Source organism: Formivibrio sp. oc-25 (assembly GCF_055810895.1).
Genome location: NZ_JBVVOL010000023.1, coordinates 1 through 43,008 on the forward strand (window position 1 = coordinate 1; position 43,008 = coordinate 43,008).

Genomic DNA, 43,008 nt, shown 5'->3' on the forward strand with positions numbered 1-43,008 from the left:
CCATTTTCGATGCCGAGTTTGGAGACCGCAGCCGTTGAACACTGCGTTAACGCATCTTTCAAGCCACCCACGGCGTCCTTATTGCTGAGGCTGCTCAAATCAAGCGCAAGGACATGGGCGCTCATGACCATGCCAACAAGACATCCGGTAAGAAGGCGCATGAATTACTCCTTTGGGAAATCATGACTTCAACGGGGGGAGCTGATGGCCGTAAACTGAAAATTCCTTCTGCCACAACCCCGTGACCCTATCGGCCAAAGTCAGTATAGACGCCAGAACTGGACATGGTTACGGATGCCGAATGCGTGTACTGCCTGCGACCATGATGTCTGATCAAGCATGTTTGTGGTCTTCAAAAGTAATGCACAAGGATGGAATTCGCTAATAACTAGAACATTTTTTGTGAGAGCATTATGCGTTCATGCACCACAAAGATGCGTTCCGTTACGGATTCGTGTCAGTCAAGACGATAAAAATTGCTATTGCCGGAGTTGTCCATGAAGCTGAAAGCCCGAATCTGGTTGATCATCGTTGCCGCACTGATCGGCTTGATCACTGTGTCCGCCATTGCGTTGTATACCCTGAAGCAGCAACTGGTTGAGGAGAAACAGGCCCAGATCAAGACCTTGCTGGAGATGTCGGTCAGCGTGGCCAAGTATTACCACGAGCAGGAAAAAGCCGGCACCCTCAGCCGTGAAGAGGCACAAGCTCAGGTCAAGAAGGCCGTCGGCAATTTGCGCACGCAAAATGATTATTTCTTTATTCGTACTCGCGATCACATCATTGTCACGCACCCGAGCAAGCCCGAGGGCGAGAAAGGATCTTGGTGCCAAGCAGCAGGATGGCCGTACGCTGTCTGAGGTCTATACCGAGGCGTTGGCCAAATCCAGCATGGCCTATGTCAATATTTTGACTCCTCGCCCGGGAGAGAAAACGGATTCACCGAAACTGAATGGCCTGATCGCGTTCGAGCCTTGGAACTGGGTGATTGGTACCGGTTTTTTCCTGAACGATATTGAAGAAGCGTTCTGGAATCAGGCGTTGGTATTACTGGGTTGCGCGCTGGTTTTGATTGCTGTGGTGGCAGTACTGGCCTTGAGCATGTCCAAAAAGATTCTGGGACAACTGGGGGGTGAGCCGCAGTACGCGGCAGAAATCGCTACCGAAATTGCCCGAGGTAATTTGGCCAGCAATATCCAGGTTGAGGGCAGTCAGGAAAGTTTGCTGGGTTCGATCAAGGCCATGCAGGATGGCTTGCGCACCATGGTGGAACACTTCAACGTGGCATCGCTACAACTGGCCAATTCCGCCGAAGAACTGACCGACCAAATGGATAATGTCAGCAAGGGTGCACGCGAAACCGCCGAAGCCACTTCATCGACAGCCGCAGCGGTCGAGGAGATGACGGTCAGCATTAACCATATCTCTACCAACGCACACGAAACCGAAGCCAATGCGCAAGCCTCGGTTGAGTTGTCTTCCGTGGGTGAGGTGCAGGCCAACAATGCCGCAGAAGAGATCCGTCGCATTGCGGATAACGTCAGCACCGCGACCGAACTGGTACGCGGCCTGGTGGAACGCTCACGCGAGATCGACAGCATGAGCGCGGTGATCAAGGAAATTGCCGACCAGACCAACCTGCTGGCATTGAATGCAGCCATTGAAGCCGCGCGTGCGGGTGAGCAAGGGCGAGGCTTTGCCGTGGTGGCCGACGAAGTACGCAAGCTGGCTGAGCGCACCTCGGGTGCCACGCAGGACATTACCCGCACCATCCATGCTGTGCAGGAAGATACTGATCAGGCTGCGGTTCGCATGGATGATGTCAAGCAGCAGGTTACGCATGGGGTCGCGTTGGCAGTGCAGGCTGCTGATGCCTTGCGCCAGATCCATGTCAGTTCGCAACAGAGCCTGGTCAAAACGCGTGAAGTGGCCAATTCTGCGCATGAACAGAGCCAGGCCAGTAATAGTATCGCTGTGAATATCGAGAAGATCGCCCAGATGGTTGAATCGTCTGATGCGGCCGTGCATTCCGCGCATGACCAGCTGCAGAATCTGGATGCCTTGGCCAAGGAGTTGCATGAAGCCGCTTCAAAGTTCCGGCTGCGCTAAAGCGGGCAAGAAAAGTTTGATTGACTGACGCATTAAGCGTTTGAAAAATCCTATGGACAACATTTTCTGAAAGCTGTCTTGATGGTGCCGTTGACGTTTCGATCATCGTTCTACTCCATCCTCCGGTGGGTATTGCTGAGCAGTGTCATTGTTTTGGGTGCTGGTGTCTGGCTGTGGCACGACTACCATGACACGCTTGAAGCTGCGGCGATCCAGCAGGCCAATGTGGCGCGCTTGCTTGAAACGCAAACCTCCTATGTGATTGCCAATGCCGACGCCGTTCTTGACCGGGTGTTGGACGAAGTGCAGGATCACGACATCATGAACTCGGGGGCAGATCAGCGTTGGCCGGTTTTCTCAAAAATGGCCAATCAGCTCCCGATCAGTGGCCGGTTGTGGCTTTACCGGGCAGATGGTTTGGCGGTCATGGCTTCCCATCTGCGTCATTCCACGAACAACGCCACCGATCGTGAGTATTTCAACGTCCAGAAGGCGCAGGATGTTGGCCTGTTTATTGGTGAAACTGTTACAGGTAAAACCACGGGCAATAAGGTGTTCAACCTCAGCCGTCGCATTACGGCAGCAGATGGCACCTTCGCCGGGGTGGCAATGGCTGCCATCGATATCAACGTTTTCATTCAGGCGGTTAGCGAGCTAAATCTGGGAGAAACCGCTGCCTACTCGCTGGTGCGCAGTGATGGTGCCGTGATCATGCGCCATCCCGATGCTGGAGCGACTGGCAAGCGATTCAATCTCAAGGTTCTCGGCGACATGACGAGAAAACCATCAGGCCTGTTCACTGCGGTTTCGGCAGTCGATGGTATTGAGCGGCAGGTTGCCTATCGCAAACACAAGACGTTGCCCATCGCCTTTGTTGTCAGTCTCTCACGCGAAGAAATTCTGAAGCCCTGGCGAAATCGAGCTATCGCAACCGGTGGTGGACTGGTTGTGCTGCTGATGGTGGTCAGTTGGCTGACATTCATTTCGAGCAAGTCGGCACGTCGAGAGCACATTGCCACCGCACGCATGAAAACGGTTCTGGATACTGTTGCAGAAGGCATTTGCGGGATCGATCAACAAGGACGGATCGCGTTCATTAATCCCGCAGGTGCACGCTTGTTGGGTTACCGTCCTGAAGAACTGGTCGGGAAGGACTTGCATGCGACCGTGCATCGAACAGCCACTGATGGCGACCGCTATCCTGCTGAAGACTGCCCCATTTGCAAAGTGCTGTGTGGTGGTCTAATTTCCACGGACACCTCGATAGGTGGATGATTCACCTATTGGAGGGAGTTACATGACACGGGGACGCAGGGCATTCGATACCAGCTTCAAGCTGCAAGTGGCCCGGATGGTAAAGGAGCAGGGCTTGAGCGTAGCTCAGGTCTGTAGGGATCTGAATCTGGGTGAAACAGCGGTGCGTCGCTGGATCAAACAGTTTGAAGACGAACAGGCTGGATTGCCGGGGGCTGGCAAACCGCTGACGGCTGAGCAGCAGCGCATTCGTCAGTTGGAAGCGGAACTTCGTCAACTACGCCAGGATAACGAACTGTTAAAAAAAGCATCGGCCTTCTTTGCCCGAGAACTGAAGTGATTTACCGCTGTATCGATCAGTTGCAACAGAAGGTCAGCTCGGTGGCTCGTTTGTGTATGCTTTTGGGTGTGAGCCGATCGGGATTCTATGCGGCGCGCCAGCGTGCAAGGCCGCCGATTCGGACTTGTCCAACGACGGTTCACTTGCAAGCTGCGTTTGCTGCATCCGGTCGCAGTTACGGGAGCCGACGCTTGCACCAGGCGCTGTGCCAACAAGGCATTGCGGTGGGCCGCCACCGGATCAGAAGGCTCATGAGAATCAGTGGATTACGTCCGGTGTGGAAGCGAAAATTCATTCACACGACGGACAGTCACCATGATCTGCCGATTGCCGAGAACTTGCTGAAGCGTGATTTTGAGCCTGCCAGTATGAATCAGGCGTGGGTAGCAGATATAACGTACATCCGTACCCGCAGCGGTTGGTTATACCTGGCTGCGGTGATGGATTTGTTCTCGCGCAAGATCGTGGGCTGGGCAATGGCCCCGACAATGCCGGCAGAGTTGGTCTGCGCAGCGTTGCGAATGGCCATTGCGCAACGCAACCCGCCTGCAGGCCTGATTGTGCATACGGACCGAGGGAGTCAGTATGCCAGTGAAGCCCATCGAGCCTTGCTGCAAGGACATGACTTACGTGCCAGTATGAGCCGCAAGGGTAACTGCTGGGACAATGCGGTGATGGAGCGTTTCTTCCTGAATTTGAAGATGGAACGGGTCTGGCAACGCGACTACGCCAACCATACCGAGGCCATGTGCGATGTGGCGGATTACATCGTTGGCTTTTACAACAACGTGCGATTGCATTCGAAACGGGGCTATTTGCCACCCGCCGTCTACGAACGAGAAATGGCAGCAAAACAACCTATCGGCGTGTCCGAAAAAACTTGACCACTACACTGAACCAGGGCGGGGAAGCGGTCGGTACAGACTACTTCTGGAACAAGGCTGGCCAAGCATTTGCCACGGAGTACGCTGCAACAAATGTTGCTGATCTTGATGGACAGCGTGGCGTGGTATTGGCGTTCCGTGATGTTGGTGCCGTTATGGCAGCACAGAATGCGCTACGCGATCAGAAGGAATTCGTTACCAGCATTCTCGACTCCCTGACCGAATACGTTGCCGTAATGGATGTCCAGGGTGTGATTACTGCGGTCAATGCCGCTTGGCGACAGCAAACCGATATCGATGGTGTGACCGGGATGGCGCAGGTTTCGGTAGGCGCTAATTACCTGGAGGTCTGCAATCAGGCGCATGGGTTACTCAATAATGGCAACGCATCGGCTGTCTTGTCGGGCATTCAGAAGGTACTGAGCGGCGAATTGAATGAATTTACCCTCGAATATCCATGCCACGCGCCCAGTGGATGTCGCTGGTTCGTGTTGCGCGTGCTGCCATTACGGGGTGTACAGCAGGGCGTGGTCACCCTACTGCAAAATGTTACGGACCGCCGTCAGGCAGAAAATCGATTGCGCGAAAGTGAGGCGCGCTATCGCCTGCTTGCTGAGAACAGCCACGACGTGATCTGGACGCTTGATGTTGCCAGTATGCAATTTACCTACATCAGTCCTTCGGTCGAACGGCTGCGCGGTTTTACGCCTGAAGAAATTATGGCGCAACCGTTTGAGGCTGCGCTGACGCCCGAGTCAGCCAGGGTGGTACAGGCCGAAACTGCGGCAATGCTGGAGCGTATTGCGAAAGGCGATTGCTCCAATCTGACTGCGGTCACCGAGGTTGAACAGCCGCATCGTGATGGGCAGATCATTTCCACTGAAGTTGTGACGACCTGGATCCTTGATGATGCGGGCCTCCCTGTCAGTGTTCTGGGTGTTACGCGGGATATCTCGGAACGCAAGAAAGTAGAAAAGGAACTGGAACGCCTCGCGCAGACTGACTCGCTGACAGGGCTGGCTAACCGTCGACACTTCATGCATTTGGCCGAACAGGAATTGTCTCGCACCAAGCGCTATGGCGGACAAATATCCGTGTTAATGATGGATATTGATCACTTCAAAGCGATTAATGATACCTATGGCCACCAGACTGGTGACTTGGTACTCAAAACATTGAGTTCAGTGTGTCATGCAACGCTGCGTGAGATTGATTTCGTGGGTCGGTTTGGTGGTGAGGAATTTGCGGTCGTGCTGCCGCAGACGGCTGGACTGCAGGCCATGCGAGTTGCTGAACGGTTACGCCAGTCCATTGCTGACACCATGATTTCTTTGGCGCATGGCATGCCCTTGCGCTTTACCGTGTCGATTGGCGTAGTCACGCAACTCGACATGCAAATCAACCTCGACACCTTGCTCGGATTCGCCGACAACGCCTTGTATGACGCCAAACATCGCGGTCGCAACCAAGTCTGTGCCCATTCGGGGTGTTGTTAACACTGGGTTTTCAAATAGGGGAAAAACTCGCGATCGGCCCCGAGCATGTGTCGGACCACAACATCATGGGCGAGGAACTGGAACAACTCCCCGATGGCCAAGGTTCCCGCCTGAAATCGATCCACCAGTGTGATGGCTGTCTCGACCAGTTTGTGGTGGATGGCCATGACTTTGCCATCCAACCCGATCACCGGAAGCTTCAAGCACAAACACCGTCTGGGTACGTCGTTGATCGAGAGGACCAACTCGGAAGGAGATACATACGTGACAGTGTCAGCAATGTGGCTTTTATGCCAATGGATGGCATCCAGCCATCTGCCGCTGCGGAATGCTGTTGGCGCTTGCGGTGCAGGATTCTTGATCTAGGGTCAAACCAGGTGATTCATCCACCTGCCTATTGCAACCCGAAAGGAAGACAGAACCATGGCAAACGCAAAGATTGAAGATGTTGAGGGTATTGGCCCGGCTACCGCGGATAAGCTTCGAGCCGCAGGCATCAAGGATACGGATGGCTTGCTGGCCAATTGCCGCACGCCCAAACAGCGCAAGGAGCTGGCAGAAAAGACCGGGTTGCCCGAAGGTTCGATCCTGAAATTCGCTAATATGGTGGATTTATACCGGATCAAGGGGGTGGGGTCGGAATATTCGGAATTGCTGGAAGCGGCCGGAGTGGATACGGTGCCAGAACTGGCAAGACGCAATGCGGCGAATCTTACCCAGGCCATGCAAGCCGTCAACGAAGCCAAAAAGCTGACCCGCAAATTGCCCTCGGAAACTGAAGTTACCAAGTGGGTCGAACAAGCCAAGGACCTGCCGCGTATGCTGGAATACTGATGGGGCATCCTTGTTTTTCTGTTATGGCCGCATCCCTGGCGAAATTACAGTGCTGGCGCTAAACCTGGCATCCCGGCGCAAGCCGGGGCCAGGTTGTAATTCCGCATTCATCAGAATGCCGATTTTTTTTCTCCAGGGCGCACTGCAGAGATAGGCAAAGGTGCCTGACGATCAGCGGTTAACCACGCCGTCCTTTTGCTGGGTGATGGCGGGGCCGGATTTGATCTTGAGCTGCAGTTTCTTGCCCTTGATCTCGGCATTGCGAACCAGCATGCCCTTGTCAGCTTCGATCTTGACGTTTTCCAGGGTGAATCCCGTCAGCGGCGCTTCGGGTACGCCCACCACATAGGCGGCGGCCACCGACTTGCCGGTCGAAACCAGATTCTTTACCAGGACATTGCTGAAGTGTGGCGTCTTCACCTTGTCAAATGGCAAGGCTGGATCGGTATCAGCCGGGTAGATCTGGTCGCCTAGCAGGAAACCGCCCGCGTTCAGGATCTTGTCTTGGTCTTCCTGTTTGGCTGGTGCTCCCTGGTAGTAAGCGGAGAACACCAATGGCACCCAGACGTCAGTCATCTTGGTATCACGGTAGACGATGTTGTTGACGTTACCACCTTTGCCGCGCGGACTCTTGATACGTAGACCGTACATTGAACCCTTGAAGGTGTTGTGCTCGACCAGCACCTTGGTCACGCCACCCGATGATTCGCTGCCGATGGAGATACCGCGTCCCTGCATTAGCGTGTTGTGTGCGATGTAGATGTTGCTGACCACGCCATCAGGATGTTTGGGATCGAACTTCTCGGCCTTGATCGCGACATGGTCATCGTTGCAGTCGATGTAATTATGGGTGATGCGCACGTTGCGACTGTCGATCGGGTCGATTGCATCGGTGTTCGGGGCATGCCACGGTGTGACGATGCGGGTGCGGGTTACGTCAACATTTTCCGAGTAACGCATCACCACATGAAAGCTCGGCGAGTTGTACAGGTTCAATCCTTGTACCCGCACGTTCTGGCTCGATTTGATGTAGATCAGGCGTGGCCGATCGGTTGAACGGCGCTTGCTGGCGTCAGCGCGGACATTCGCGCGCCAGCGTTCCCACCAGACCGCACCTTGGCCGTCAATGGTGCCTTCACCGCTGATTTCCACATTATTGGCGTTTGCCACGCTAATGAACGGCAGCCAGCCGTTTTCAGCCTCGGCGTACTTGGTCTCTGGTGTGGCGCGGTAGCTGGCTTCTTCGGTTGAGGCCACCAGCGTGGCATTCTTTTCCAGATGCAGGCGGATATTGCTCTTCAGAAAAATCGGTGCGACCAGCCAGTTGCCGGCGGGTACGCGAACGGTACCGCCACCAGCACTGGCACAATCGTCGATTGCCTTCTGAAAGGATTCGGTATTGGGTTCAATCTGCTGATGAACTCCATTGGCTCCATAAGCTGTCACATCGCAGACTTTGGCAGGGATGCTGATGTGGGCATCTGCTTGAGCCAGTGTGGGAAAGGCCATGGCCAGGCTGGCCGCGATGGATAGATAGATAAATGGGTGCATTGAACTCTCCTTTTTGATTGACATTGGGCCGAATGTGCATGTCGATGTATTTGTTATTGCCATGAAAAAATCGGGACGGTCAGTTCGTTCCAGGGGGGGGCTTGCAACGGCTTCCTGTTCGAAGTCACTGAACGATCCTATAAGGCATGCCTGCTGCTCGTTTTCTGGCTGCAGTGCCTTGGGTTGATTGTATGTTGTCATACATCTGCTGATTGTAATTTTGCGACATTGCTACAGTCAGCTCTTGTGTTTTGTGGTGTTTATTTATTTAATATATTGATTATTAATAATTATATTTTTAAATTTTGTTTGTGTTTAATTATGCATCATTGGTTTGTTTTTGTGTTTTTATATGTTGTCATACGTATTCTGGTGGTTTTCGAGAGTGGGTTGCTGGTGATCTGGTGCGGCTTCGCTAGTATCATGCGCAGAACTTTGGCATCTGGATCTGGTCGCATTTGATTGTGTGCCCGTGTCGAATCACGCTACATACCCAATAAATGCTTACTTCCCATGGTTTATAAATGGAACACAACATACCTCTGATTACCACGCTTGCTGCCGGTTTTGGCATGGCCCTGATTCTTGGCTTTATCGCTGAGCGAATTAGGATGCCAGCATTGGTTGGCTATCTCGTGGCTGGCATCATCATTGGCCCGGGCACGCCGGGTTTCGTGGCGGATGTGCATCTAGCTTCCCAACTCTCCGAAATCGGTGTCATGTTGCTGATGTTTGGCGTTGGCCTGCATTTCTCGCTTAATGATCTATTGGCCGTCAAACGCATTGCTATCCCAGGCGCCGTGGTGCAAATGGGGTTGGCTACCCTGTTGGGGATGCTGGTGGCGTGGTGGTGGGGGTGGAGTTGGAGTAGTGGTTTGATTTTTGGTCTGTCGTTGTCATGTGCCAGTACCGTGGTGTTGCTCAAGGCATTGGAAACCCGCGGGGTACTTGAAAGCATGAACGGCCGTATCGCCGTCGGCTGGTTGGTAGTAGAGGATTTGGCGACTGTGCTGGTGCTGGTCTTGTTGCCGCCGTTAGCCGGTGTGCTCGGTGGCACCATGGCGACACCAGTTGTTGAGGCAAAACCGCTCTGGATGACTCTCGGATACACCTTGCTGCAGGTGTCGTTTTTTATTGCCCTGATGCTTATTGCGGGGCGCCGTGTATTGCCCTGGTTGTTGTGGCAAGTCTCTCGCACGGGATCGCGCGAGCTGTTTACCTTGGCAGTAATTGCCGCCGCTATTGGCATAGCCTACGGCGCAGCGCAGCTCTTCAGTGTTTCGTTTGCGTTGGGGGCGTTTTTTGCTGGCATGGTGATGCGTGAATCTGAATTCAGTCATCGTGCGGCCGAAGAGTCTTTGCCATTGCGCGATGCCTTCTCAGTGCTTTTCTTCGTGTCGGTGGGCATGTTGTTTGAGCCAACCATCCTGCTTGAGCAGCCTATACATGTGCTGGGCGTATTGGCCATTATCATTTTCGGCAAATCCATTGCTGCACTCGCCTTGGTGTTGGCCTTCCGCTATCCGCTTAACACTGCGTTAACCGTCTCGGCCAGTTTGGCGCAGATCGGTGAATTCTCTTTTATTCTGGCCGGACTTGGGCTTTCCCTTGGGCTGTTGCCGGCTGAAGGCATGAGTTTGGTGCTGGCTGGTGCGCTTATTTCCATTGCACTGAATCCGGTGTTGTTTGCGGCGATTGAGCCATTGCGACGCTGGGTGCTCAGTCGCTCAGAAATAGCTAGAAAGCTGGAATGCCGAGAGGATCCGTATGCCGAACTGCCCATGAGCACAGAGCGCAAATATCTTGAAGGACAAGTCGTTTTGGTGGGCTACGGCCGGGTGGGAAGCCGGATCGCCAGCGTGCTGGAGAGTAATGGCATTCCCTACGTGGTGGCGGAACAGAATCGCGAATTGGTTGAGGATCTGCGTAAAAGGGGCGTCGTTGCAGTGTCAGGCAATGCCGCGGATGCTTCGGTATTGATTCAAGCGCACATCGCAGATGCTGCCATGCTTGTCGTGGCAACACCTGATTCGATCAATGTTCGCCAGGTGGCCGACATAGCAAGGGCGCTTAATCCGAATATTGAGATTGTTTTACGCACACACAGTGAAGATGAATCGTCGTTGCTGCGTCAGGAGAAACTGGGTATCGTTTTCTTCGGTGAGGAGGAGTTGGCCATGGGGATGGCAAACCATGTCAAGAAGCGCTTCGCCCCGCAACAGAACACCGCGAGCGCGGTTCATGCCTGACTCATATGAGGTATAGACGATTACGAAAACCTGAGTTATAGCAGCGTAGGTGGGATTGTACTGACTTGGTGAGCGGGACAGAGAAACTCGATTTTTCCGTCATCGATGCCAATGTCGACAGTGCTGGTGACCAGAATTTTCCCTTGGCTGGCGAATCCATGGCCCTGCAAGGCTATAGCGTTAACTGGTTCCATGAAGGTGGTAATACCATAGTGCAGTTTGATAATGATGGAATTACTTCAATAGCAGAGTTTGAGATTACGCCAAATTGTGCGCCAACCGGCGTATCTACTGTGCCGGTTGGTGCACAGTTAGATATCTTTTGGCACCACGATACCTTGTATGACTGCGTCATCGACGCACAAGAAATGATGCCGAATCTGGCGAATCCCACATCGTTGGATACTTCCTGCTAATCTATCGGAGGCATGCAACACCGTTATGGTCGTGAGTGGCCAGCATTGCCGGCACTGGAGTGCTGCCGGGCCACTAAGCTCAGCTATGCAGCTAGTTTCGGCGTTGGCAAACTGGCGAGCATCACCAAGGTAGGCGAGTAATGCCGTGGCGGTGATAGGGCCAATTCCAGGAACAGCTGCTACCCATCTGTCCTTTGTTTGGTCGTCAAGAGATCGGAGTGGTTGAAGCCGGTTCCGGTTGTGTGCTACGACATTGGCGCATGCTTTACTAATCGATGACGCTGACGTTTACTGGGATGGCTTCCTGCTTAACTGGTGGATTGCCCTGATTACGACCTCCATCCTTTGACGGGCCGGTGGATTGGCCGAGCGGACATGCAGTCGTGAGGGCCTGAAGCCACGCGTCCAGCCTAGATTGTGCGCAAACCGGCATATCCACTCTGCCGATTGGCGCACATCAGATCAGAATGCTGTCTAAATGCACTTTGTCTTGGCTAGAGTAAGAGCAGTATCTTCAATCATATCTTCTTGCCCACCAACCATACCCCGCCTACCAAGCTCCATCACGATCTCCCTTGCAGGCACGCCATATTTTTTCTCGGCCCGCTTAGCGAAGAGCAGAAATGAGGAGTACACACCTGCGTAACCCAGCGTCAACGAATCCCGATCCACACGGATTGGCTGATCCATCAGGGGCACCACGATATCCTCGGCTACATCCTGAATCTTGAACAGATCCACACCTGTTTCAATCCCCATTCGGTTACACACCGCAATGAAAACTTCTAGAGGCGTATTGCCAGCACCTGCACCCAACCCAGCGGCGGCTGCGTCTATACGCGTTGCACCTGCTTCAATAGCAGCAATCGAGTTTGCCACGCTCATTGAAAGATTATGGTGGCCGTGAAAGCCTATTTCGGTTTCCGGCTTGAGAGCCTCGCGTACGGCGCCGATCCGCTGTTTCACATAATTCGGCAGCATGAACCCGGCCGAGTCAGTGATGTAAATGCAGTTGGCACCATATGCTTCCATAAGCAGTGCTTGCTGAACCAGTTTTTCCGGCTCAGCCATGTGTGACATCATCAGGAAGCCAACGGTATCCATTTCCAGCTTGCGTGCAAGTGTGATGTGCTGTTCCGATACGTCGGCCTCGGTACAGTGCGTGGCCACACGAATGGTGTGTACACCAAGATCGCGCGCCATGCGCAGATGATCCACTGTGCCGATTCCGGGAATCAGCAGGGCTGAGACCTTGGCGTGAGTGAGTAGCGGGATTACGGTAGACAGATACTCCTCATCGCTGTGTGCAGGAAAACCGTAATTAACGGATGCCCCTCCCAGCCCATCCCCGTGTGTAACTTCGATCAGTGGTACGCCAGCCGCATTTAGTCCGGTCGCCACCGCTTTCATTTGCTCCAGACTTATCTGGTGCCGCTTCGGATGCATGCCGTCACGCAAGGTCATATCGTGAACAGTGATTTGTTTTCCATGGACAGTCATTGTTATTTCTCCTTATATGGCCGGGACGGTTGTACGTTCGGTTTTGCTTGCCAATACTTCTTCAGCAAACATTTCGGCAGTGCGTACGGCGGCTGCGGTCATGATGTCCAGGTTGCCGGAAAATTTCGGCAGGAAGTCTCCCAAACCTTCTACTTCCAAATAGACCGATACGCGCTTGCCATCGAAGACTGGACCGTTTACCACTTTGTAGCCTGGCACGTATTTCTGCACTTCCTGGACCATGGCATGGATTGATTCGGTAAGCCTGGCCTGGTCTGGTTCATCGTCGGTCAGGCAATGCACCGTGTCGCGCATGATCAGAGGCGGTTCGGCCGGGTTGATGATGATGATGGCCTTGCCTTTCCTTGCCCCGCCAACTTTCTCGATGGCACCAGATGTTGTTCGGGTGAATTCGTCGATGTTCTTTCGTGTGCCCGGGCCGGCGGATTTGGAAGAAATGGTAGCGACAATCTCGCCGTATTCCACGGCCTGAACGCGTGAAATGGCGGCGATCATCGGAATGGTTGCCTGCCCGCCGCAGGTCACCATATTGACGTTCATTTCCTGCTTGCCAATGTGTTCTCTTAAATTCACCGGCGGTACGCAGAACGGACCAATCGCGGCAGGGGTCAGGTCAATGACCATGACGCCCTGCGCAGTCAGCTTGTCGGAGTTTTCTTTGTGCACATAGGCTGATGTGGCATCGAATGCGACCTGAATATTGTCGGTAGCGATGTGTGGCAATAAGCCATCCACTCCCTGATCAGTAGTTTTCAGTCCGAGTTCGCGGGCACGTTTTAGCCCTTCTGAAGTGGGATCAACGCCAACCATCCAGACGGGTTCCAGTACTGGACTTCTTAGCAATTTGTACAACAGATCGGTGCCGATATTGCCTGGACCGATCAGGGCACAGCGGATTCTTTGGCTCATGTTTTAGCTCTCAAGTAGTCGATGGAGATCGTGATAAATAGTGGGTTGGTAGATTAGTAGTGGCCTAGAACGAGGTTGGTGGGGTGTCCGGCCACGAAATTTTCAATGTTGTCGATCAATTGATCGGCCAACGTTTGCATGGCTTCATCACTTGCCCAGGCTACATGTGGCGTGACAATGACATTGGGCAGGTGGGCAATGCGCATGATGGCGGCATCCGCAGGTGGTGGCTCGCAGGCCGCCACATCGAGACCAACACCACTGATCAGGCCTTCGGTGAGTGCAATTTCCAGATCGCTTTCATCGATTAACCCACCTCGGCCGGTATTGATCAGCAACGGTTTGCGTTGCATCTGGCGGAATTCCGTCATTGCAATCATGTTGCGAGTTTCTGGTGTAAGAGGACTGTGCAGGCTGATGATGTCGCTGGTGGCCAGCACTTCATCCCAGGGGGTATAGAGCGGACCCATGCCGTTTTTCCCTTTGTGGGCGGCGAACATGACTTTCATGCCGAACACTCGGGCAATTTCCGCGACGCGCTGACCTAGCAAGCCTTCCCCAATGATGCCTAGACGCGCACCGCCAAGATCGTGAATGGGATGATTGAAGAAACAGAACTGACTGGATTTCTGCCATTCTCCAGCGAGGATGTCACCGTGGTAAGCCAATAGATTACGGCGCAATGCCAACATGAGAGCAAAGGTATGTTCCGGCACCGTGTTGATCGAATAACCCCGAATATTCGTGATGGCAATGCCGTGGGCGTGGCAATAGGCTTTGTCGACTGTGTCCGTACCGGTCGATGCCGCAGCGATCATCCGTAGTTTGGGTAGCTGTGAAAGTACTTCAGCAGTTAGACGTACTTTGTTGTTGATGGCAATCGACGCTTCTGCCAATCGTTCAACAACCTGTTCTGGCGCGGTTTGCTGATATTCCACGAGCGTGTGTGCAAAGCCCGGTGCGCGCAGTTTGATTTGTGATGCGATGGTGGCGCGATCAAGAAAGACGATGTGTTCCATGAGATTCATCCAAAATACTGAATGGAGAAGGTCTTGCCGTGCTAAGAAAAAAATCAGGGAAGCGGGTCTGTAATTTGTAATGTTGATTGATCATCATACAAATAAAGACCCGCCACGACTTTGGAAATGGCGATCTGTTACACCAACGAAGCCTCAGCACGCTTAGCAACGATATGCACCAGAATGCTGCCCAGAATGACGCAGCCGCCAAGGAAGATCAGACCGCTGATGAACGAACCGGTGGTGTCCCGAATCATGCCGACAATGATCGGGCCACCAAAGCCACCCAAGTTGCCAATCGAGTTGATGAAGCCAATACCCGCTGCTCGTGCGCTACCAGTCAGGAACGTTGGCGGAATGGTCCAGAAGAGAGGCATGCAGCCATACATGCCAATGCTGCTGATGGAAAGAAGCAGGATCGTCAGTGTCGGATTGTCCTGGGTGAATGCGCTGGCCAGCAGCGCTGTGCCGGCCACCCCGGTCGATAGCGTTACGTGCCATTTGCGTTCCTTGAACTTATCGGAACTCATTCCGATCAGCAGCATACCTGCTGACGCCGCAATGAAAGGAATTGCTGCAAGTATGCCAATTTGACCGCTGCTAATGGTGCCGCTGAAGTTCTTGATGATCTGCGGTAGCCACATGTTGACGCCGTAAACACCTACCACCATGCAGACATAGATCGCACACAGCAACCAGACTCGGCCATTCTTCATCACTTCGAAGGTGCCAATCTTTTGCGTGGATTCGACTTGACGGCTTTCCTTGTCCAGTTCTTCCTGTAGCCATTTGCGTTCTGCTGGCTCCAGCCATTTGGCACTGTGTGGTTTGTCGGTTAGATAGTAGAGCGCGATGATGCCGACAATGGTGGATGGCAAGCCTTCCAGAATGAACATCCACTTCCAACCCGCCAAACCCATGATGCCATCCATCTGCAGCAACCAGCCGGAAAGCAGTGAACCCAGCGTCAGTGCGATCGGTTGTGCAAACATGAAGCGGGATGTGATCCGTGCCCGGTAGGCTTTCGGAATCCACATCGTCAGGTACAAGATGACACCCGGGAAAAATCCAGCTTCCGCAGCGCCAAGCAAAAAACGAATGATATAGAAGCTGACTTGCCCGCTGACCAATGCCATGCACGCAGAGACTAGTCCCCACACGATCATGATCAGTGCAATCCAACGTCGAGCACCATAGCGGTTGAGCGCCAGGTTACTGGGAACGCCAAAAAAGAAATATCCGACAAATAGAATACCCGCACCCCATCCGAAGATCGTCGGGGTGAAGGAAAGTTCTTTGTTCATCGTCAGTGCGGCAAAACCGAGGTTGACTCGGTCAACAAAGTTAAGCATGTACGACAAGACCAAGAACGGGATCAGTCGCCACGATACTTTTCGTATGATGCGCTGGCCGAAGTCTTCACTATCGACCAAAGGGGTTTCTGCTACCAGTGTTGTACTCACTTTGAACTCCTCCAAGTTAACAAAATGCTGCGATTACAAAGAGCGTCCGTGACTGTTTCTGTCTTATAACTAGACGCGAACGCCCCCAATCCGTGCTGGGCTTATTTGATTGTCAGCACAGCGCCTTTGGCTGCAGAAGAAGCCAAACGGGCATACAGTCCCAGGTAGCCCCGGGTGAATTTGGGTGCAGGTCTTTGCCAGTTTTTCAGTCGTTCGGCGATGACCTCGTCGCTGAGATCCAGATGAATTGCATTGTTCGGAATATCGACAGTGATCATGTCTCCATCCTCTACGATGGCAATCGGACCACCATCTGCAGCTTCAGGTGAGATATGGCCAACAAAGCAGCCATTGTTCGTACCAGAGAAACGACCATCAGTAACCACCGCAGTTTTTTTGGCGAGGCCAATGCCGTAAAGATATTTCATGGCTTTGTACATTTCGCGCATACCGGGGCCGCCTTTGGGTCCTTCGTAGCGAATGACAATTACATGACCTTCCTGAATGTCGCCGCCCAGAATGGCTTTAAGTGCTTCTTCTTCGCAGTTGAATACCTTGGCTGTACCGGTAAACAGATGCATCTGCGGGTCAATAGCTGCCGGTTTGGTCACGGCAGTTTCCGGAGCCAAGTTGCCGCGCAGAATCGCTAGGCCCTTTTGCTTGCTGAACGGCTGATCCATGGTGCTGATCACTTCGTTCGAGTTTGGCCACAGGCTCGGATGCGTTGCGATATTGGCTTCCACTGTCTTGCCGGAGACGGTCAGACATTCCTGATTAAGCAGGCTTTGAATTTCCTTCATCACGCGCGGAATGCCGCCGGCGTTGTGAAAATCCTCCATGTCGTATTTGGAGGCCGGGTTGACCTTGGCGACTTGCGGTGTGCATTCACTGAAGCGGCCGTAGATGTCCATCATGGTTTCTGGTGTGATGTCGATTTCTGCGGCGATGGCTGAGAGGTGCAGTACTGCATTGGTGGATCCACCGGTGGCCATGGCCACGCGTACAGCGTTTTCAAGCGATTGTTGGGTAATCACCTGATCTGCCGTGATGCCATTTTTGACCAGATTCATGATGGCTTTGCCGGTTTCTTCGGCCATGCGGAAGCGATCGGCATGCACGGCTGGAATCAGTGCTGCACCCGGTAGTGACATACCCATGGCTTCCGAGAGACAGCACATGGTGTTGGCCGTGCCATAAAACGCACACGAACCGCTGCATGGCCCGCAGGCGTCCTCAAGCTGATTGAAGGCAGCAATATCGATGCGCTTGCTTTTGAGCATCCCCACCGCCTCGGACATACTGGTCAGATCCGATTTGCGACCATCGAATACCTTACCGCCCAGCATCGGGCCGCCCGGCAGCACGATAGCTGGCAGTTTTAGTCGAGCGGCAGCCATCAGCATGCCTGGTACGATCTTGTCACAGGAGCCTAGCAGCACCAGCCCGTCGAGGCGGTGGGCTTGAGCCATGATTTCGATATCGCTGGCGATGATGTCACGTGAAGGCAGAATGAAATGCATGCCGTCATGGCCCTGGGCCGTACCATCGCAAGCTGCGATCACTCCGAATTCAGCAACCGTCCCGCCTGCGCGATGAATACCCTTGCGTACGAAATCGGCCACTTTGCGCAGATTTTCATGCCCCGGAACAAGTTCATTCCAAGCATTGGCAATACCGATAATTGGGCGAGAGAGATCGTCATCGGAGAACCCGAGCGATTTGAAAACCGTTCTGTTAAATGAAAACTCTGGGCGTTCAAGAATATCGTCACTTCTCTTACTCATGATGGTTTTGTCTCCTTAATGAGGGATAACTGCTTGGGATGAAACTCAGTGCAACATCGGTGCGATGCGGGAATTACGTATCTCGGTGTGACAGCGAGGAGAAAAGCAATTCCGAACCCAGGTCGGAGGCATGCATGCTCGCTGCATAGGAAATGACAACTTGGAAACCATCATGACCTTCTCGCTCCTTAGCTTGTTTTTCTAACGCCATGTAATTCCATGTATGGAAATACAGTTCTGTTGTTATTTGATATGGTCATCATACAAATCTGCTTTTAAAAAAACAAGCTTTCGCTTCATGGTCTTTCAGAAAAATATTTTTAGCCCGAAGATGTATTTTCAGATAGCTATGAAACAAGTGGTGCTGTGTGTAACCAAATTGCTGTCGTACTTGTACTGTTGTATGATGAATTTTTGTAGTGGCTGGCTAGAAAGATGGAATCACAAGATATTTGGGGAGTTAGCACGTCCAGCGATGAGATGATCGCTGGCGAGAGTCTGTCCACCCGTGTGGCAAAAGTACTGCGTGAAAAAATCCGCAATAGTGAACTGATGCCGGGAACGCGTTTGCCAACTGAACAGGCAATGTCACAGCATTTCGGTGTTAGTCGTACGGTTATCCGAGAGGCGATGGCTTCTCTCAAGCGCGATGGTCTGGTTGAAACGCGTCAAGGTAGTGGCTCGTTTGTTCGGAAGTCGGTGGCAGATCCTGCGTTCCAGATTGATGCCCAGATTGAACAATCGGTTCAGTCTTTGAGAAATCTGATTGAACTTCGTCGGGGCATAGAATCCGAGGTGGCCGCACTGGCGGCTCAGCGCCGTACACCTCATCAACTCCAACAGATTAAAGATACATTTGCCGATTTCCGTCGGGCGTTAGAGGATGGACGGGATGGGGTGCAGGAAGATGTCGCCTTCCATCTTTGCCTTGCCAAGGCAACCGATAATCCTTATTGGGTACGACTGATTAACAGTTATGCCCGACAGATCGGTTTCGGTACCCGCATTACTCGGGCTAGCGAGTCCAGACGACAGAATTACGCGAAGCAACTCTTGATAGAGCATGAAGCCATCGTCAAGGCTATCGAGGCTGGAGATCCAGCTGCCGCACGAGTCGCATCAATACAGCATATGGAACGAGCTGACCTGTTGGTGGCTGAAACAGATCGTGAGTTCTGGCAGGGTGAGGGGAGCCAATATGCACGAGCCTTCCAAGAGGTGAGTCGCGATAGCTAAAGCCGGTTCCGGTTGTGTGCTACGACATTGGCGCATGGTTTATTTAACAACAATGCGGATTTCCTTGGCATGGAAGTAACCATCCAAAGGTGCACAGCCCCGTGGGGACGCCAGTTGCGTATGAAAGTGGGCACCGAGGTGCCCGTTTTCATTTCTGCGACTGAATTTGCCAGCAGCGTGTAGCTGCCCTTCATCTCTGCACTTTCCTGCCCCACCCGGATTCCCGACACAAACAGCTGCAAGTATTGCTTGCCGAAGGCTGGCTTGCTGAATAACCGCTGCCTCAGCGCATGACGGAATTTCTCGACCTGCTTGGTGCGATCTTGTCAAAGGAGACGGACTGTTGCGGCTTGATGCTGACCAGTTCAATCAGGAAGGTTTCCCGTTCTGCCTTGAGCTTCTGCATCCGGGCGCGAATCGTTTCATCACTGGGCGAGAGCGTGCCGTACTCAATCGTTTCCAATAAACTGTTTTGCCGCTTCTCGACCTCGGTCAGGGCTTTTTGTGTTTGCTCGATCTTGGTCTGTGGACTGGACTTTTGGGTGTTTCTTGGTAAGCATGTGGACTCCGGACAATGCGGCAGTTTCCTGCCAAAAGTCCGTTCACACAAAATTCCGCACAGGCCCCCTAGTGGAGCAGATGGGGCACAATTGCTTGATCGGCACCGGCGACACCTGGCTCATAACGGGATTTCCCGTATGGACCCGCCCTTCCCGCCCGGCGATAGTCGGCTACTTCGCAAGGAGGGGATAACATGACACAACATAATCGCGATGGCTTTACCAGCACCTTTGGGGTACTGGTCGCCACGCTCGGCTCGGCCGTGGGGCTGGGCAATATCTGGAAGTTTCCGTACCTGACTGGCGCGAACGGCGGTGCCGGTTTCCTGCTGGTTTACCTGATCGCCACGCTCTTGATCGGCCTGCCGGTGATGATCGCCGAGACCACGCTCGGCCGCGCCGCGCGCGCCAATGCCGTGACCACGTTCGAGCGCCTCGCCCCGCCCAACCAGCGTGGCTGGAAGGCGATGGGCTGGATGGGGTTTGCGGCAGCTTTCCTGATCATGGCGTTCTATTCGGAAGTTGCCGGCTGGGTGTTCGCCTATATCTTCAAAGCGATTTCAGGCCAGATTTCGACCACGGATCCTAAAATCGCCGGCGCGGCATTCGGTGCACTGGTTTCAAACCCGGTATCGTCGCTGATCTGGCAATGGATCGTGCTCGCCATTACCGGCGGGATCATCGTGTTCGGTGTTTCCAGAGGCATAGAGGCCGTGACTCGCAAATTGATGCCCCTGCTCTTCTGCCTGCTGCTGATTCTTGGCATCCGCAGCCTGACGCTGCCAGGGGCATTGGAAGGCATCAAGTTCCTGTTCACGCCGGACTTTGCCAAGATCACGCCAGCAGTCATCCTGACCGCACTCGGGCTGGCGTTCTTCAAGCTTTCCATCGGCATGGGTACGATGGTTACCTATGGCAGCTATTTCCGCGACAACCAGAATATTCCGGTGACTACCGGCCGCGTGATGCTGGCCGATCTGACCGTGAGCATGCTGGCGGGTATCGCCATCTTCCCGGCGGTGTTCGCTTTTGGCTTCGCACCGGCTGCCGGACCATCGCTGGTGTTCATGACCATTCCGGCGGTGTTCGCCAGCATGCCGGGCGGCACCCTGTTCATGACGCTGTTCTTCATCCTTACCGCCGTGGCCAGCATCGGCGCGATCCTGTCTCTGCTGGAAGTGCCGATCGCCATCCTGTGTGAACGCTTCAAGCTCGGCCGCAAGCGCGCGACTGCAATAACGATCATGCTGATTGCCCTGCTGGGTGCGCCGGCAGCGCTATCGCAAGGCGTGGGCGCGGAGTGGAAGCTATTCGGGCTGAATCCGTTCGATCTGTTCGACTTTCTCAGTTCCAACATCCTGCTGCCGCTGGGTGGCATCCTGATCTGCGTGTTCGTCGGCTGGGTCTACGGTTTGCCGCAGTGGGAGAAACAGCTCAGCAACAGCGGCAAGCTGCAAAACGGCTGGCTGGTACAGGCGGTATTCTTCCTGATCCGCTATGTAACGCCGTTTTCGATTGCGATCGTGCTGCTACACGGGCTGAAAGTGTTCTAGGTTCTGCTGACGTTTTGCCGTGACGGTAGAATTTGCCGCTTTGCGCAGATGGACAGAACGAAGCTGAGTGATGACGAGTGGGAGCGGCTACTGAAAGCTGCTCCCATCTATCCTTTGTTTGGTCGTCAAGAGATCGGAAAAGTTGAAGCCGATTTTGGTTGTGCGCTACGGTGTTGGCGTATGGTTATTTAACGACTGAAGGCCACAGCGGGATGGGATTTACCTACACCCTGCGTACCGGCGGCCCGGCACAGTTTGCCCATGCGGCCGAAGTGGCGCCGGGATTGATTGGCGAAGACCCGAACGATATTGGCCGCCTGTGGGGAAAAATGGTGTGGGCGGTGGCGTCGGTTGGGCGTAGCGGTGTGGAACCCAGGCGATTGCCGCGATCGATACCGCCCTGCGCATGGGCATGGCCATGGAACAATTCAATCTCGAATGGCTGGAAGAGCCGCTGGATGCCTACGATGTCGAAGGGCATGCCACGATGGCGGCGCAACTTGTCACTCCGGTTGGCACTGGGGAAATGTTGACCAGTGCGGGTGAGGTGGCGGCCTATATCAAGCGTGGGGCGATTGATCTGGTGATGCGCGATGCACCGCGCGTGGGCGGGATCACCCCGTTCCTGAAAGTGGCCGTGATGGCGGAAGACGCCGGCCTGGTGATGGCCCCGCACTTCGTGATGGAAATTCACCTGCAACTGGCCGCTGCCTATCCGCATGCTGCCTGGGTGGAGCATTTCGAATGGCTCGAACCGGCTTTCAACGAGCGGCTGGAAATTCGCGATGGCCACATGATCATGCCGAATCGCCCCGGCCATGGCTTTACCCTGCATGAGCAGATCGCAGGCTGGACCGTGGCGCAGACCGAAATCGGCAAGCGGGCCTGATGCTGATTTCGATAGCCGGTGATGGGTTATGCCCGCAACCGGCTATCGAGCGTATCAATGATTTCTGCCCAATCCGCATCTTGCAGTATTTCCTCTTGCAGAAATTGTTTCTGAGCGGGAGACCAGAAAGCGGCATCGGCCAATCTGATGGTTTGAGCTAATGGGCGATGCGTTGCGATAAAGCTTTCAATGCCGTTGATGTCATCTGGCAGGCCAAGCTGACAGAAGAGTTCATGCAGTTCGTGGACAGGTGCATTCATCGCGCTCTCCTTATGAAAACTGTGCCTGCAGCATTGCCAATGACCAGCTGGCGCCATGTGCATACTGGCAGTGTTGATGCCTGAGTAGGTTTGCAGCGGACAAGGGCCAACCGTTTTCGTCCAGTCAGGGGCACGAGTTTACGGTCGGTGCATTCAACATAGTCAATGCTTGGATATCGGGCCAGACGATATGACTGACAGCGCGATGAGGGGGGGCTGGTAGTGAATCCAGCAGTGGGTGGTGTCACAGACCAGGCTTGCGCCAGAAATATTTCCACACGAAACCTGGCCAGGCAAACACGGCGAACAGGCTCAGCGTGATCACGTAAAAGGCCCAGCTCTGCTCATGCACCGGCGTGCGCTGGGCTTCCAGTAGCTGCGCGAACAGGCCGAGCAGCACATACAGCAGGCTCCATTCCAGCAGCCGCCAGCCAAACGCCTTGTGACCATTGGCCGGTTGCCGGATGAGCAGGATGCGATCGGTCAGGAAGGGCAGGTTGGCGGCGATGATGGCCAGCGTATAGAAGAGCAGGGCGATGAGGGTCATGGTTGTCTGGAAAGCAAAATACCCTCTCCCGTAGGTGGGAGAGGGCAGAGAGAGGGTAAAACGCTCACAGTACCGGCAGCGAGCGCTGCACGGCCTCTGCCAGCACGGAGAGCAGTCGCTCCGGTGCCAGGCCAAGGGCAAGCAGCAACAGGCAATTGATCGAGAGCAGGATGCGGAAATCCTGGCTGGCGACAATCGGCGCATCGTGCGCGGGCGCGTCGAAGTACATCACCTTGACCACGCGCAGGTAGTAGAACGCGCCGATCAGCGAGCAGGCTACGGCCAGCACCGCGAGCCAGATCAGGCCGATGTTGACGATGGCCTTGAGTACGGCCAGCTTGGCAAAGAAGCCGACGAACACCGGAATGCCCGCCATCGAGAACATCACAATCAGCATCATCGCGGCAAACCACGGGCTGCGCTTGGCCAGACCCTTGAAATCCGCAATCTGGTCAGCCTCGAAACCCTTGCCGGCCAGCAGCATGATCATGCCAAAGCCGGCTGCTGCAGTCAGCATGTAGGTCATGGCATAGAAGAAGCTGGCCGAGAACCCGGCCGGGTTGCCTGCCAGAAAGCCCAGCAGCAGAAAACCCATGTGCGAGATGGTGGAGTAAGCCAGCATGCGCTTGAGGCTGGTCTGCGCAATGGCGGCAACGTTACCCACGATCAGCGAGAGTACCGCCAGCACGATAAGCATGCTGCTCCAGTCCGCGGTGAAACCGGCCAGTGCTTCGGCCAGCAGGCGGAAGATGAACGCAAATGCAGCCAGCTTGGGCGCGGAGCCGATCAGTTGTGCCAGCAGCGTGGGCGCGCCATCGTAGACATCGGGCACCCACATGTGGAACGGTACCGCGCCGAGCTTGAAGGCGATGCCGGTCACGATGAATACCAGGCCGAATACGGCAAGCAGGTAATTGGCCTGCTGGCTGGCGATACTGCGGGCAATAACCAGGATATCGAGCGAGCCGGTCGCGCCGTAGATCATCGACATGCCGTAGAGCAACAGGCCGGAAGCCAGTGCGCCCAGCACGAAATACTTCATGGCGGCTTCCGAGGCACGAACCTGATGGCGCGGCATGGCGACCAGCGCATAGAGCGAGAGCGAGAGCAGCTCCAGGCCCACATACAAGGTGACAAAGTTGGTGCTGGAGGCCATCACCATCATGCCCAGCAGCGCGAACAGGGAAAGCGTGAACAGCTCGCCCTTGAAGATATCGCGCGCCAGTGCATAACCGCGGCCGTAAATCAGGACCAGCGCCACACCTACAATCATGCCGAGCTTGGCCCATTGCGAAAGCGAATCCGCCACGAACATATTGCCGAAGGCGTAATGCGCGGCCGGGTGCCAGGTTTGCAGTACCACCAGTGCTGTGCCGGCCAGTGCTGCCAAGGTAAGGCCATAGCTGATCTGGCGTTTGTCATCGCTGATGAAAAGGTCGGCCAGCAGAATGAACAAAGCGGCGCAGAGCAGGAAGATTTCCGGCGCGGCAATCCAGGGGTTCAGTGTTGTCCAGGTCATGTTCATGCCTTGTTTCATGCCGGCGACATGGGTCGCCGGGTTATAAAAAATTCAAGTCAGTGTCTAATACCGTTCTCTTAAGCATCGATTTTCCCTCTCCCCCAGCCCCTCTCCCGCAAGCGGGTGAGGGGAGCATTGGCCAAACCACCGATTTTGCTCCCTCTCCCGCGTGCGGGAGAGGGTTGGGGAGAGGGTAAAGGCAGAATATCCCTTAAGTGAGCGGCAGTCGTCTCAGTGCGGCAGCTTGGTGGCCGCAGCCAGGCGAATCAGATCATTCACCGATTCATGCAGCACATCGCCAAACAGCCGCGGGTAGAGGCCCATGCCCAGTACCGCCACGGCCAGCACGGCCAGTACAATGAATTCGCGCAGGTTCACGTCTTTCAGCTCGTCGACATGGGCGTTGCCCACTTCGCCGAAGATCACGCGCTTGACCATCCACAGCGTGTAGGCCGCACCGAAGATCAGTGTGGTGGCTGCGGCAAACGCGTACCAGAAATTCACCTGCACGGCGCCCAGCACCACCATGAATTCACCGACGAAACCGGAAGTGCCCGGCAGTCCGGAATTGGCCATGGCGAACAGCACCATGAAGCTGGCGAAAATCGGCATGCGGTTGGCCACACCGCCGTAATCGGCGATCTTGCGGCTGTGCACGCGGTCGTACATCACGCCGATGCAGAAGAACATCGCGGCGGAAACAAAGCCGTGGCTGATCATCTGGATGATCGCGCCTTCCACGGCATACTGGTTGAGCTCCCCGTTGGCAAACATGAAGAAGCCGAGCGTGACAAAGCCCATGTGCGAGATCGACGAGTACGCCACCAGCTTTTTCATGTCGGTCTGCACCAGTGCCACCAGGCCGATATAGACCACGGCCACCAGCGAGAGCAGTACGAACACCCAGGCATATTCGCGGCTGGCATCGGGCAGGATGGGCAGCGCAAACCGCAGGAAACCGTAGGCACCCAGTTTGAGCGTGATGGCGGCCAGTACCATCGAACCGCCGGTCGGCGCTTCCACGTGGGCATCGGGCAACCAGGTATGCACCGGCCACATCGGCACCTTCACGGCAAACGCAAAGAAGAACGCAATCAGGATCAAGCCTTGCGCTTGCAGCGAGAGCGGGGTGCGCACGAAATCGGCGATTTCGAAACTGCCGCCTGCCTGCTGGTACAGGTAGATCAGCGCGACCAGCGTCAGCAGCGAGCCCAGCAGCGTATAGAGAAAGAACTTGATCGCGGCATAAACGCGGCGCGGTCCGCCCCAGACACCGATGATCAGGTACATCGGGATCAGCATGGCTTCAAAGAACACGTAGAACAGCATGGCATCGAGTGCTGCAAACGCGCCATTGATCAGCCCGCACATGATCAGGAAGGCGGCCATGTACTGTGCCACGCGCTCGGTGATCACCTGCCAGCCGGCAACGACGACTGCGAGCGTGACAAAGCTGTTGAGCAGGATGAACCACATCGACAAGCCGTCGATGCCAAGGTGGTAGTTGATGTTGAAGCTGGCGATCCACGGCCGCAGTTCCTCGAACTGCGGGCCGCCATGCAGGGACTGGAAGCCGAAGTACAGTGGCAGCGTCACCAGAAAACTGGCGATGGCACCCACCAGGGCGAGCCAGCGGGCGGTGGCTGCATTGCGATCGCCACCGGTTGCCAGTACCAGCAGGCCGGAGACGATAGGGAGCCAGATTGCGAGGCTGAGAAGATGTCCTGTCATATCAATATCCGTGTCCAGTATCAACGCAGGGCCGGCAGAATGCCGCCCAGCCACCAGGAAAGCAGAATGATCGCGCCGACGATCATGGCAAATGCGTAGTGGTAGAGGTAACCTGTCTGCAACCTGCGAACCACGCGCGAGCTGAGTTCGACCACTTTGGCTGAACCGTTGACCAGCACGCCATCGATCAGGATGGTGTCACCCAGTTTCCACAGAACCAGACCCACTCCACGACCTGCGGCGGCAAAGCCCTTGATGTAGAGGTGATCCATGTAGTACTTGTTTTCCAGCAGCGTGTAGAGCGGGCCAGAAGCACGCTTGATCGCAGCTGGAATGTCTGGGCGCTTCAGATAGAAGAACCACGACAGCCCCACGCCGGCCAGTGCCAGCCAGAAGGGAGCGGTTTGCACAGCATGCAGGCCCATACCGGTGACGCCGCCATGGTGATGGAACAACTCGCCTAGCTTGGCCATTGCCTCGTGGTTGCTGCCGACAGTAATGACATTTTTGAAGAAATCACCAAACAGCATCGGCTCGATTTCCACTGCACCGATCAGTACGGACGGGATGGCCAGCAAGACCAGCGGCAACGTAACCACCCAAGGTGACTCATGTGGTTTTTGGCCAGGAGCCAGACCGTGATGGTGATCAGCGGATTCTTCCTCGTCGGCATGGTCGCCATGGTGATGCGCCTTGCCGAAACGCTCCTCGCCGTGGAAGACGAGGAAGTACATGCGGAACGAATAGAACGCCGTGACGAACACCCCGGCCATCACCGCAAAGTAGGCAAATCCGGCAGCCGGCAGCGTGCTGAAGTGCACGGCCTCGATGATCGAATCCTTTGAGTAAAAGCCTGAGAGGAATGGCGTGCCGATCAGTGCCAGCGAGCCAATCAAGGATGTGATCCAGGTAATCGGCATGTACTTGCGCAAGCCACCCATGTTGCGGATGTCCTGGTCATGGTGCAGACCCATGATGACGGAACCGGCAGCCAGGAACAGCAGCGCCTTGAAGAACGCATGCGTCATCAAATGGAATACCCCGGCCTGATAGGCTGATGCACCCAATGCCACGGTCATGTAGCCAAGCTGCGATAGCGTGGAATAGGCCACCACACGCTTGATGTCGTTCTGGATGATGCCGAGGAAGCCCATGAAGAGCGCGGTGATTGCGCCAATGATCAGGATGAAGTTCAGCGCGGTGTCCGACAGCTCGAACAGCGGCGACATGCGCGCCACCATGAAGATACCTGCGGTCACCATGGTTGCGGCGTGAATCAGCGCGGAAATCGGGGTCGGGCCTTCCATCGAATCCGGCAGCCAGACATGCAGCGGGAACTGTGCCGATTTGCCCATCGCGCCAATGAACAGCAGGATGCAGGTAACGCTCAGCAGGGAGAATTCATAGCCGGGGAACAGCGTGATCTTGGCGGTTTCCAGCGAAGGCGCCAGATTGAACACCTCGGCGTAATCCATCGAGCCAAAATGCGCGAGTACAAGACCGATGCCGAGCAGGAAGCCGAAGTCACCCACGCGGTTGACCAGGAAGGCCTTCATGTTGGCAAAGATCGCCGTCGGGCGCTTGAACCAGAATCCGATCAGCAGGTAGGAAACCAGACCCACCGCCTCCCAGCCGAAGAAGAGCTGGATGAAGTTGTTGCTCATCACCAGCATCAGCATCGAGAAGGTAAACAGCGAGATATAGCTGAAGAAGCGCGCGTAGCCCGGATCTTCGTGCATGTAGCCGATGGTATAGACGTGAACCATCAGCGAGACGAAGGTCACCACGCACATCATCATCGCGGTCAGGTTGTCGATCAGGAAACCGACATTGAATTCCAGTCCGGCCACGGTCAGCCAGGTGTAGACCGTGCCGTTGAAGGTTTCTCCGCCAGACAGCAGGTCTTTCAGTACCCAGGCCGAGAGCAGGAAGGAAACGGCGACACCTGCGATGGTGACCGTGTGCGCGGCACGGCGGCTGATGGCCCAGCCGAACAGGCCGGCAACCAGCGCACCAAACAGTGGCGCCAGTGGAATCAGGAGGTAAATGGTTTGCATTGAGTTATCCCTTCAGGCTGTCCAGTTGTTCCACTTCGATGGAACGCAGGTTGCGGAACAGCACCACCAGAATGGCGAGCCCGATTGCCGATTCGGCCGCGGCCACGGTCAGGATGAAGAATACGAAGACTTGTCCGTGCAGATCGCCCAGGAACTGCGAGAACGCCACGAAATTCATGTTCACGGCGAGCAGCATCAGTTCAATGGCCATCAGCATCACGATCAGGTTCTTGCGGTTCATGAAAATGCCGAACACGCTGATCGCAAACAGCACGGCGCCCAGCGCCAGATAATGGGTGAGGGTCAGCATCCTGCGTTCTCCCCGTTGTTGGTTTCCTGCGGCGCATGGGCCGGTTTTTCTGCCTTGACCTTGACCAGCTCGATACGGTCGGCAGCCTTCACTGCGACCTGTTCCGCTGGATTCTGGTATCGCGTGTTCTTGCGCTTGCGCAGCGTAAGGGCAATGGCCGCGATCATGCCGACGAGCAGCAGCACGGCGGCAAGCTGGAACGGCAGGAAGTAATCGGTATAGATGAGCCGGCCGAGTGCCTTGGCGATGTTGTAGCCTGCTTCGGGTTCCGGCATCTGTGCTTTGGCTGGCGTAGCGCTGCGGTGTGTCAGGATCAGCAGCATCTCCGCCAGCATGATGGCCGCCACGGCACCAGCGACCGGGAAGAAGCGCCAGAAGCCCTTGCGCAACGATTCAACATTGATGTCGAGCATCATCACTACGAACAGGAACAGCACCATCACCGCGCCGATATAGATCAGCACCAGTGAAACAGCCAGGAACTCGGCCTTTATCAGCATCCAGAGCATGGCGCCAGTAAAGAACGACAACACCAGGAACAGTGCCGCGTGCACCGGGTTTTTTGCCGTGACCACGCGCAGTGCGGAAAGCACCAGAATGGCGGCAAACAGATAGAAAAGTGCCAGTGTCATGTCTTGTCCTCAGCGATACTTGGCATCGGCGGCTTTGCGAGCGGCAATTTCGGCTTCGTACTTGTCGCCCACTGCCAGCAGCATCGGCTTGGTGTAGTAGAGATCGCCGCGTTTTTCACCGTGGTATTCGAAGATATGCGTTTCCACGATGGCATCGACCGGGCAGGCTTCCTCGCAGAAACCGCAGAAGATGCACTTGGTCAGATCAATGTCGTAGCGTGAAGTACGGCGGGTGCCATCGTCGCGCTGTTCCGATTCGATCGTGATCGCCATTGCCGGGCAGACGGCTTCGCACAGCTTGCAGGCAATGCAGCGCTCTTCGCCATTGGCATAGCGGCGCTGGGCATGCAGACCACGAAAACGCGGCGAAAGCGGGGTTTTCTCTTCCGGATATTGCACCGTGATCTTCGGTGCAAACAGATGCTTGAAGGTAACGGCCAAGCCCTGCAGCAATTCCCACAGCAGGAAAGTCTTGAAGTACTGCGTAATTTTCTCCATGTCAGCTCCGTATTATTTCCAGATGGAGAAAGGGGTTTGCATCCAGGCACCGATCAGGACAATCCAGACCAGGGTAACCGGGATAAACACCTTCCAGCCCAGGCGCATCAACTGATCGTAGCGATAGCGCGGGAAAGTGGCGCGGAACCACAGGAAGCAGAACAGCAGCAACGCAACCTTGGCCACCCACCACAGGAAGGATGGCGCGCCCAGTACCGGGATGCTGGCCGGGAAGGGCGAGAGCCAGCCACCCAAGAACATCACCGAGGCCATGGCGGAAATCAGGATCATGTTGGCGTATTCGGCCAGGAAGAAGATCGCAAACGTCATGCCCGAGTATTCCACCATGTGGCCGGCCACGATTTCCGATTCGCCCTCGACGATATCGAACGGCGCACGGTTGGTTTCGGCCACACCCGAGATGAAATACACCACGAAGAAGGGCAACAGCGGGATCAGGTTCCAGGAAAGGATTGACCCGCCTGCCAAACCCTGGCCTTGCTGGGCAACGATCTCGGTCAGGTTCAGGCTGCCGGAAACCATCATCACGCCGATCAGGGCGAAGCCCATCGCCAGCTCATAGGAAATGACCTGCGCAGCGGCGCGCATGCCGCCCAGCAGGGCGTATTTTGAGTTGGATGCCCAGCCGGCGATGATCACGCCGTAGATGCCCATCGAGGTGATCGCCATCACGTAGAGCAGGCCAACGTTGACATCGGCCAGCACAAAGCCGGGATAGAACGGCACCACGGCCCAGGCTGCGAGCGCCGGGGTGATGACCATGACCGGCGCCATGAAGAACAGCCCCTTGCTCGAAGCCGATGGGGTAATGATCTCTTTCAGGATCAGTTTCAGCCCGTCCGCGATCGGTTGCAGCAAGCCCCACGGGCCGACCCGGTTCGGGCCGATGCGGATCTGCATGAAGCCGATGATCTTGCGCTCGGCCAGCGTCAGGTAGGATACCGCGCCCATCAGGATGGAAAGCACGACCACAATCTTGACCAGTGCCCAGATCAGCACGGCCAGATTGTGTCCCAGGTATTGCTCCATCCACTGGAGCGGCAATTGCAGGAGTTCCATCGGTCAGATCCTCATGCACGTTTCACGGCGATTGGCGCGTAAGGATCGCCAAGTCCGCAGGTCAGGGGATGGGCCGCCGCGACGCGAACCACGTTGTCGGGCAGCCCTGTGTCGATGGCAACGGACAGGAGGATTTCTCCCGAACCCTGGTCGATCAGCGCTTCATCGGCTGGCTGCAATCCAAGCCCAGCCAGCGTGCCGGCATTGGCCAGCAGCCTCGGCGCTGCGGCATCTGCCGTGGCTTGCAGGCTGGGAGCGCGACGCGTGATCGTATCGAGCTGGTAGATTGGAACTTCACCCAGCCGGACCAGACCCTGGGCCGTTTGCTGTGACAGCGATACCGGAGCGACGGGCGCGTTGGACAGCCGGGCTGAGATTTCGCCTGCCAGTGCCTCATCACGGATGGTTTCCGAGGTTTCGTAGTCAAAGCCGCTGAAGTTGAGCACATTGCCCAACACGCGCAGTACTTTCCATGCGGGACGTGTGTCACCGAGCGGGCGCACCACGCCGTTGAAACTCTGTGCGCGGCCTTCCATGCTGACGAAAGTGCCGGCCGTTTCGGTGAAGGGCGAAACGGGCAGGATCACATCGGCATAGTCTTCCACACCATCCACGAACGGGTTGAGCGCAACCACGAAATCGGCAGCGTTCAATGCGGCCAGTGCCTGTGCGCCGTTGGCTGCATCAAACTGCGGCTCGGCGTGCAGCAGGAAGTAAGCCTGCTTCGGCGTGGCGAAGACGTTGCCGCCGATTTCGGCACCGATCAGCTGTGCGCCGACCGAGTTGGCAGCTTCGCTCATCACACCGAGCTTGGCGCCGGTTATCTCAGCCAGTGCGCTGGCGGCAGCGTGGATTTCAGCATGACGCGGGTTGTGCACGGACAAGTTGCCCAGGAGGATGGCAGTTTTCGCCTTGCCGTGAAGGCTTGCTGCGATGGTGCTGGCCGAGTCGGTCACGGCAATGCCGGTCAGATCGATGTGGGCCGGTGCTGTTTTGCCGCTGGTTTCAAGTGCTGCCTTGAGGACGGCCAGCAGGCCTTCGACCATCTGGTCGGGGCGCACCACCATCTCGCTCGCGAGTTGCGTGAGCAGGTCATCGCGATGCGGATTGATGATGGAGAGTGCCATGCCTTTCTTGACCGATTGGCGCAGGCGTTGCGCGAGCAGCGGTTGCTCTTTGCGCAGGCTCGAACCAATCACGAGAACGGCTTCGTTCTGTGCAAGTTCCGCAATCGACTGGCCGAGCCAAGTGGCGCCTTGTGTCTTGAGACGGAAATCGTTCTGGCGCAAACGGGTTTCGACCTGTTCGATACCCAGGCCAGCCATCAGCTTGCGCAGCATAAACAGTTCTTCCACCGTGCTGTTCGGGCTGGCAACGGCAGCAACATTGCTGGCGCCATGTGCGGCAATGATGTCCTTCAGCTTGCCGGCAACCAGTTCGAGCGCGGTCTGCCAATCGGTTTCAACCAGATGGCCATCCTTGCGGATCAGCGGTTTGGTGGCACGGTTGTCGGAATTGAGCGCTTCGTAGGAGAAGCGATCGCGGTCCGACAGCCAGCATTCGTTGATGCCTTCGTTTTCCAGCGGCAGCACGCGCATCACCTTCTGGTTCTTGACCTGAACGATCAGGTTGGAACCCAGTCCGTCATGCGGGGCGACGGATTTGCGGCGCGACAGTTCCCAGGTGCGGGCGCTGTAGCGAAACGGCTTGCTGGTAAGCGCGCCGACCGGACACAAGTCGATCACGTTGCCGGAAATTTCCGAATTCACGGTCTGACCCAGGAATGGCAGCACCTCCGAGTGTTCGCCGCGAAACGCCAGACCAAGTTCCTGGTAGCCGGCAATCTCGTCGGTGAAACGCACGCAGCGACTGCAGTGAATGCAGCGCGTCATTTCGGTGGTGATCAGCGGACCAAGATCCTTATTGGGCACTACGCGCTTGGCTTCCTGGTAGCGCGAGCCATCGCCGCCATAACCGACCGACAGATCCTGCAGCTGACACTCGCCGCCCTGATCGCAGATGGGGCAGTCGAGCGGGTGATTGATCAACAGGAATTCCATCACACCTTTCTGTGCCTTCACGGCCAGATCGGAGTGGGTTTTCACAACCATGCCGTTGGTCACCGGCGTGGCACAGGCGGGCAGCGGCTTGGGGGCTTTTTCGACTTCGACCAGGCACATCCGGCAGCTCGCGGCAATCGAGAGCTTCTTGTGGTAACAGAAGTGCGGGATGTACACGCCCAGCGTGTGTGCCGCATCCATCACCGTACTGCCCGGTGCAACCGTGGTCTTTTTTCCGTCGATTTCAATTTCCAGCATGATCGACTTTCCGTATCTCAGTGGCTATCCAGATCCGGTCAATGACCGGATACCAGACACCGTTTGTTTTCAATGTGGTATTCGAATTCGCTGCGGAAGTGCTTGAGCATTCCGCGTACCGGCAATACGGCGGCATCGCCCAGCGCACAGATGGTGCGCCCGGCAATGTTGTCCCCCAGGTTGGCCAGCAGGTCGAGGTCTTCCGGGCGGCCTTCGCCTTGCTCGATGCGATGCACGATGCGGTAAAGCCAGCCGGTGCCCTCGCGGCAGGGCGTACACTGGCCGCAGGATTCCTCGTAGTAGAAATAGGAAAGCCGCTCCAGCGCCTTGACCATGCACACCGATTCGTCCATCACGATCACGGCACCCGAGCCAAGCATCGAGCCCGCCTTGGCGATGGCATCGTAATCCATGGTGATGCCCATCATCACTTCAGCTGGCAACACCGGTGCGGAAGAGCCTCCGGGGATGACGGCCTTGAGTTTCTTGCCGCCGCGCATGCCGCCCGCCATTTCCAGCAATTCGCTGAATGGCGTGCCCAGCGGGATTTCGTAGTTGCCGGGGCGGTTGACATGGCCGGAAACCGAAAACAGCTTGGTGCCGCCGTTGTTGGGCTTGCCCAGTTCCAGGAATTTCTGCGCGCCGTTGCGCACGATCCAGGGAACCGAGGCATACGTTTCGGTGTTATTGATGATGGTCGGCTTGCCATACAGGCCGAAGGTGGCAGGGAACGGCGGCTTGTAACGCGGTTGGCCTTTCTTGCCCTCCAGCGATTCCAGTAGGGCGGATTCTTCGCCGCAGATGTAGGCACCGTAGCCATGATGCGCATGCAACTGGAAGGAAAAACCGCTGCCCAGGATGTTGTCGCCCAGGAAGCCGGCCGCACGGGCTTCTCCCAGCGCAGTTTCAAATTGCTGGTAGATTTCGAAGATTTCACCGTGGATATAGTTGTAACCCACGGTGGCGCCGGTGGCGAACCCTGCGAGGATCATGCCTTCGATCAGCGCATGCGGGTTGCTGGCAAGAATGTCTTTGTCCTTGAACGTGCCCGGTTCGCCCTCGTCCGAGTTGCAGACCAGATATTTCTGGCCGACATAGCCCTTGGGCAGGAAGGTCCACTTCAACCCGGTCGGGAAGCCCGCACCGCCACGGCCGCGCAGGCCGGAAGCCTTGACTTCCTCGATCACCGCCTCGGGCGTGGTGCCTTCGCTCAGGATCTTTTTCAGCGCACTGTAACCCCCGCGCTGCATGTAGGCCGCGATGCCCGCATGGTCGGGTTGATCAAATTCGACGCCCTCGAAAACGACGCCTTTCACATAAACCGTCATTTCAGCCGAGCTCCGCAAGTTTTTTGTCGATGGCATCCGGCGTCATGTGGCTGCACATCTTGTGATTGTTCACGAGTAGGACTGGCGCCGAACCGCACGCGCCCATGCATTCGCCTTCCGCCAGCGTGTACTTGCCGTCGACCGTGGTCTCACCGAAACCGATGCCCAGTTTCTGCTTCAGGTAAGCCGCAGTTTCATTGGCGCCGGAAAGCGCGCAGGGCAGGTTGGTGCACACCGTCAGCTTGTGCTCGCCAACCGGGCTGAGGTCGTACATGTTGTAGAAGGTGGCGACCTCGTAAGCAGCAACCGGCGGTATGCCGAGGTAATCGGCGACTTCTGCGATCAGCTCGTTGGAAAGCCAGCGATGCTCGGTTTGCGCAATGCGCAGCGCGCCCATGACAGCGGAGCGCTTGTGTTCGGGCGGGTACTTGGCGACCTCGCGGTCGATCAGCGTGCGCGCCGAGGCAGAGAGGAGTTGCTTGGTTTCAGACATCAGCGGTCAACCTCGCCAAAAACGATATCCAGTGTGCCGATCACGGCAACCACGTCGGACAGCATGTGCCCGCGGGTCATTTCATCCAGCGCCGAAAGGTGGCAGAAGCCCGGCGCGCGGATCTTCATGCGGTAGGGCTTGTTCGCGCCATCGGAAACCATGTAGATGCCGAACTCGCCCTTCGGGTGTTCAATCGTCGCGTAGGCTTCGCCTTCCGGTACGTGCATGCCCTCGGTGAAGAGCTTGAAGTGGTGGATCAACTCTTCCATGTTCGATTTCATGGCTTCACGCGAAGGCGGCGCAACCTTGTGGTTGTCGGTGATGACCGGGCCCGGATTCTTGCGTAGCCAGTCCACGCATTGCTTGATGATGCGGGTGGACTGACGCAACTCTTCCACGCGTACCAGATAGCGGTCGTAGCAGTCGCCGTTCTTGCCGATAGGGATATCGAAATCCAGTCGGTCGTAGACCTCATACGGCATTTTCTTGCGGATATCCCAGGCAATGCCGGAGCCGCGCAGCATCGGACCGGTAAAGCCCAGTGCCATGGCGCGCTCGGGGCTGACCACGCCGATGCCGACAGTACGCTGTTTCCAGATGCGGTTGTCGGTGAGCAGGGTTTCATATTCATCGATCTTGCCGGGGAAGCGGTTGGCAAAATCTTCGATGTAATCGAGCAGAGAACCGCCACGGTTGGCATTCAAGCGCTTCACTTCCGCGGCATTGCGCAATTTGGATTGCGAATACTGCGGCATGGTGTCCGGTAGATCGCGATAGACCCCGCCCGGACGGTAATAGGCAGCATGCATGCGCGCGCCAGATACCGCTTCATAGCAATCCATCAGGTCTTCGCGTTCGCGGAAGCAATAGATGAACATTGTCATCGCGCCCAGATCGATGCCGTGCGCACCCAGCCACAACAGATGGCTGAGGATACGGGTGATCTCGTCGTACATGACGCGGATATATTGCGCGCGCAGCGGAACTTCGATACCCAGCAGTTTTTCCACTGCCAGGCAGTAGGCATGCTCGTTGGCCATGCTCGACATGTAATCGAGCCGGTCCATATAAGGCAGGTTTTGCAGATAGGTGCGCGTTTCGGCCAGTTTTTCCGTGGCGCGGTGCAGTAGGCCGATATGCGGGTCGGCACGCTCGACGACTTCGCCGTCCATTTCCAGAATCAGACGTAGCACACCGTGCGCGGCAGGGTGCTGCGGGCCAAAGTTGATTGAGTAATTACGGATTTCAGCAGTCACCGTATTGCTCCTCACGGATGATGCGCGGGGTGATTTCGCGCGGATCGATGGTGACGGGTTGGTAGACAACGCGTGATTCGGCTTCGTCGTAACGCATTTCCACATAGCCGGAAACCGGAAAATCCTTGCGGAATGGGTGTCCGGCAAAACCGTAATCGGTCAGGAGGCGGCGCAGGTCTGGATGGCCCGTGAACACGATGCCGTACATGTCATACGCTTCGCGCTCGAACCAGTTAACGCCGGGCCAGATATCGGTAACGGAAATGACTTCCGGGGCGTCATCGTTTGGGCAGAACACACGTATGCGCAAGCGGATATTGTGTTCGATCGAGATCAGGTGATAGACCGCCGCAAAGCGGTGACTATCCCATGCACCATCCTTGTAGGCGCTGTAATCCATGCCGCAGACATCGATGCAGGATTCAAAACCAAGCTGGTCGCGCAATTTAAGCGCGACAGTCATCCAGGCTGCGGCGGGTACTTCCAGGGTGATTTCGTTGAGCGCGCACTTGAGTGACGAAATTTCCGTCTCAGCAAGCGCGCCCTGCAGGCGAGTCATCAGGTTATCAAGTCGGCTGGCCATGCGTGTGCCTCAGGTGCGCGAAAGTATGCGACCAGGAACGCCACTGCGGGCGATCGTATTGGTGCGCTTGATCTTGTTCTGGAGCTGGATGAAGCCATACAGCAGCGCTTCGGCAGTGGGCGGGCAACCCGGTACGTAAATGTCGACCGGAACGATGCGGTCGCAACCACGCACTACCGAGTAAGAGTAGTGATAGTAACCACCGCCATTGGCACACGAGCCCATTGAAATCACCCAGCGCGGTTCCGGCATTTGGTCATAGACCTTGCGCAGTGCCGGGGCCATCTTGTTGCACAAGGTGCCGGCAACGATCATCAGGTCGGATTGACGCGGACTCGGGCGGAAGAAGCTGCCGAAACGATCCAGGTCGTAACGTGATGCGCCGACATGCATCATTTCCACGGCACAGCAGGCCAGGCCAAAGGTCATCGGCCACAACGAAGACGTGCGGGTCAGGTTGATGACCGAGTCGACCGTCGTGGTGATGAATCCGTGCTGTTCAAGACTTTGTTCACTCATCATTCCCACTCCAGCGCACCCTTTTTCCACTCATAGATGAATCCCACCACCAGGACGGCAAGGAAGATCATCATGGAAATATAACCAAACAAGCCCAACTCCTTGAGCACCAATGCCCAGGGAACCAAAAAGGCCACTTCCAGATCGAAAAGGATGAAAAGAATAGCAACGAGGTAATAACGCACATCGAACTGCATGCGTGCGTCCTCAAAGGGCTCGAAACCGCACTCATAGGCAGAGCGCTTTTCGTCGTCGGGACGGATTGTCCCCAGGAATTTCCCAACACCCCAGCCCATGGCCATGGGCGCAATGCCTACCATCGCGCCAATTGCCAGGAACAGGAGAACGGGAAGGTAGCTTTCCAGCATGATGCCTCCGGTTCTGCTGATTTGAATCAAAACCTGTGTGGTGAATAATTCTTATTATTATGGGCTGTCACAATAAACGCCGGGTTCCCCCAGCGTCATTGTAGTACCTGTTCTAATCGGTACTATTCATTCTATTGACCTTGGGCAGGCTTTGCTAGCCAAAAATCAACAAATGCATTGCTATGGTGCCGACAGTGAGACTCGAACTCACACGGCTCTCGCCACTACCCCCTCAAGATAGCGTGTCTACCAATTTCACCATGTCGGCAAGATGTTGTGAATAAGCCGTTTGGACTATAACCGGCGCTTATTCTGGAATTTTGTTTGGATCGGCCTGCGCGGGCTGCGATGCTTCCTGCTGGACTGTACCCATCACGCCAAGATCATTCTTTTGTCCTGCCGGAGCGGAAATCAGGACAAGTCCCAAGCAGGTTGCGAAGAAAATTGTGGCGCATATTGCAGTTGCGCGGCTGAGAAAGTTTGCAGAACCAGCCGAGCCAAACAGGCTGCCTGCCGAGCCGCTGCCAAAAGCAGCGCCCATGTCTGCGCCCTTGCCGTGCTGGAGCAGAACCAGAACGATAACTGCCAGTGCGGCGATAACATTCAAGATCTGAACGACTGTTGTGATGATTTCCATTTTTCTTGTCTGAAGCCTAGAAGCTGAGCCGCGAATGGTATCACCAGCGGGCTGCTTTGCAAATCGCGATAAATGCCGGAAGCATCGGGGTGAACGCCTTCAGGCTGTCGCTGAGCCTGTGTGTGACGAGCGCTTGCCTGTATCCTGTGATGCAGAGTATGGGCAGGGATGTTGGCTTGAATGAGTGCTGCCGAATGGGTATGCGCCGGATTTGTAATATTAACGAAACAATTCAGGCATACGATGCTGGTCGTAGTAGTTAAAACTCATCTCCAAAGGAGTTACACCATGATCCTGAGTCGTAAGCTGATTGTTGCATGTGGTCTTGCTGCAGTGGTATCCGCTGGTGCCAACGCTGCCGATATTACCGGCGCAGGTGCAACCTTCCCGTATCCGCTTTATGCCAAATGGGCCGAGCAATACAAATCGCAAACCGGTACCGGCATGAACTATCAGTCGATCGGCTCTGGCGGTGGTATCAAGCAAATTACCGCCAAGACGGTTGATTTTGGTGCGTCCGATGCGCCGCTGACTGCGGAACAACTGAATAAAGATGGTCTGCTGCAATTTCCTACCGTGATGGGTGGCGTGGTTCCGGTCATTAATCTGGAAGGCGTGGGTGGCGGTGATCTCAAACTGTCTCCGTCCGTTTTGGCCGATATTTTCCTCGGCAAGATCAAGAAGTGGAATGATCCGGCGCTGACTGCCATCAATGCTGGCGTGAAGTTGCCCGATACCAACATTACTGTGGTTCACCGTGCCGATGGTTCCGGTACCACCTGGATTTTCACCAACTACCTCTCGAAAGTCAGCGCTGATTGGAAGGAAAAGGTAGGTAACAGCTCATCAGTGCAATGGCCGGCTGGTGTGGGCGGCAAGGGCAACGAAGGTGTGGCGCAATACGTGCAGCGCATTAAGGGCGCAATCGGCTATGTTGAGTATGCCTACGCCAAGCAGAACAAGATGGGTTATGCCCAGTTGCAAAACAAGGCTGGTAACTTTGTGAAGCCGGACGATTCGACCTTCAAAGCCGCAGCCGCTGGCGCAGACTGGAAGGGCACACCGGGCTTTGCTGTGGTCTTGACTGATCAGCCGGGCAAGGATTCCTGGCCGATTACTGGTGCGACTTTTATCCTGATGCATAAGAAACAGGATAAGCCGGCCCAGGCGCTCGAAGTGCTGAAGTTCTTCGATTGGGCATACAAGAATGGCGACAAGACCGCCATGGATCTCGATTATGTGCCGATGCCGGCCGAGGTCAAGGCTGTAATCGGTGGTGCTTGGAAACAGATTACCGATGGCGCCAATGCTCCGGTCTGGAAGTGATTGCAATAAAATTTGATGTTTGCGGTTTTGCCATACGTTGAAGCAAGTCGCAGCGGCAGGGGTTCGTCAGGCTCCTGCCGCAGTTGTCCTCGGAGAGATTGATGACATCACATGAACAAAGGTTGCGGCGGCAAGTCATGCAGGACAAGCTTTTCCGTGGCACAACCCTGTTTTTTGCAATGCTGGTTTTGGTGTTGCTGGCTGGCATTACGCTTTCCCTGATTGTGGGTGCCATGCCCAGCCTCAAGGCATTTGGCCTTGATTTTCTGGTGAGTAATAGCTGGAATCCGGTCACTGAAGTGTTCGGTGGCTTGAGTTCGATTGTTGGTACTTTGTTGACATCGCTGATTGCGATGCTGATTGGCGTGCCGGTCAGTTTTGGCATTGCCATTTTTTTGACGGAACTTTCGCCCGTATGGTTGCGTAGACCATTTGGTGTTGCCATTGAGTTGCTGGCAGGGGTGCCTTCCATCATCTATGGCATGTGGGGCCTCTTTGTGTTTGCTCCCTGGTTTGCCGATCACATTCAGCCTTGGCTAATGGAGATGACGGTCAATATTCCCGGCATTGGCTGGCTGTTTCAAGGGCCTCCGATGGGAATCGGCCTGTTTACGGCAGGGTTGATCCTGTCGATTATGGTGATTCCTTATGTTTCGGCCGTGATGCGCGATGTTTTCGAGGTGGTGCCGCCCATGCTTAAGGAGTCTGCCTATGGTCTCGGTGGCACGACGTGGGAGGTTGTCTGGAATGTAGTGCTGCCATACACGAAAAATGGCGTGGTGGGCGGCATCATGCTCGGTCTGGGCCGTGCGCTGGGTGAGACCATGGCGGTTACATTTGTTATTGGTAATTCTCATTCGGCGATCCAGACCCTGTTCGATCCTACGACTTCCATTTCCGCTACCTTGGCTAACGAATTCACCGAGGCTGTCGGCGAGGTGCATACCGCAGCGCTGATCGAATTGGGCCTGGTGCTGTTCCTGATCACTTTTATTGTTCTTGCGCTTTCCAAGCTGCTGCTGTTACGACTGCAGCGTGGTGAAGGCGGTCATTCCTGAGCGGGAGTTTTTTGTGAATCTCTATCTGCGCCGCCGCATGATCAACTATGCCAGCATCACGCTTTCGCTGCTGGCGATGTCATTCGGCCTGTTCTGGTTGTTCTGGATCCTGTGGGTATTGTTCGATAACGGGTTTTCAGGTTTGGCGCTGTCTCTTTTCACGCAAACCACGCCAGCCCCAGGCAGCCAGGGTGGGTTGTCCAATGCAATCCTCGGTTCTTTGCAAATGACGGCAATGGGAACGCTGCTGGGTACGCCTGTTGGCATCATGGCAGGCATTTATCTTGCGGAATTCGGTGATGATAACTGGCTGGCGTCGGCCACGCGGTTCATCAACGACATTCTGCTATCGGCGCCTTCCATTGTTATTGGCTTGTTTGTATATGAGGTTTATGTGGCGAGGGTTGGCCATTTCTCTGGTTGGGCGGGTGCAATGGCATTGGCCTTGCTGGTCATCCCGGTTGTGCTGCGTACTACGGAGAACATGCTGCGCTTGGTGCCGCATACCATGCGTGAGGCAGCCTATGCGCTGGGCGCACCGCAGTGGAAAACCGTGTTGTGGGTGACTTTGCGTGCTGCCAAGGCAGGTGTCGTCACCGGCATTATCCTGGCAGTGGCCCGTATTGTGGGTGAAACGGCGCCGCTGCTGTTTACCGCACTCAATAACCAGTTCTACTCCAACATGAATCAACCAATGGCCAATTTGCCGGTGGTTATCTTCCAGTTTGCGATGAGTCCCTATGAAGACTGGCATACGCTGGCCTGGGCTGGCAGTTTGCTGATTGGCGCATTCGTTCTCGGGCTCAATATCTTGGCGCGGGCCTTGGTTCGAAACCGGCAGCAGTGAGATTGTCCGGATCAACAGATCACAAAATGACGAGATGAAATATGACTTCTGAAACCCAGCCGAAAATTGCTGTCCGCAACTTGAATTTCTTCTATGGCAAATTTCATGCGCTGAAGAATGTAAACCTCGACATTCCTTCCGGACGCGTAACCGCCTTCATTGGGCCATCCGGTTGTGGTAAGTCGACTTTGCTGCGCACATTTAACCGGATGTATGACCTGTACCCGAAACTTCGTGCCGAGGGCGAGATCGTTTTTAATGGCCAAAATATCCTCGATGCCGGGGTGGATCTCAACATGCTGCGCGCGAAAGTGGGTATGGTGTTCCAGAAACCGACACCGTTTCCCATGTCCATTTATGACAATATCGCTTTTGGTGTGAAATTGTACGAAACGCTGAGTCGCTCGGAGATGGATGATCGTATCGAGTGGGCGCTCAAGAAGGCTGCCCTGTGGAATGAGGTCAAGGATAAGCTCAAACAGTCAGGCCTGGGGTTGTCGGGCGGTCAGCAGCAACGTCTATGCATAGCACGCGCCATTGCGGTGAAGCCTGATGTGCTGTTGCTGGATGAGCCTACCTCGGCGCTTGATCCCATATCCACTGCGCATGTGGAAGAGTTGATTCATGAGTTGAAGCAGGACTACACGATTGCGATCGTTACGCACAACATGCAGCAAGCTGCGCGCGTCTCTGATTACACGGCTTATATGTATCTGGGTGAGCTGATCGAGGTGGGAGAGACGGATGCCATCTTTACAGCCCCGAAAATGAAGGCGACCGAAGACTATATTACAGGCAAATTCGGCTGATTTTTTTGGGGTGGCAAATGAAAAAACGCGGGATTCCCGCGTTTTTTCATTTGCAGCAGGGTTGTGGTACTTATTTCTTGGTAGTGGTTGCTGCGGCTTGCTTGTTTCCTACTGAAATTTCGGACTTGATCTGGCTGAAGACACCTTGCTTGATGCCGGGCACTTTCATCACATCTTCAATATTCTTGAAAGCGCCGTTTTTGCTGCGGTACTCAATGATGGCTTTGGCTTTTGATGGGCCGAGGCCATTGATGTTTTCCAGCTGCTGCTGGTTGGCTGCGTTGAGGTCTACGGCTGAGAAGGCAAGGTTGCATACAGCAAAGCATGCGAACAGACCAAGTATCATCTTTTTCATGTCAGGCATCCTCATGGATTGGGAGAAAGGGCAACCTTTATAGTTGCTTGATCACCATAGCAATTCATGCGTTAACTTTCAATAAAATTAATGATTAATTTCTTTATTGGTAAGTTGATGTGGTGGGGAGCTCTCTGATGGGTGGGAGTGATGACGGAAAGCCAGCAAGCGCACGCCGTTATTCAACGGAGCGCTGGAATGCCGCCTGTTTGAATACGTGATGCAATCGGGGAGTTTGCGGGGGATGCAAAAGGGGTGAGTTGGCTGATGCGTTTAAAAACAGGGGTTTAGCGTTTTTGGGTTGGAATTTTGCGGTGTGGGTGTTGACGAGTATTTGGGAGGTGGGTATAGTTCGGCCTCTCTGCTGCAGACGCAGCGAAGTTTGAAGCGCGAAACGTTGATTTTACAGT

Annotated in this window: 42 protein-coding genes and 1 tRNA gene; 15 read left to right on the plus strand and 28 right to left on the minus strand. The window is 55.3% G+C overall.

Annotation, left to right across the window (positions count from 1 at the left end):
* Positions 1–497 precede the first annotated feature (497 nt).
* The 5 genes from AC0KVQ_RS13030 to AC0KVQ_RS13050 all read left to right on the plus strand — a co-directional run bounded on the left by AC0KVQ_RS13030 (position 498) and on the right by AC0KVQ_RS13050 (position 6,083).
* Positions 498–860, plus strand: coding sequence for a cache domain-containing protein (locus AC0KVQ_RS13030; RefSeq protein WP_473421599.1), 363 nt, complete (start codon positions 498–500; stop codon positions 858–860).
* Positions 784–2,109 (plus strand): methyl-accepting chemotaxis protein, encoded by a 1,326-nt coding sequence (locus AC0KVQ_RS13035; RefSeq protein ID WP_473421600.1) that lies wholly within the window; start codon positions 784–786, stop codon positions 2,107–2,109. Before AC0KVQ_RS13030 ends, AC0KVQ_RS13035 begins: the two co-directional genes overlap by 77 nt.
* Before the next feature lie 81 nt (positions 2,110–2,190).
* Positions 2,191–3,384: a PAS domain-containing protein gene (locus AC0KVQ_RS13040; RefSeq protein ID WP_473421635.1), complete on the plus strand. Its 1,194-nt coding sequence runs from the start codon at positions 2,191–2,193 to the stop codon at positions 3,382–3,384.
* Between the two features lie 22 nt (positions 3,385–3,406).
* Positions 3,407–4,587 (plus strand): IS3 family transposase gene (locus AC0KVQ_RS13045; RefSeq protein WP_473421601.1). Its coding sequence is split into 2 segments (ribosomal slippage): positions 3,407–3,674 and positions 3,674–4,587, totalling 1,182 coding nucleotides; the frame shifts between segments, so codons are not numbered across the junction.
* 155 nt (positions 4,588–4,742) lie between these two features.
* The gene (locus AC0KVQ_RS13050; RefSeq protein WP_473421636.1) at positions 4,743–6,083 is read left to right on the plus strand and encodes a sensor domain-containing diguanylate cyclase; all 1,341 of its coding nucleotides are present in this window, start codon (positions 4,743–4,745) and stop codon (positions 6,081–6,083) included.
* On the opposite strand, the gene AC0KVQ_RS13055 is transcribed toward AC0KVQ_RS13050, so the two are convergent.
* Positions 6,080–6,250 (minus strand): hypothetical protein, encoded by a 171-nt coding sequence (locus AC0KVQ_RS13055; protein WP_473421602.1) that lies wholly within the window; start codon positions 6,248–6,250, stop codon positions 6,080–6,082. The genes AC0KVQ_RS13050 and AC0KVQ_RS13055 overlap by 4 nt on opposite strands.
* Positions 6,251–6,506: 256 nt before the next feature.
* On the opposite strand from AC0KVQ_RS13055, the gene AC0KVQ_RS13060 reads away from it, so the two are divergent.
* Positions 6,507–6,917, plus strand: a complete 411-nt coding sequence (locus AC0KVQ_RS13060) for a DUF4332 domain-containing protein (RefSeq protein ID WP_473421603.1) — start codon at positions 6,507–6,509, stop codon at positions 6,915–6,917.
* Between the two features lie 171 nt (positions 6,918–7,088).
* Here AC0KVQ_RS13060 and AC0KVQ_RS13065 read toward each other — a convergent pair whose 3' ends face one another.
* Positions 7,089–8,468 carry a glycoside hydrolase family 28 protein gene (locus AC0KVQ_RS13065; protein ID WP_473421605.1) on the minus strand — a complete coding sequence of 460 codons (1,380 nt, stop codon included), beginning with the start codon at positions 8,466–8,468 and terminating at the stop codon, positions 7,089–7,091.
* A 524-nt stretch (positions 8,469–8,992) separates the two neighbouring features.
* Here AC0KVQ_RS13065 and AC0KVQ_RS13070 point away from each other — a divergent pair.
* On the plus strand, positions 8,993–10,717 hold the full coding sequence (locus tag AC0KVQ_RS13070; protein ID WP_473421606.1) for a cation:proton antiporter domain-containing protein: 1,725 nt from the start codon (positions 8,993–8,995) through the stop codon (positions 10,715–10,717).
* A 68-nt stretch (positions 10,718–10,785) separates the two neighbouring features.
* Complete coding sequence (locus AC0KVQ_RS13075; protein ID WP_473421607.1) at positions 10,786–11,133, plus strand: hypothetical protein; 348 nt, start codon at positions 10,786–10,788, stop codon at positions 11,131–11,133.
* Here AC0KVQ_RS13075 and AC0KVQ_RS13080 read toward each other — a convergent pair.
* The 6 genes from AC0KVQ_RS13080 to ilvD form a co-directional block, all read right to left on the minus strand.
* Positions 11,029–11,406, minus strand: a complete 378-nt coding sequence (locus tag AC0KVQ_RS13080; protein ID WP_473421637.1) for a transposase — start codon at positions 11,404–11,406, stop codon at positions 11,029–11,031. The two genes, AC0KVQ_RS13075 and AC0KVQ_RS13080, sit on opposite strands and share 105 nt — an antisense overlap.
* Before the next feature lie 201 nt (positions 11,407–11,607).
* A complete protein-coding gene (gene dmpG, locus AC0KVQ_RS13085; RefSeq protein WP_473421608.1) occupies positions 11,608–12,633 on the minus strand; it encodes a 4-hydroxy-2-oxovalerate aldolase in 1,026 nt (341 codons plus the stop codon).
* Between the two features lie 12 nt (positions 12,634–12,645).
* Positions 12,646–13,563, minus strand: coding sequence for an acetaldehyde dehydrogenase (acetylating) (locus AC0KVQ_RS13090; RefSeq protein ID WP_473421609.1), 918 nt, complete (start codon positions 13,561–13,563; stop codon positions 12,646–12,648).
* 53 nt (positions 13,564–13,616) lie between these two features.
* Positions 13,617–14,582 (minus strand): D-2-hydroxyacid dehydrogenase, encoded by a 966-nt coding sequence (locus AC0KVQ_RS13095; protein WP_473421610.1) that lies wholly within the window; start codon positions 14,580–14,582, stop codon positions 13,617–13,619.
* Between the two features lie 137 nt (positions 14,583–14,719).
* A complete protein-coding gene (locus AC0KVQ_RS13100; protein WP_473421611.1) occupies positions 14,720–16,045 on the minus strand; it encodes an MFS transporter in 1,326 nt (441 codons plus the stop codon).
* A gap of 101 nt (positions 16,046–16,146) precedes the next feature.
* Positions 16,147–17,829: a dihydroxy-acid dehydratase gene (ilvD, locus tag AC0KVQ_RS13105; RefSeq protein ID WP_473421612.1), complete on the minus strand. Its 1,683-nt coding sequence runs from the start codon at positions 17,827–17,829 to the stop codon at positions 16,147–16,149.
* A gap of 435 nt (positions 17,830–18,264) precedes the next feature.
* Here ilvD and AC0KVQ_RS13110 point away from each other — a divergent pair, with 435 nt between their 5' ends.
* Complete coding sequence (locus tag AC0KVQ_RS13110) at positions 18,265–19,065, plus strand: FadR/GntR family transcriptional regulator (RefSeq protein ID WP_473421613.1); 801 nt, start codon at positions 18,265–18,267, stop codon at positions 19,063–19,065.
* 283 nt (positions 19,066–19,348) lie between these two features.
* Here AC0KVQ_RS13110 and AC0KVQ_RS13115 read toward each other — a convergent pair whose 3' ends face one another.
* The gene (locus tag AC0KVQ_RS13115) at positions 19,349–19,675 is read right to left on the minus strand and encodes a hypothetical protein (RefSeq protein ID WP_473421614.1); all 327 of its coding nucleotides are present in this window, start codon (positions 19,673–19,675) and stop codon (positions 19,349–19,351) included.
* A 144-nt stretch (positions 19,676–19,819) separates the two neighbouring features.
* Here AC0KVQ_RS13115 and AC0KVQ_RS13120 point away from each other — a divergent pair, with 144 nt between their 5' ends.
* Both AC0KVQ_RS13120 and AC0KVQ_RS13125 read left to right on the plus strand, forming a co-directional pair.
* Positions 19,820–21,178, plus strand: a complete 1,359-nt coding sequence (locus tag AC0KVQ_RS13120; RefSeq protein WP_473421615.1) for a sodium-dependent transporter — start codon at positions 19,820–19,822, stop codon at positions 21,176–21,178.
* Between the two features lie 400 nt (positions 21,179–21,578).
* On the plus strand, positions 21,579–22,067 hold the full coding sequence (locus AC0KVQ_RS13125; protein WP_473421638.1) for an enolase C-terminal domain-like protein: 489 nt from the start codon (positions 21,579–21,581) through the stop codon (positions 22,065–22,067).
* A gap of 26 nt (positions 22,068–22,093) precedes the next feature.
* Here AC0KVQ_RS13125 and AC0KVQ_RS13130 read toward each other — a convergent pair whose 3' ends face one another.
* The 18 genes from AC0KVQ_RS13130 to secG all read right to left on the minus strand — a co-directional run bounded on the left by AC0KVQ_RS13130 (position 22,094) and on the right by secG (position 38,203).
* Positions 22,094–22,327, minus strand: coding sequence for a DUF2789 domain-containing protein (locus tag AC0KVQ_RS13130; protein WP_473421616.1), 234 nt, complete (start codon positions 22,325–22,327; stop codon positions 22,094–22,096).
* Positions 22,328–22,571: 244 nt separating this feature from the next.
* Positions 22,572–22,874 (minus strand): DUF2818 family protein, encoded by a 303-nt coding sequence (locus AC0KVQ_RS13135; protein ID WP_473421617.1) that lies wholly within the window; start codon positions 22,872–22,874, stop codon positions 22,572–22,574.
* 64 nt (positions 22,875–22,938) lie between these two features.
* On the minus strand, positions 22,939–24,393 hold the full coding sequence (gene nuoN, locus AC0KVQ_RS13140; protein ID WP_473421639.1) for an NADH-quinone oxidoreductase subunit NuoN: 1,455 nt from the start codon (positions 24,391–24,393) through the stop codon (positions 22,939–22,941).
* 231 nt (positions 24,394–24,624) lie between these two features.
* Positions 24,625–26,124 (minus strand): NADH-quinone oxidoreductase subunit M, encoded by a 1,500-nt coding sequence (locus AC0KVQ_RS13145; RefSeq protein ID WP_473421618.1) that lies wholly within the window; start codon positions 26,122–26,124, stop codon positions 24,625–24,627.
* Positions 26,125–26,144: 20 nt separating this feature from the next.
* On the minus strand, positions 26,145–28,181 hold the full coding sequence (gene nuoL / locus AC0KVQ_RS13150; protein ID WP_473421619.1) for an NADH-quinone oxidoreductase subunit L: 2,037 nt from the start codon (positions 28,179–28,181) through the stop codon (positions 26,145–26,147).
* A 4-nt stretch (positions 28,182–28,185) separates the two neighbouring features.
* Positions 28,186–28,491 (minus strand): NADH-quinone oxidoreductase subunit NuoK, encoded by a 306-nt coding sequence (nuoK, locus tag AC0KVQ_RS13155; RefSeq protein WP_473421620.1) that lies wholly within the window; start codon positions 28,489–28,491, stop codon positions 28,186–28,188.
* Positions 28,485–29,123 (minus strand): NADH-quinone oxidoreductase subunit J, encoded by a 639-nt coding sequence (locus tag AC0KVQ_RS13160; protein WP_473421621.1) that lies wholly within the window; start codon positions 29,121–29,123, stop codon positions 28,485–28,487. The genes nuoK and AC0KVQ_RS13160 overlap by 7 nt, the downstream gene beginning before the upstream one ends.
* A 9-nt stretch (positions 29,124–29,132) precedes the next feature.
* Positions 29,133–29,621 (minus strand): NADH-quinone oxidoreductase subunit NuoI, encoded by a 489-nt coding sequence (nuoI, locus tag AC0KVQ_RS13165; protein ID WP_473421622.1) that lies wholly within the window; start codon positions 29,619–29,621, stop codon positions 29,133–29,135.
* Positions 29,622–29,633: 12 nt separating this feature from the next.
* The gene (gene nuoH, locus AC0KVQ_RS13170; protein ID WP_473421623.1) at positions 29,634–30,701 is read right to left on the minus strand and encodes an NADH-quinone oxidoreductase subunit NuoH; all 1,068 of its coding nucleotides are present in this window, start codon (positions 30,699–30,701) and stop codon (positions 29,634–29,636) included.
* A gap of 11 nt (positions 30,702–30,712) precedes the next feature.
* A complete protein-coding gene (gene nuoG, locus AC0KVQ_RS13175; RefSeq protein WP_473421624.1) occupies positions 30,713–33,019 on the minus strand; it encodes an NADH-quinone oxidoreductase subunit NuoG in 2,307 nt (768 codons plus the stop codon).
* A gap of 38 nt (positions 33,020–33,057) precedes the next feature.
* Entirely contained in the window at positions 33,058–34,347 is a 1,290-nt protein-coding gene (gene nuoF, locus AC0KVQ_RS13180) for an NADH-quinone oxidoreductase subunit NuoF (RefSeq protein ID WP_473421625.1), read from the minus strand.
* A gap of 1 nt (position 34,348) precedes the next feature.
* Positions 34,349–34,840 carry an NADH-quinone oxidoreductase subunit NuoE gene (gene nuoE, locus AC0KVQ_RS13185; RefSeq protein ID WP_473421626.1) on the minus strand — a complete coding sequence of 164 codons (492 nt, stop codon included), beginning with the start codon at positions 34,838–34,840 and terminating at the stop codon, positions 34,349–34,351.
* The gene (locus AC0KVQ_RS13190) at positions 34,840–36,096 is read right to left on the minus strand and encodes an NADH-quinone oxidoreductase subunit D (protein ID WP_473421627.1); all 1,257 of its coding nucleotides are present in this window, start codon (positions 36,094–36,096) and stop codon (positions 34,840–34,842) included. The genes nuoE and AC0KVQ_RS13190 overlap by 1 nt, the downstream gene beginning before the upstream one ends.
* A complete protein-coding gene (locus tag AC0KVQ_RS13195; RefSeq protein ID WP_473421628.1) occupies positions 36,086–36,679 on the minus strand; it encodes an NADH-quinone oxidoreductase subunit C in 594 nt (197 codons plus the stop codon). The genes AC0KVQ_RS13190 and AC0KVQ_RS13195 overlap by 11 nt, the downstream gene beginning before the upstream one ends.
* A gap of 9 nt (positions 36,680–36,688) precedes the next feature.
* Positions 36,689–37,198 carry a NuoB/complex I 20 kDa subunit family protein gene (locus AC0KVQ_RS13200; RefSeq protein WP_473421640.1) on the minus strand — a complete coding sequence of 170 codons (510 nt, stop codon included), beginning with the start codon at positions 37,196–37,198 and terminating at the stop codon, positions 36,689–36,691.
* The gene (locus AC0KVQ_RS13205; RefSeq protein WP_473421629.1) at positions 37,198–37,566 is read right to left on the minus strand and encodes an NADH-quinone oxidoreductase subunit A; all 369 of its coding nucleotides are present in this window, start codon (positions 37,564–37,566) and stop codon (positions 37,198–37,200) included. The genes AC0KVQ_RS13200 and AC0KVQ_RS13205 overlap by 1 nt, the downstream gene beginning before the upstream one ends.
* A 183-nt stretch (positions 37,567–37,749) precedes the next feature.
* Positions 37,750–37,834 (minus strand) — tRNA-Leu (locus tag AC0KVQ_RS13210).
* A gap of 39 nt (positions 37,835–37,873) precedes the next feature.
* Positions 37,874–38,203, minus strand: coding sequence for a preprotein translocase subunit SecG (gene secG / locus AC0KVQ_RS13215; RefSeq protein ID WP_473421630.1), 330 nt, complete (start codon positions 38,201–38,203; stop codon positions 37,874–37,876).
* Positions 38,204–38,491: 288 nt separating this feature from the next.
* Here secG and pstS point away from each other — a divergent pair, with 288 nt between their 5' ends.
* From pstS to pstB, 4 genes are all read left to right on the plus strand, one after another.
* Positions 38,492–39,529: a phosphate ABC transporter substrate-binding protein PstS gene (gene pstS, locus AC0KVQ_RS13220; protein WP_473421631.1), complete on the plus strand. Its 1,038-nt coding sequence runs from the start codon at positions 38,492–38,494 to the stop codon at positions 39,527–39,529.
* 101 nt (positions 39,530–39,630) lie between these two features.
* Entirely contained in the window at positions 39,631–40,587 is a 957-nt protein-coding gene (gene pstC, locus AC0KVQ_RS13225) for a phosphate ABC transporter permease subunit PstC (RefSeq protein ID WP_473421632.1), read from the plus strand.
* A gap of 37 nt (positions 40,588–40,624) precedes the next feature.
* The gene (pstA, locus tag AC0KVQ_RS13230) at positions 40,625–41,434 is read left to right on the plus strand and encodes a phosphate ABC transporter permease PstA (RefSeq protein ID WP_473421641.1); all 810 of its coding nucleotides are present in this window, start codon (positions 40,625–40,627) and stop codon (positions 41,432–41,434) included.
* Positions 41,435–41,475: 41 nt separating this feature from the next.
* The gene (gene pstB, locus AC0KVQ_RS13235; protein ID WP_473421633.1) at positions 41,476–42,243 is read left to right on the plus strand and encodes a phosphate ABC transporter ATP-binding protein PstB; all 768 of its coding nucleotides are present in this window, start codon (positions 41,476–41,478) and stop codon (positions 42,241–42,243) included.
* A gap of 70 nt (positions 42,244–42,313) precedes the next feature.
* On the opposite strand, the gene AC0KVQ_RS13240 is transcribed toward pstB, so the two are convergent.
* Positions 42,314–42,598, minus strand: coding sequence for a ComEA family DNA-binding protein (locus AC0KVQ_RS13240; RefSeq protein ID WP_473421634.1), 285 nt, complete (start codon positions 42,596–42,598; stop codon positions 42,314–42,316).
* Between the last annotated feature and the right edge of the window lie 410 nt (positions 42,599–43,008).

Bases quoted from the DNA above. Each gene is read 5' to 3' on its own strand.
- AC0KVQ_RS13030 (WP_473421599.1), top strand. From the start codon at position 498: ATGAAGCTGAAAGCCCGAATCTGGTTGATCATCGTTGCCGCACTGATC.
- AC0KVQ_RS13040 (WP_473421635.1), top strand. From the start codon at position 2,191: ATGGTGCCGTTGACGTTTCGATCATCGTTCTACTCCATCCTCCGGTGG.
- AC0KVQ_RS13050 (WP_473421636.1), top strand. From the start codon at position 4,743: ATGGCAGCACAGAATGCGCTACGCGATCAGAAGGAATTCGTTACCAGC.
- AC0KVQ_RS13055 (WP_473421602.1), bottom strand. From the start codon at position 6,250: ATGGCCATCCACCACAAACTGGTCGAGACAGCCATCACACTGGTGGAT.
- AC0KVQ_RS13060 (WP_473421603.1), top strand. From the start codon at position 6,507: ATGGCAAACGCAAAGATTGAAGATGTTGAGGGTATTGGCCCGGCTACC.
- AC0KVQ_RS13065 (WP_473421605.1), bottom strand. From the start codon at position 8,468: ATGCACCCATTTATCTATCTATCCATCGCGGCCAGCCTGGCCATGGCC.
- AC0KVQ_RS13070 (WP_473421606.1), top strand. From the start codon at position 8,993: ATGGAACACAACATACCTCTGATTACCACGCTTGCTGCCGGTTTTGGC.
- dmpG (WP_473421608.1), bottom strand. From the start codon at position 12,633: ATGACTGTCCATGGAAAACAAATCACTGTTCACGATATGACCTTGCGT.
- AC0KVQ_RS13090 (WP_473421609.1), bottom strand. From the start codon at position 13,563: ATGAGCCAAAGAATCCGCTGTGCCCTGATCGGTCCAGGCAATATCGGC.
- AC0KVQ_RS13095 (WP_473421610.1), bottom strand. From the start codon at position 14,582: ATGGAACACATCGTCTTTCTTGATCGCGCCACCATCGCATCACAAATC.
- ilvD (WP_473421612.1), bottom strand. From the start codon at position 17,829: ATGAGTAAGAGAAGTGACGATATTCTTGAACGCCCAGAGTTTTCATTT.
- AC0KVQ_RS13110 (WP_473421613.1), top strand. From the start codon at position 18,265: ATGGAATCACAAGATATTTGGGGAGTTAGCACGTCCAGCGATGAGATG.
- AC0KVQ_RS13120 (WP_473421615.1), top strand. From the start codon at position 19,820: ATGACACAACATAATCGCGATGGCTTTACCAGCACCTTTGGGGTACTG.
- AC0KVQ_RS13130 (WP_473421616.1), bottom strand. From the start codon at position 22,327: ATGAATGCACCTGTCCACGAACTGCATGAACTCTTCTGTCAGCTTGGC.
- AC0KVQ_RS13135 (WP_473421617.1), bottom strand. From the start codon at position 22,874: ATGACCCTCATCGCCCTGCTCTTCTATACGCTGGCCATCATCGCCGCC.
- nuoN (WP_473421639.1), bottom strand. From the start codon at position 24,393: ATGACCTGGACAACACTGAACCCCTGGATTGCCGCGCCGGAAATCTTC.
- AC0KVQ_RS13145 (WP_473421618.1), bottom strand. From the start codon at position 26,124: ATGACAGGACATCTTCTCAGCCTCGCAATCTGGCTCCCTATCGTCTCC.
- nuoL (WP_473421619.1), bottom strand. From the start codon at position 28,181: ATGCAAACCATTTACCTCCTGATTCCACTGGCGCCACTGTTTGGTGCG.
- nuoK (WP_473421620.1), bottom strand. From the start codon at position 28,491: ATGCTGACCCTCACCCATTATCTGGCGCTGGGCGCCGTGCTGTTTGCG.
- AC0KVQ_RS13160 (WP_473421621.1), bottom strand. From the start codon at position 29,123: ATGACACTGGCACTTTTCTATCTGTTTGCCGCCATTCTGGTGCTTTCC.
- nuoI (WP_473421622.1), bottom strand. From the start codon at position 29,621: ATGGAGAAAATTACGCAGTACTTCAAGACTTTCCTGCTGTGGGAATTG.
- nuoH (WP_473421623.1), bottom strand. From the start codon at position 30,701: ATGGAACTCCTGCAATTGCCGCTCCAGTGGATGGAGCAATACCTGGGA.
- nuoG (WP_473421624.1), bottom strand. From the start codon at position 33,019: ATGCTGGAAATTGAAATCGACGGAAAAAAGACCACGGTTGCACCGGGC.
- nuoF (WP_473421625.1), bottom strand. From the start codon at position 34,347: ATGACGGTTTATGTGAAAGGCGTCGTTTTCGAGGGCGTCGAATTTGAT.
- nuoE (WP_473421626.1), bottom strand. From the start codon at position 34,840: ATGTCTGAAACCAAGCAACTCCTCTCTGCCTCGGCGCGCACGCTGATC.
- AC0KVQ_RS13195 (WP_473421628.1), bottom strand. From the start codon at position 36,679: ATGGCCAGCCGACTTGATAACCTGATGACTCGCCTGCAGGGCGCGCTT.
- AC0KVQ_RS13200 (WP_473421640.1), bottom strand. From the start codon at position 37,198: ATGAGTGAACAAAGTCTTGAACAGCACGGATTCATCACCACGACGGTC.
- AC0KVQ_RS13205 (WP_473421629.1), bottom strand. From the start codon at position 37,566: ATGCTGGAAAGCTACCTTCCCGTTCTCCTGTTCCTGGCAATTGGCGCG.
- secG (WP_473421630.1), bottom strand. From the start codon at position 38,203: ATGGAAATCATCACAACAGTCGTTCAGATCTTGAATGTTATCGCCGCA.
- pstS (WP_473421631.1), top strand. From the start codon at position 38,492: ATGATCCTGAGTCGTAAGCTGATTGTTGCATGTGGTCTTGCTGCAGTG.
- pstC (WP_473421632.1), top strand. From the start codon at position 39,631: ATGACATCACATGAACAAAGGTTGCGGCGGCAAGTCATGCAGGACAAG.
- pstA (WP_473421641.1), top strand. From the start codon at position 40,625: ATGATCAACTATGCCAGCATCACGCTTTCGCTGCTGGCGATGTCATTC.
- pstB (WP_473421633.1), top strand. From the start codon at position 41,476: ATGACTTCTGAAACCCAGCCGAAAATTGCTGTCCGCAACTTGAATTTC.
- AC0KVQ_RS13240 (WP_473421634.1), bottom strand. From the start codon at position 42,598: ATGAAAAAGATGATACTTGGTCTGTTCGCATGCTTTGCTGTATGCAAC.